Below are 57,671 nucleotides of genomic sequence, written 5' to 3'. Positions count from 1 at the left end.
CCGATTCCACCGCCGACGGCTTGGAGTGCACCGGTTTCCGGATCGAAGTGTGCGGGGACACCGAAGCCAGAGAAGGGTTGGACGAAAAGAGTTGTGCTGTTGCCATTCTGGGATGGGCGGTTGCGGTGGCCGTTGGCGCCTTGGCGGTTTCGGGCGGGTGATGATGGTGCGCCGATCGGTGGGGGTGCGCTCGGCGGGAATGATGTTTGTGCGGTCGGGTCTTGTTGCGGAGCAACGGGGTTGATCGGTTGACGGGCTGCGTCGGGCCAACTGGAGCGTGGCGCGCCAGGTTGGTGCTGGTCGGTTGGCGATGCGGGCATGGGGGTACCCGGGCGGGGCTGGGGATCCGTCTGGTTGTCGGCGGACGGTGGGTGCATCCGGTCGTGCGAAGGTGTCGTTGGGTCGTGGGGTGGAAATGTTGGGGGTTCCGGCGGGAACGGAGGTACCGGTGCGGTTGGCGGCACGGCAGGTTCCAGCGTGGTCGGCGGGAACGGAGGTTCCGGTGTCGTCGGTGGGAACGCAGGCACTGACGTGGTCGGGGGCAGCGGAGATTCCGGCGTCGTGGGCGGGAACGGAGCCACCGGCGTCGGCGGCGGCACCGCAGGTTCCGGCGGAGTCGGCGGCGGCACAGACGTGGTCGGGGGCACCGGAGGTTCCGGCGTCGGCGGCGGGAACCGAGGCACCGGCGTCGGCGGCGGCACCGGAAGAGTCGGTGGCACCGGTGGTGTAGGCGGAAGCGGAGGCTTCGGGGGTACCGGTGGTTTTGGCGGCATCGGCTGATGCGGCGGCAACGGAGGCTTCGGCGTGTGCGGAGGCTTCGGCGTGTGCGGAGGCTTCGGTGGGTGCGGAGGCTTCGGTGGGTGCGGTGGCTTCGGGGGTTCGGGCGGCTGCTTCGGCAGCGGCCACGTCGGATGGAACGGTGCCCTATTCGGCGGATCAGGCATCTCGTACTCGTGGTTCAGCCTGGGTGGATGCGGAATATGGGACCGCAGCATCGAGCCGGGCAGCGACGGCGGCTCCGAACCACCCGAATCCGACCGCCCCTCCGGAGGCTTCTGCCCACCCCGGTTCGATCGGGCCCCACCCTCGCGCTCGTTGCGACCGCGCCCCCCGCTATCCCCGGCCGACTCCCCATCTCCAACGCGACCACGCGAGGCACCGCCGGATGATTCCTTCTCACCCGTGCGCCCGTCCCGCGCCTGCCCCGCAGACGACTCCTCGCCATTCTCCGATCCCGGACGCATTGCCCCCTCAGAGGATTCCTCGTCGCCTCCCTGCTCGGGACGCGTCGCCCCATCGGAAGATTGCACATCCTGCCCGGGCCGTAGACCCGGGTCGGTGGCCGACTGGTCGTCGACGACCTGTGGCGCAGTGGGCTCCGAATCTTCGTGCACCAGAGGCAACTCGGGTGCGGACGATTCATCGTCACGAACACCGTAGGCCGCGGCATCGGACGAGTCGGCGCGATCGGGTCCGGCCGTGTCCGGCAGATCGTGATCGTGCTGCGGGTCGGGGTCGGTGGTCGAGTGGCCGTCTGTGGTCAACGGCCGTGTCGGGACCGAATCTTCGCTGATCTCAGGCACTTCCGTGGTATGCGATTGCGCTGCGCGGTCGGAAGGTGAGGGCTGTTCGGGGGTTTCGGGCGGTGCCGGTTGCAGGAGTTCGTTGGTTGGGGTCGGGGGGAGGGCGACGGGGGCGTCCGGAGCCGACGGTGGGGGGAGGTGCGGTTGGTGGTCTACTCGGGGTGGGGCGTAGGGGATTTTGGTGCGCCAGTCGGTGCGGGGTGGGCGGTTGGCGTTCCAGTCGAAGCCGATGCGGATGGCGTGTTGGTTGGCGTCGTGCCAGGCGGCGATCGGGTTGTGGTGCAGGTAGTTCGATTCGGCGAGGGCGTCTTGTAGAAGCAGAATGTCTTGTGGCAGTGGGTTACCCGCGATCAGGCGGTTCCAGGCTTCGGCGACATCGGCTACGGCGTCGAGCGATCGGCGACGGAGGATGCCGTCGTTCGGGTCGTGCACCAGATGCGGATCGCGCATGAGGTGGTTCTTGATCTGCTCGATCTCCGCATGGGTAAAGGCGGGGGTCGAGTTGTCGAGTCGGTCGGCAACCAATCCGGTCAATTCGGCGCGGTCGGCACCGAGGTTGCCGAGCCGGTCACAAAGGTCGTCGACCAATCGTCTCGCGTCACCTGACTGTTCGTTTCGCAGGTGCCCGGCGAGCGCATCGGCGATCGGGTCGAGGACGCCGGAGCTGTCGAGTCTGCGGGCGATCTGATCGACGATTTCCGCGGCCCGCACGGCACGCGCCGCACCTTCGGCCTCCGGGTGCGCAGCAAGGTGTTCGACGATGCTGTCGATATCGCTGTCGTCGGCGCGGAATCGCTGGTATTCGGTGTCGGCCCAGTCCTGCACGCGCGCCCACGCCGCTTCTTGATCGCGTTGGCGCTGTTTGTATTCCTCCGACAACTCGCCGCGATCGGGCACCCGATCCTGTGGATCCCATTCCCGCGCCATCGGCTGCACATCGGCCGCGCGCGGACGGAAATAGGGATGCCCCTTGAATCCCGGACTGATGCGACCCGGATGGTCCTTATCGCTGTACCAGGTGAATCCGGACAGTTTCGCCGATTCGAGGACGATGCGCATGGTGTTGTAGAACACGCCCGCCATCGGCGGTTCGAAGGTGGGCACACCCGGATCGAGTGGGTCCATGCCGGGGATTCGCGGCAGCAGTTCCTCATCGATCGCGCCGTGTGGCGGATCCAGGAAGGGGTCGACAATGGACGACTGGAACGGATCGACCGCCCAACCGCTGACGCCTTCCGGAAGTACGCGCGGCTCGAATGCCTTTGGCACCCGGGCACCTTGGCGGTTGGTCGTCCAATCCGGGCGGGTCGGATCGACCGGATGCCAGTCGCCATTGCCATCCTGCCATCGGGTGAGGTGCAAGCCGGGGTCGCCCTCGCGCCAGCCCGCGGTGAGATAGTCGCGCCGCGGTGGCGCGAGTTCGCCGATGCGCACCGGCATCTCGCGCTCGGCGATGATGTCGCGATATTCGATCCGCGTTTCGGGTCGGGTCATCGCCTGTGCCACTGCGGAATTGCGTCGGACCGCATCGGCGAGTGCAGCGTCGTGACCAGCGCGCGGATGCTCCAACGTGCCGCGCGGAGCTACCACAATGATCCGCGGATGTTCGCCTTCGACGAGGCCGACGCGATCGGTGATCGCCCTGGCACCTTCCGCGGCGAAGACGTCGCGACAGGCTCCGGCCAGTTCGGCCATCTGATCCTGGATGCGTCCGATTCTGTTGTCCGCCTGGTTGACTCGGTCGGCGGCCTCGCGCAGCAGGTGCAGTTGTCTGGTGTTCTCCTCGGTCGGCTCGAGACGGTTCGCGGCATCTCGTAGGGTCTGGTCGATTTCCCCGGGGCCCAATGCGTCTCGGTTCACGCCGAGCCGGTCGGCCAGGTCATCGCACATCCCGCGCCATGGTTTACGCGCGAGCACTTCGGTGGCGCGTTCGGCACCGAGCCGATCGAGCTCGGCGCGTGTCTCCTCCGAAAGTGGCTGGTGTGCGATGACATCCACACCTTCCAGCGCGGCAATGCGCCGATCCAATTCAGCGAGTGCGGAATCGGCTTCGTTGAAGCGTTCGGCCGCGTCTTGCAGCTTGAAGATGTTGTTCTCGCGCTGGGTGCGTTCGGCCGAGCCCACCAATTCCGGCTCTGGCCTCGATGTTTCGTCGCCGGTGCCGGCGATGTCCCTGGTGCCGACGATATCGCCGCTGAGACGCCGCAGGGTCGGCTCCAGGTTGTCCTGATTCAGTGCGTGATCGGGATCGCGAATATCGAATCGTTCGGCGCGGTCATTGCGCTTGGCCCGCCAGAACTCGCATTCGGCGGCCATGGCCGCACGTTCCCGCACCAATGTGGCGTGTACGGCCTCCGGTGTTCCGGATAGTTCGAGCGTCGCGATCGCCTCATCGAGGCGAGCCACTTCGGCCTCGGCGCGGTTGAATTCGTTGGCTGCGCGCTCTAGTGCGTCGATCCGCGCATGGCGCTCGGCCTGCTCATGGACCAGCATGGTCTGGTTGCGCAGGTCTTCGAGGGTCGTCTCCAGCGGTAGACCTGGTCGCAGGTCCTGCGCGATGTCAACTGGCAGTCCTTCGGCGCGAACTCGGCGCAGGTCGCGCAGTTCCTCGCGATGGGCAACGGCCCCGGCCCGTTCCGCGCGCAATCGCTCGAGTTCGGCCCGGACCTCGGAGGTCAGACCGTCCGATCGCTGTGCACCGTCGAGCGTGACTCCGGAATCCTGCTCCGAAGCATCGGCGTCTCGTGTTTCTGGCACAGATCGGGTCGGATCCAAACCACCCGCATTCGCACCCCGCCCTTCCGGCATGGATCGCATCGGTCCATCTGTATCGACGCGTGGTTGCTCGGGCGATGCCTGGTGTGTCGACTCCGACTGCGCAGCCCCATGTTTCGTCGCCGCTGCGGAACCCGAACCTGGTGTCTCGGGTGGACCGGTGGGGCGAGTGGGTGCCGTCCCTTCGTCGGGCGGCCGGATCGGGGCGACGGTGATGACTCCGGATTCGTCGACCACGACGTGCAGGTAGTCGACCTGGACGCCCTGATCGGCCAGCTGTCGGCGGACCTCCGCGGGCATGACCTGCTCGGGTGCCGACGACGGCGACGCGACCACCACACGTTGCCCATCAGGTGCGATTCCGACGCCCTCGGCGACCATATGCGCTTGTTCCCCGGCCAGCACGTCACGGGACGCGAGCACGGCGGCGCGCTGCCGGGCCACGTTCTCCTCCCCCACCGCGTGGAGGTAGCGGCGCAGCTCGGCCTGATACGCGCTGGCCGCATCCCTGACCTCGGCGGCATGTTGTTCGGCGGCCCGAAGATCGGCAAAATACTGCACCATCTCATGGCTCGGGACGTGTTCCCGATCGTGTAGCTCGGCAACGTGATCTTCCGCCGCATCCACCAAATTGTTTACAGCACGCTGTATTTCGTGTGGGCTCAAACCGTCGGGGTTGATTCCGAGCCGCCTGGCACCTTCGGCGACGCCGGGTTCCATGGCCTGGCGGGCCGCCGTGGTCTGCGCGATCCGCGCGGTCGAACCGGGCAGCGCATCACGCAATTCCGACGTGACAGGTTCGTGCACCCGCGAGGGCCCATCCTGCGGCCAACCGCCCGAACCAGGCTCGCCCGGTTCCGGTTGCCCTGGGCTCGGCGGCTCCTGCGGCGGATGCTGTGATCCCCCACCGTCCTGCGGCGCACCCGACTGCCCCGCCTCCTCCGGCACAGCGAGCGGCCACACCCGCACGTCCCCAGGCTCACCACCGGGCCGCTCGCTCGCCTCCTCTCGTCCCTCCTGCACCGAAGCCCGCCGCCGATCAGACGACTCTCCTACCCCTGGGGCCGAATCACCTGGCCGACTCGCCCGCGACTCATCGCCCACCGCCGATGCCGAACCCTGCCGACCCGCTGGGGACTCCCCGATTGGACCCGAGACGGAACCGTCTTGCCGCCCTGCTCGCGACGCCTCATCCACCACCGATGCCGAACCCTGCCGACCCGCTGGGGACTCCCGGCCATCCGCTGGACCCGCTTCGGCCTGGTCAGGCTGCAGCGCAGAACCACTTGCATCGGAGTTATCCGACTCCGAAACAGTCGAATTCAACCATCGGTTGAATTCGTCGAATCTGCGCTGATTCGCCGCTAATGCCTCTTCGTGCCACGTATCGATCCGTTGCTGCAACTCATCCAGAGCGGACTCAGCACGCTGGCGAAGCTCATCGAGCTTGCGCAGCGGATCACCGTGGTCAGCACCATCGTCCGGTCGCGACCGGTCGTCCAGCGCGCGGAGGGCTTCTTCGTGCCGTCGCTGGTTCGCCGCAAGTGCCTGCGCATGCCACGCATCGATGCGCCGCTGCAAATCGTCGAAGCCAGCGGCGGCGCGTTGCTTGATCTCTTCGATCTCGCGTGCCGGATCACCCTGTCGCGCAGCCGGATCCGCGGTCAGCGCATCAGAACGGGGCGGTTGCGGGTCAGCCGAGGCACGCATGGCCTCATCGAATCGACGTGCGTTCGCTGCCAGCGCCTCCGCATGCCATGCGTCGATCCGCCGCTGTAGCTCATCGAATCCGGCCTCGGCGCGCTGCCATGCTTCCTCGATCCGCCGGACCGGATCAGAGTTGCCGTCGTCCGAATATCGCGCGGTCGCTGAATCAGGTTGCTCGACATCATGCGGCTGAGTTCCGCCCTCCTGAGTCGATGAGTCGTCGCGCCATACTGGTGGCTCCGGCTCACTCAGCGAGTCGATGGCCTCCTCATACCGCCGCTGGTTCTCTCGCAACGCATCCTCATGCCAGGCATCGATGCGACGTTGCAATTCATCGAACCCAGCTTCTGCACGCTGGAGTGCCTGTTCGATTCGCTGTACCGGGTCGAGGGCTTCGCCGTCTGCCGGTCGACTCGGGCGATCCGGTCCGACAGCATGGTCCGATATCGGATCGGGTCTGGACGCGTCCGACGGTGGCGGTGGAGCGGAATCCATGAGTGCGCGGAGTGCTTGCTCATGGCGCAGCTCGTTCTGCCGCAGAGCTTCCTCGTGCCAGGCATCGATGCGACGTTGCAGTTCATCGAATCCGGCCTCGGCACGCTGATGGGCCTGTTCGATTCGCTGCACCGGGTCGGTGGGCTCACCGGGCTCCTCCGGAAGCACGGGCTCCACGCCATTCGGATCGTCGTCGAAGCGAACGAGAACAGGCTCATCGGCGGGCGGTGGCTCGGACGACTCCGGGATCGGTTTCGCACCGGACGCCGGACTGTCCGGCGGATCGTGCGGCGGTCCGGACGGCGATGCCGCTGGCTCGGGCCCATCCTCATCCGGCCCATCACCAGACCGCGGCGGTTCTTCCGAACCTCCATCGAGCCGACGCACCAACTCATCGAGTTGATCGATCAACGCTCGATACTCGGCCTCTTCATCCTGTTGGATCGAGTCGTCAGCCCCTTCCGACTCACGGGCTGACGCATCGTCGATGGGCGGTTCGGAATCGGCCGAATCCGGTTCCGGCACAGCCTCTTGCGAATCGTCGACATCCCCAACGCGTTCCTCGAGCCTGTGCAGCAAGTCGTCGAGATGGTCCATCAGCGCCTGATGTTCTGCCTCGGCCTGTTCATCCCGACGACGAAAAGCCTCCTCGGCGGCTGCCGACTCACGAGCCAATGCATCATCGATCAGCGACCCAGCCGAATCCCGCACAGCCTCTTGCGAATCATCGGCATCCCCGAAGCGCTGCTCGAGCCTACGCATCAACTCGTCGAGATGGTCCATCAGCGCCTGATGTTCGGCCTCGGCCTCTTGATCCCGACGACCGAAAGCCTGTTCCGCCGCCGTCGACTCACGCTTGAACGCTTCGTCTATCCGCGACTGCGGATCGCCGGAATTGCTCTGCGGCGCACTCTCTTCCGCGCGCATTTTGGCGACCCACTCGTCGAGCTCCGCGTGCATGCGCGCGTTCCACTCGTCCTGTTCGGCATCCATCTGCCGCTTCCAGTCCGAACGGGTATCCGGCTGGGTGTCTGGATCGGCTGCGCCGCCCGATCCCGGGTCATCAGGGCCGGCAGGCTCGGGTCCCGGCCCGTCATCGTCCGGCCCGCCGACCCTCGGCGCCCGATCGGCAGCGGTGGTGCCGGGCGTGGTCAATTCCTCAGGGGCAGAGTAGAATTCGTCGAGCAAGGCGGCGAGGTCCCTGATTTGCTCAGCGCGCGTTTGGATTTCCGCACGCATGCGGGCGAGCTCCGCGGTCAGCTCGGCCGGACTCAGCCCCTCGTGCTTCTCGATCTTTCCATCGCGGTAGGCCTCGTACACCTTACGGAAGGTCGCATCGTCCGCACCGGCGATATCGACACCGACGAGTCGAGCCCAGTCTCGATTCGGTTCGGGCCGCCCACGCTCCTCCCCGGATGCACCGTCGGCACGGCCTGGATGGTCCGCGAGTACCTTCCCGAGATCGAGCGCATCCCCGGATCGCATTGCTTCGGCGACGATGTCGCGCAACGCCTGCACGCGAGCCAGTTCATGGACAGGCGGTTCGCCAGCTGCTCGCGGATCGGCGGACAGATCACCACGCGGCACATCGGAATACGGATCGACATCGATCAGCGCACGCGCATATTCGATGAGCGCGTCGACCACCTGATCGTGCTTGCCTTCGCTCTCGAGACCCGCGACCACCTTGCGCAACTTCGCTGGATCCAGCCCGTTCGCATCCAATCCGCGCAGGATCTCCCCGTCCTCGGCGATCCGAATCTTCGGCGGCTGCAACAGTTCCGAGCTGTTCAGGCCGAGCTGTGCCGCCAAGCGATCGCGTGCCGCGTTCACCGCGCCGAGATCGATATCGCGTAACTGCTTGGCGTAATCGGCCAGGTCCTTGAACTGCTGCTCACGCCGTGCGCTGCGCCATTCCGGATCGGCGAGCGCCGCCGCGACCCGCTGCGGCGTCAGCTCCGACTCCGGAATGTCGAGCCGGTGCGCCAGTTGCCCCCGCGCATCACCGATATCGTTGAAGTTCTCGATCTCGCTCATGGTGCGCGCGAAGTCGGCCAGCGCCTCGATCTGACCGGCACGCAATGCATTGGCCAGCTTCAGTTCCGCAATGGTCTGCGCCAACCGATCCGGATGCAGCGCCTCTGGCCCGAGCCCGAATTCCTTTGCCAGATCGACGATTTCGGCGGCTATCTCAGCGCGAGTGCGAGGTGGGGTATCGGCAGGCGAATGGGTGGCCGTCTCCTCGACAGGGGCCTGCACGGCCCGCCAGTGCCCGTCGTTGTCACGCACCATCGTGACGACCAACTCGCGGCCATCGATCGTCTCCCGATGGTGGTATACCTCGGGTGTTTCGACCGGATCCAGATGAATCTGCCCCATGCGATCCGTGCGCGCGTTGCGGTAATCGAGTTCGACCTCGCCACGCTCGAGCGCATCGGCCAATGCCGGATCACTGGCGAGCGCCCTGGCCAGCGCATCCGCCCGGTCCAGCGGCCCGTTGATCACCACCAACCGGTCCGGCGCGCCCTCCCCGACGGGCACGCGCGCGACCTGATCACCATGGATCTCACCGACGGGCTCCTGCTGCGCGGCACGCAGATGCGGTTCCGCGGCCTCGGCGAATTCGGCGACCCCGGCGGCGCGCGCCTCGTGCTCGGCCCACAGCCTGTTCAGGGTGGCATCGAGATTGCGTGAGTTCACATCGTTGAGGTCGAGGCCGAACATCTGCGCCCAGGTGGACGCCTCGTCGCGGAGTTGGTCGCGGCGCAGGGCGTGCTCGAAGAACACCCGCGGTCCCTGGTCGCGACCCAGTTCCTGGCCGTCTCCGATATCGCCCCATTCGCGCAGCGGGTCGGCGCCATTGCCGACCGGCCGGAAGTTCTGTAGCCCGGGATGGCCATCGAAGGCCCTGATCAGCTCCGTGAGGAAGCGGCCCATCGGGTTGTCATCGAAAATGCTCAGCTGATCGGCCGGCGGCACCGGACGGCCCGTGGCATCGGGCACGCCCCACTTGGGGCCGGGCGCGCCGGTCGGATCGTCCTCGTCGTAGTAGTCCTCGTCCTCATCGACCCGCCGAGTATCAGGATCCTCGATTTCGCCCGCCACCGGCTGCCGACCATGCAGCTCGGGACCCGAGTCACCAAACAGATCGGCGTTGACGTACGGGCGCGTGAGCTCCTCGTTGAACCGATCGGCCGCCTCCGCTAGGCCCGCGATCGCGGCCGCCTCACGCATCGTCCGGTATTGCTGCTCGTCGAGAACCCGGCGAATGGTTTCCGGACTTTCGTCGGGCAGATCGAAACCGAGTCGGTGCGCCTTATCGGTGAGCGATTCGTCTTCCGGTGGCGGACCGTCGATTTCGGTGCTCGGCTCCGGATGAGTCGGCTCGTGTTCGAGTGTTCTGGCCTCCTCGTCCGAGATCAGACCGAAGTTCTCCAGGTCATCGATGATCCGCTGCCGCTGTTCCGAATCGGCCACCACCAGGGCTTCTTCCAGCACCGCTCGAGCCTCTTCCGGTGCGATGGCCTCGACCTCGAGCAGTTCGGTGACGGTCTGACGCACCAGATCCGGATCGGCATCGCTCACCCAGAATCGATATTCCTCGCCATCGGGTGTGCGTGGTACCACGAAATCGCCTGCCACATCCCGGATCCGACCGGAGAGCCTGTTCAGGATCGGCAGATGCTCCCGATTGCGCCACGCGGTCCAGCCCTCCTTGGCGATTCGGGCCATATTGAGTCCCTCGCCTTCACTCTCCGGGGCCGGTCGAGCGACGGTTTCGTGGCCGGGTGTCGCCGGCGGCGGATGAGGCGCGTGTGGATGCGATTCGAAGAGGTCGGGTGCATGTTCGACGCCATCCTTCAGCGCGTTCTGGCCGCGGCGGTCCTCACCCGAACCCGACGGGTATTTCGGGTAGTCGCCCACGTAACCACGCACGCGCATCCTCGCCCGAATCCGCTCCCAGGCTCGGCGCAGCGGCGATTTCTTCTCGGGAAGCTCGGAATCTGCTGGGCGAGCGGGTGTTACGGATGCTTCGGAAGCTTCGACCCGCCAGCTGCCCTCATCGTCGAGCCGTACCTGTAGCGGCACCTGTTCGCCATTCGCATCGATGACGATGCGGCGCGGCTCGTCCCGATTCGACGGAGCGACCGACCGACCCTCGGATCCATTGCCGGAGTTCTCGTTTCGCGAATGATCCGGATCGTCGGGTGTCCCGGCGGGGACAGGAGGCTCGGACGGCGGCTTCTTACCCCCGCCACCGGCTTCGGCGGGTCGTGCGACCTCATGCTGCGCCGCCGGATCATCGATGCGCAGCACCCGTGTCTCGTCCTGCGCACCGATCCGCAGCTCGCGCACGACCGTGCCGGGTTCGGCCCGCAACTCAGCGAGCTGCGGGTGTTGGGCGGCCGCAGCGTCCAGCACGCGCACCGGATCGCCGTCGCCCCAGCCGACGATGAACACACGCGCGGGCTCACCTGGCACCACACCGACCCGATCGGTCACCGGAATCGCCCCGGCCCGCAGCAACGCATCGCGCTGGCGTGCGATGGCCATCGCCTCGTCGAGTCGCGCGACCCGCTCCTCGGCGCGTGCGATGCGCTCCGGATCGCCTGCGGCCCTTGCTTCATCGCGCTCGCGCACCGCCTGCGTATTCTCGGCCGCCAACCGATCCAGTACGTCTTGTCGCTGCTGCTGGGCCCGCCGCTGCTGCGCGCCGTCGTCCGGATGTGTCGGTGGGAACTCCGGTGCGTCGAACGAATCATCACCGGGCCGTGGCCGATCGATCGGGCGTGGCGCGGAATCGCCTTCGCCCGAGCGGTTTCCGAACGACAGCCGGTCGGTGATCCTGCGCAGCAGGCCCTTCGGTGCGCTGTGATCGTTCAGATCGGCTGAACCGTCGAGAAGTATTCGTTTGATGCGTTCCCCGAGGCGCCCGGGATCGGTATCGGACATGCCCTGGAACTGTCTGGCCAGCACATCGCCCGCACTGCCGTCTCCAGTGGGCGGCGCCACCCGCCAGCCGCCGTTGCCATCGGACTGCAGCGTGACCGGGAAGTCCCAGGCCCGCGTCCGCACCTCGGTTGGATGGAACTGCGGCCAGCGACGTTCCCGCCCCGCCGCATCGGCGGATTCCGGCATCGCCACCTGGCGCGTCAGCAGGCGACGGGCCACCTCCGCCGGATGCGGCTGGCTGATGGATGGATCCGCCTCGGCCAACTCGTAGCCACGTGCCATGAAGTCCAGACGGAGTCTGCCTTCGAGGCTCGGGGACGCATTCTCCCTGGTGTTGAAGGAATCCGGGCCGAGCTGACGCACCCACGCATCGAAGCCGAGATCCGTCTGTCCGGCGGCGCGGTAGCGCAGGTAGTGCGCGAGTAGTTCGGTGGCCGCCTCGTCTTCGGTCGGGCGACGGTAGGGTCCCTCGGCTGCGTCGGCCGCAATGAACCGGGCATCGTGCAGACCATCGGAACCCGGCCCCATTTGCAGGTATTCGATTCGTTGCGTGCCGTCCCACAGCACACTGGTGTATTCCGGATGCGTCGCGGCCAGTTCGCGCAGCGCGTCCATGTGCTGGCCCTCTGGTGCCGCCACCACCAGACGTCCGCGTCCCACCGGCTGGTGACCCGGAAATTGGGCGACGCGGTCGGTGAGCCGGGTCCCGCCCGGATCCTGGGTCAGTTCATTGTCGAGGGCGCGACGCACACGGTCCGCGGCTTCCTCAATACTCATCGGGCGCGGCGACGGGTTCTCATCAGCCGGATGTCCGGTTTCGGGGTCGGTCGTATCCGACCAGGGGCGATAGTCGTCGAGGTTGTCGTCGGCGTGCCGAGCAACATCGAAGGCGACCTCGGCGGGTTCCAGACCGACCTTGTCGATATATTTGCGCAGCGCTTCGCGCCCGGCTTCGTAAGCCGCCCGCTCCGGCCGGATCGCCGAATCATTCGACCGAGCCGCGGCCCGCTCCGCACGCTGATAGGCGCGGTCGTAGGCGTCGGTGTAAGCGCGTTCGGCCGGACCGACCGGCACGAATCGACCCGAATCACGCAGCAGGCGAAGGGATTCGATTTCCACCACATACTGGCGGCTGCGCTGGTCCCGGATCGCCGGGGTGTCGGTGTGGTGCGCGGGCGGGCCTTCGCCGGGCTCGCGCGTGATTGCGTGCGCGCTGTCCCACTGGGCGCGATAGAACGCGGCGAGGTCACCGCCGTCGACGCGAGGACCCAACTCCACCAATCGATTTCGCACTTCACGGGTGGCGGCATGGTGGGCGGCCGCATCGATCATGCTGTCGGTGATCTCGCGGTTGTCGCGGTAGGCCCGCAACGCTTGCTGCTCGGCCTGTTCGAAGGCGTCCTTATATGCCTTGGACAGCAGGGTTTCCGGAGCCGGTGACGCCTCGGTCCCGAACTGCCGCCACCGGTCGAATTCGAAGGCTCTGGCCTGTGCCACCGCCTCCCGATCCAGCATCAGATCGACATATTCGTCGCGCCCGAGGGTGAATCGCTCGAGCGGACCGTTGCCGAGCTGTTCGGCCAGATATGCCGCCCGGATCGCCTCCGCCGCATGCACGGCAGGTGCATCGGTCAGGCCGAGCAGCAAGGTATTCGAGGCCGGGTCGTATCCGACATCGACACCGCGCTGCTGTCTGCCGTCGTACAGACTCGAATCCACGTCGAGTCCGAAGCGGATCTCCACCCCGTGTCCGGCCAGTACCTCGGTCGCCCACCGTCCGAGCTCGTTGCTCCTGAGGATGCGCTGCAGCCGGTCCGACGCCACCTGTGCGGTGTCGACCATCGACTGGTCCGGCAATGCCGCAGCGGGTTCGTCCGGCGGTCGCGGTGCCACCAGGTGCTCTGCCTCCGCGCGCACATCCGCTGCCGCGGCCTCGACCCAGGCGGCGCGCAGATCCACCGGCTCACGCCGCACCTGGACGGCTCCGGAGCCGTCCACGCTGACGCGGACCCGCTCGGCAACCGCATCGCCGTAGCGGATGGCGCGGTGCAGATCGCTGCCTCGATCCGCGGCAGCGCGAGATATCGCGGCATGATCACCGCGAGCATCGACCACGATCACCCGCAGCGGCTCACCGGGCAGCACCGCAACGCGGTCGTCAACCCACTGCCCCGCACGGACTTCCGGACCCAGCACTTCCTGGCCGACCTGGGCCGCGATCTCATCGAGCAGACGGTTACGCTGCGCCTCGACCTCCGCATGCTGACGGGTCACCTCGGCCAGCGCGCGCACCTGCGCGGTGCGCACGGAATTCATTCCCGCACTACTCGCATGCCGGATTCTATTGTCCGCCACCGCCTGTCGGCCGCGCTCGAAGAGATCCCGGTCGCCGCGATGCGTTTCGGGATCGAAGGCGCCGAGCCGTCGGACCGCTCGATCCCAATCGCCTTCAACCGTGCGCAGCTCCCGCGTGAGCGCGGCATGTTCGCGGACCAAACGCTGCAGTTCCCGTGCTGATTCCGCCGACGTCGGCACGTGCATTCCGTCCGGATGTTGGTGGGCGTCCCAGACGCCGCCGTGCGTGTCTCGCAGACTCGCACCCTCGCTCGGATAGAGCGGCGAGTCGAACATATCACCGGACAGCAGCGCATCAATGCCCGCCTCGCGGCCGATTCGGCGCAGTTCGTGCTCGCCCAGCGCCGGATCCGCGGCGGCCACGGCAGCATCGCGGGCAGTCAGATATTGCTCATGCAAGGCGCGGGTGTAGGCCGAATCCGCAACATCGTGCGTCGTCGGGGCGGTTTCCGGATATCCGGCAGCACCCAGCTCACGGCGGAATTCGGCCTGCCTGCCGAGCGCCTCGGCTTCCGTACGCAGCTGTGCGTCAACGTAATCCGTCCGATCGGAGGCGCGAATTCGTGCAGGATCCACCTCGACTCGACCGGACAGCACGGCGTCGGCGAGCACCGCCGCACGTATCAGCGCCTCCGCCTGGGCGGGCTGGCTGCGGTCATGGGTGTCGACGGAGGCGTCCATGGTTCGGCCGTTGAACGAATCCGGCCGGCCATCTTCGAAGCGCACCGCAACACTCGCCGCCCGCAATGCATCGGCCGCCTCGCGTCCGGTTTCGCTGCGTCCCAGCAGTTCCCATACCGGAGTGCCGGTCATATCCCGCAGCCGGACCTGCCAGGCTCCCGCGTCCGGTTCGGAACCGTCTGTCGTCGGCCGGAATTCGGGGGAATCTGCCCCATCGCCCGGCGCTTCGGGGCCGGCCGTGGTCTCCGGCCTGCTGAAATGCGCGACGACCTTCTCGTATTCGCCCGGTCGACCGCGCATCGCATCGTGATCGAAACTCACCTCGGTGAAGCCGAGTTCGCCGGCCAGCTTGCCGGTGAATGTGTTGCGCGCCGCCTCTTCCGGAGTGAGGTACAGCTCCTGCACACCGGCATTGAAGGTGTCGAGGTTGTCCCGGACCCGATCGTCGGCATTCCATTCGGCGCGAATCTCGGTCACTTGATGGCCGAGCTCGCGCATCATGTCTCGGAACATTTCGCGCCGGGTCGGCGTGCCGTCGCCCACCCGCACCGCCACGCGCAGTATGCCGTCCGCATCGACCCAACCGTGGATGCCATGCTGGTTGTCGCCGCCGTACCGATTGGTGTACGCGTTCGGGCGGTCGTCGAAGTCTTCGTTGTGCCTGCTCGAATCCTCCGGCCGCACTCCGATATCGACATGTTCTGGCGGCAGATCGCTGGCATGCGCTCGGATTTCGGCCAGGCGTGTCATTACCGTGTCGTGCCACTCGCCGCGACCGTGCTTATCGAACTCCGGTCGCAGTGCGGCGACGCGTGCGGTGATGGCATCGACGACCGCGCGCGGCAGATGGTGGTCGATGACCTCGATTTCCTCGCCGTTACGGCGCAAGAAGTGTTCGGCGAACGGGCTCAAGGCATTTCGTGCTGCGTCGCTCTCCTCGAAACCACGACTGTGGTCGATACCGAACACCTCGCGCTGCGAGCCGATCATCCAGCCCTGTCCATCGCGATCAGGAATCCGGATCAGCGCGTCCAGCAGACCGAGCGCACGACCTGCGACGGTATCGGCGTAACCGAGCTCATGCACATCGGAGAACTGCGGATGCCGTTCGGCCGCAACACGTCCCGCCAGCTTTTCCATGTAGACGACATTGGATTTGGCGTGGAACACCTCGGGCACATTCGCGCCGATGGTGCGGCCGAGCAGCGACGCCAACCGCTCGGCGACGGCATGGCGCGGATTCATGACCGTCTTGCGAATCAGCTCGGTGCCATCGTTGAAGGTGACCAGCTCGACCTTCCTGGCGGCATGGACCGAGGAACCCTCACTGAGCACCGTGACCGAACGTTCACCGGAAGCGATGGCAGAGCGGACGATATCGTCGAACGAGCGGATGCCGTGCGCGTCATCCCAAGCATGGCCGTAGAACTCGGCATGGGTTTCGGTCGAATGCTCGGGACGATGCCGAGCCACCTCGGGGCCGATGGCATCCAAGCCCGCGTCATTGGCGATTCGATCGAGTTCTGATGCCGGCGCTTCGAGATTCTCTTCGTGGGCTCGGGTGCGGGCTTCGTTGTAGGCCACGGTGTAGGTCCGCTCCAGCGGAGTTTCCGCGAGATCGTGTCCACCGGCCCTGAGTTGTTTCGCGGCAACGATTTCCAGCGCGTGCGCCCGGGTCTCCTCGTCGAGCATGCGCGCGACGTACTCCTCGCGCGGTAGGCGCATGCGTTCCTGCGCACCGCCGGGAGTCTCACGAGTATGCGCCAATTCGACGTGGATGGCGCCGTGCACCAGGGCGGCCATGTGCGCCGCATCGGAGGCGCCGACATCCAGGGCTAGGGTGCGGCGGCTCGGGTAGTAGCGGTCGTCGGCGCCGGACTCGTGCACGATATCGACATCGTGACGGGTGAGCACCCCGTCAGCCCAACGGCCGATTTCGGTTTCGCGCAACTGTTCCCGAATCCGTGCGATTCGTTCCTGAGCCGCCGCGCCCGCACGGTCCAGTGGGGTGAGATCGGTGGCGCGATCGAACTGGTCGGGTGACGGCTCGTCGATGGGCTCGACCCTGATGCGGCCGACCTGGTCGGCGTCCACATTCAGGTGCTCGCGCACGACCTCCGGCCGTTCGAGCAGTTCGCGGATCTCCGAGCGCTGCTGCGCCTCGCGCAGCACGCGCTGGTGGTCATCGGTGCCGGAGGCGATGACGAGACGGTCTGGTTCCCCAGGAACATGCACGATGTGCTCGCTGAGCATTCGCGCATTGGGGTTGGCGCGCAGGTGTTGGGTGAGGACCTCTCTGATCGCCGCATCTGCCACCTGGTCGGCACGGCGATCGTAGGTTGCCTGCGCGTGCTGACGCTGGTCGGCCAGGTCGGCGAGGGTGCGTAGATCGTGTACTGCGGTACGCAGTTCGGCTTGTCGCTCGAGCGGAACATCGTGTCCGGCAAGTTCATTCGTGATGCGCTGCATACGGTCGGTGATCTGACGCTGTAGCGGCTGTCTGGCGAGGGTGGGATCCAGGCCGAGGGCCGCCGCGCGCCTAGCGAGTTCTTCCGAGGTGCTGCGCAGATCGCGGAAGGCCGACTCGCGGGCCAGCGCCGCGGTACGCATGTCTTCGGCGACATCCGCGGTGGTGTCGTGCATCCTTGCGCCCGAAGGGAGTTCGGCGCTGGACGCATGCACACGATCCCAGGCGTCACCGTAGTAATCGGTGTAGTTCTTGCCGTTTCGCCACTCGTGGGTTGCGATTTCCTGGCGCAGCGCGTCGACTGCGACCTCGTGTGCGGCCCGGCGGATCTCGGCCGGGGTCAGCGACGAATCGCTCGACAGTTCGGCGGCGGCGCGATCGTAGGCGGCGGTGTAGGTCGCTTCGAACGGGTGCACCGCGATGTCGTGACCGAGATCCCGGAATTCCTGGGTCAATTGGAACCGGCGCCCCGTTGCCGCGGCCTCCTCATCGACCATGGTGCGCACGAATTCGTCGCGTGGCATCGCCCGGACGTCACCGGTCCGGCCCTGGACGTACCGTTCGGCGTGCACGGACTCATGGGCCAGCGTGAGTGCCTGCTGGACATGATCGGCACCCGAGGTGTATGCGATAGCCGTCAGTTCGCGCCGCCGGAATTCCCCGGCTCGGCCGTCGCCCGCGGACGGCTCGAATCCGTCGCGCACGGGACTGTTGTCGAAGCTCGCCGCGATACGGCGCCCGGTGTCGGTCTGGCGCAGCAGTTCACGGACCTGATCGGGCTGCGCATCCAGCGAGCGGCCGATGCGTGCCTCAGGATCGGTCGCGAGCGGATGCACGGAAGCGCTGGGATGCAACGGCTTTCCGGCTGGGTCGAAGGCAATCGCGTATGTGCCACGGAGTTCGCGCGGCACCGTCGGCGGGAAGCCTTCGATCCGGCCCGCCCCCGGATCGCGCACCACGATCCCACCGTTCTCGTGCACCAACACATACGCGTGCGCGCCGACGTTGTACCTGTCGACCGGACCGCTGTATTCATCGACAACCAGCGCCGAGGACCCCTCCGGCATGGAAAGCAACAGCCGCGCGATCTCGGCATGATCCCCATACGAACGCAACTGCCCACCCGCAGCCGTCTGCACCTCCGCGGCCGTCATACCGTCCAGCCCGATCACCCGCTCGGGCAACCTGATCGCCGAACTCCTGGTAAGCGCCTTGATCAACCGCAGCGACAACTCCGCACACCGACCACGATTCCGCTCCGGAACTCGCCGCTCATCACCCCCTCGCCGATGCTGAGTTTCCGCACCTTCACGCGTCCTGTCCGCAGACGAATCCTCCGCGGTCCGATGCGGTTCGGCCACCGGCCGCGGCACGAAAGCCACTGCGGGATCAAGAGATTCAGCCCGCTGCCGCGCCGCCTCCCGTCGCGCCTCGACATCCCGCCGCTCTGCATCCGTGCCATCCGCACGATGTGCCTCGACATCGGCCCCAGTCCGATGCGCTACGTCCCCTGCCGCCGGATCCATCGCATGCTGGATGTCGGAAGGTTCGGAGCGCACTGGAGCGTCTTTGTCGGCGCGGACGGCACCCTCATCAATGGGACGGGTGGTGCTGTCGTCACTCGGACGCGCGGTGCCGTCGTCACTCGGACGCGCAGGGCTCGCGTCGCTGGGACGCACAGCGGCCCCATCACTCGGACGTACGGCACCCTTGTCGCCAGGGCGCACGACGTCCCCATTTCCGAGGCGCACAGCATCGTCACCGTCCGGACGTACGACGCTCTCGCCCTCGGGCGGTACCGCACTATCCCTCTCGGGGCGTGCCGTCCCGTCCCGCTCAGACCGCACAACACCGTCGCCCTCGTCCCCAGGACGCACAACACCACCGTCAGGCCGTACGACACCCTCCCCATCGGGCCGCAGCGCACCGTCCCCCTCAGGGCGCGCCATACCGTCATCATCAGAACGAACGGCATCCGCACCCTCTGGCCGCATAGAGCGATCGCCGTCCGGGCGCACCGGGCTATCGCTGTCGGGCCGTACCGCACCATCACCCTCTGGCCGCACAACGCTGTCGCTCGCGCCTCGCACACCGCCGTCGCCGTCCAGCCGCAGCGGGCTCTCGCCATCTCGCGGGAATCCATTGGTACTGTCGGGACGCACGGCATTACCGCTGTCCGAACGCGCCGTGCTATCGCTGTCGGACCGCACGGGAATGTCATTGTCGGGGCGCGCAGCACTATTGCTGCCGGGAGGCACGGTGGGGTCGGTGTCGGGGCTTCCTGTGGCAGCTTCATCAGGTCGCACGGCACTGGCACTGTCCAGGCGCGCGGTGGGATCGCTGTTGGGGCGGACGGGGGTGTTGCTGTCGGCGTGAGCTTCGGCGTGGATGGGGGCTGGTTCTGCTTGTGGGCCCGCTACGGGCTCGGCGGTAGGGGTGTGGGGGACGGATTGGGGTGCGCCTGCGCGGGTTTCGGGGGTACGGCCCGGTGTGGATCCGGAGTGCGTGTCGCTGGTGCCGGTGCGGAATCGGTCCGGGCCCGGGCGGCCATCGGCTGTAATGCGTGCATCCGCGGTAGAAGGGGCAGCGGTGCGCGGGTCTGTGGTGCGGGGTTCGGTGGTCGACTGTGGGCGGAACAGCTCGCCGCGGGATGTTTCGGTGTTGGGGGTTGCGCCGGGGCGCATGTCGGGCGTTGAGGTCGTGCGCGGTGCGGATGGTGCCGCGTTGCGCGCGTCCGGTGCGGAATGCGCCGCTGGCGTTCCGGAATATGCAGGAGCAGAGCCGGTTTGGAGCGAGGTCGAGGCTGCGGCAGCGCCAGCCCGCGTAGCCGCATTATCAGCGGAGACGTGCGAACCGTCGGCAGTCGCGTTCGGAGTATGTTCCGCACCCGCCGGGGTCGGGTCGGCCCGGATACCGGTATCGAACCGGTTCTGCCCCTCGTGCGCTCCCACCCCCGTGCGGTCGCCAGCGCTGTTGGACTCGGCAGTCGAATTCGTCTGTACCGCAGAGTGATCCGAATGGCTCGCGGACTCTCCGGCGGGTCGGACGGCACCATCCGATCCGGTTCCCGCCTCCGAATTCCGCGTGCTCGACTGGTCGACTCCACCATCCGCCGAGTGCCCATCCGTCGTTGCATCACCTGCGCGCTGCGTGTTCGTGGAAGCATCCGCGGCGTCGGCCCGCGCAGCCGAGGAACTGTCGTCCCCCGCACGCGCGGTCGCACCATCGTCACCCGCACGCGCCGCCGCACCTTCATCACCGGCACGCGCCGCCGCACCGTCATCACCCGCGTGGGCGGTTCCGCCCTCATCCCCCGCACCGTCGTCACCCGCACGCGCGGTCGCACCGTCGTGAGCTGTCGCACCATCGTCCCCCGCATGCCCGGTCGCGCCGCCATCACCGGCATGAGCCATCGCACCGTCATCACCTGCACGCGCCGTCCCGCCATCGGCACCCGCACGCGCGGTCGCACCGTCGTGAGCTGTCGCACCATCGTCCCCCGCATGCCCGGTCGCGCCGCCATCACCGGCATGAGCCGTCGCACCGTCATCACCTGCACGCGCCGTCCCGCCATCGGCACCCGCACGCGCGGTCGCACCGTCGTAAGCTGTCGCACCATCGTCCCCAGCATGCCCGGTCGCGCCGCCATCACCGGCATGAGCCATCGCACCGCCATCACCCGAATGCGCGGTTCCGCCATCATCGCCCGCACGCGCCATCGCGCCATCGTCACCGGCATGAGCCGTCGCACCATCGTCCCCTGCACGCCCGGTCGCGCCGCCATCACCGGCACGCGCCGTCGCACCGTCATCACCCCCACGCGCAGAACCATCACCGGCGGCCCCCGCCTTCGACATACCGTCATCAGCACCATGCGAATGCGCCGAATCATCGCCCGCACCATAACTATTCGAGGAGCCGTCAGCTCTCGCCGTCGAACCGTCGTCCACGGCATGCGCAGTCGACCCGTCTGCCGTACCGTCACCACTGCTACGACCAGGCTCCCCCGTTTGCCCTGCGTTCGGCGCCCCCTCCCCGGTCTGCCCGCTTCCCGGGGCAGCCGCACGCCCACCGGCATCACCATCACCGACCCCACCCGGCCCGGTGTCAGGACGAAAGCCGATGCGGGACAAGCTATCCGGGTCAACCGGCGAACCGTTCGGCCGGTACCAATCCGGATGCCGATCTGTATAGAACTTCTCGGCCATCGCACGATTCGCACCGGACATCGCGCCGTTCGAGGCGCCCGCCGTCAACATACGCAGGTCGAATTCGGTGTTTTTCAGACCTTCGACGGCCTTGTCCCAGCCGCCTTCCGGCCCAGACTTTGCCCAGGTGAACGCGAACTGCGCGCCGACACTGCCGCCGAAGCCGGCGACGGCACCCACCGTGCCCGCGGTCGCGCCGGTGAGGAGGCCGCGCAGCCAGGCCTTCATCTCCGTTTCGGCCAGCTTATGGCCGAGTCGCTCGCCGATCGGACTCGCGACACCGGCGCCAACCGCCGAACTGATCGCGGTGATGCCGACTTGTTCCCAGTTGACCTCCTTGCGATGTCCCGAATTCACCTGATATTGCTGAATTCCCCAGTCCTGGACGGTGCCGAGGACGGTGTCGATGGCGATGTGGCGGACCAGGAATTCCGCCAGTCGACGCCCGAGGAATTTGGCCACGATTTCGACGATCTTGTCCATGATCCGCTTGGCGATAATCCGGATGGCCACCCGCGTTCCGGCAATCGCCAACGCCTCCTCCGCGGGCGCGGTCGGCGGAAAGATCCATGCGATCGCGATCTCGGCCGCCAGCAGCGCCAGGGAGGTGATCAGCATGAGCTGGCCGTATTCGATTTCGGTGCCGACGCTGGTCGCCGAATCGGCCAGCTTCTCGAAATCGCGGGCCAGCATCTCGAGCGATTGCGGACCTTCGAGATAACTGTCGAAGTTGGCGATGATCGCCTCGATGCCGTCGCCGTCCTGATATGCCTTCAGCGACGCCGTTTTCGCATCACGGATGTCGGGCAGGATGTCGCGCAGTCCGGTCGCCGCGGCACGCCAGTCCTCGGCTAACCCCCACATGCCGTCGGGATCGCCCGCAGGCCAGTCGGATCCGGCGACCCATTCCAGCCATTTGAGATATCCCGGCAGCTCAGCCATCTGCGTTCACCCTCGGTCACCAGCTGGAATCGGTGACTCCGCGGTCCGTGGCCGATTGACGCGAGAGGACCTCGACATTGCTGAATTCCATCTGCGCGCCGTCTTTATCGGAAATTAGTTGGCGCTCTTCGGAATTCGGCGGAGCGAGCGAAACCTTCGGCGCCTTCGGCATTTCGGCGCTCAGGTCGGGCATGCCCTCGATCAGATCCGACAGTTTGGGTAGTCGCGCGCGACGATCGTGCAGGGGCATCATCAACTCCTGCGCCTTGCGCGACACCTCGGCGGTCGCCCGCTGCGCCGCTTCGGTCACCGCCTTCGCGATCTCGCCGTAGCTCAATTCCTCAATGCCGGAAGCGAATTTGGTTTCGATGATGGTGCCATCGGCATTCACGGTGACCGTGATCCGCTTGCGCACGGTAGCGCTGGCGGTCAGTTCGGCACGCTGCTGCTGTACCTGCGCGATCGCCCGAAACTGTTGCTGGACCTCATCGAGCACCGCGGCCATCTCGGCCTTGGCGAATTCGTTCGTCATGGGTAACAACTCACCGGAAGCCGTCGCCGTTGGACTGGTCCATCCGCCGCAGTTCCTCGGCGGTCTTGGTCTGACCGGTGTAGAAGTTGTCGAAATTCGTCGCCGTGGTCTTGATATTCCCGGTCATCTTCTCGCGAGCGACCTTGTATCCGTCTGGCCCTTCGGCGAACTGGCGACCCAGCTTGTCGTTCCCCCACGGCGCACCGCGTCCGGCGAGCGCGGCATCCAACGTGCTCAGCACGCTATTGACCCGATCCCGAACCGCGCTGGTCCGCTCGGCGGCCTTCTCGAACAGATCCGCGTCGTGCCTCAACTTGTCCGACATCGCGCACTCCTCGAGCTCCAGCGGTTCCCCGCACCCATCACCATCGGACTCTCTGAGTCGACGATGCCAGCGCTTGGCAACTCATCCGTAGCTCGAACATGAACGGCAAGTGCCGCGCCAGTTACAGCGCCCACCAACCGTGGTTCGCCGCTACTTGCGCTTGCGGAACCTGCCCACGATGCCGTCGACAATGCGCAGCACACCGCGCACCGCCATCGGGAAGAACGCCGCCTTCATGAACTCGAAGTAGCTCGGGTTATAGCGCGCGACATACGAGATCGCCGGATCCACGGATTCGACCTGGTGCCACCAGAACATCGGAATGTAGAGGATGTCACCGGTCTCGAGGACCACGTCGTAGAAGGACGCCTCCCCCAGCTTCTCGAAGCTGCTCACATCCGGGCCGAACTCGTCGGGCAGCCCGGTGTAGGGGTCCGAAACTTTCAGCGGAATCCGGCCGTACACATTGCGGTACTCATTCGGCGGAAACAGCCGGACCCGCTTGCGGCCGTGCAACTGAATCAGCAGGCCGTGCCATGGATCATTGTGCAGCGGTGTCAGATTGCCCTGCTGGCCGATCCACACGCTGCTCGCCGCTGGACTCTGCTGCCGGGTGCCGACGCGCGCGGGCAGCTGATCGGCCAGCGGCTGCGGGTCCGCGGCGGCACGCGAGTAGTAGTTCTTGCCCGGCTTGGGCTCGTCGAAGACGGCTGCCATGACATCGCGGTATTCGAGCACCTCTACCGGCGATGTTTCCTGCGTGAACACATTGGTCGTACTGGTCAGCGCGGCGACCTTCTGGTCGCCGTACTTCTCACGCAGCGCTTCCGGCTGAAAATCCTCGAATACGGGCCAAGTTGTTGCGACACCACGGAATACGACCGGAGTCTGCTCATCGAAGACAGCCTCGAGTTGGAAATCCCGATCGGGTACGACCAACCCCTGCCGCCCGCCCCTCGACGGACTCACCACATCCCGTACGCTCCGACCGACCCACAGCGCGAAACTGGCTAGAAAGATAGGAGCCAGCGTGGCCGGCCTCTCATCGTAACCCTTAGTCATATCCCCGTATCTTCTAAGAGAATTGGTGTAGCGCCCTGACTTTCGGTTGCTCTGTGCAACCATCACCCCGTCGTGAGCCGACCCTATCGACACCTCGAGTCTACCGCCGCGAACCGCACCCACAGCTGGGAAGACCGTAACGCAACTCACCGCCGATCAAGCGGACCTCCCACAGACGGCGACAACGGGTGTGTCGGGACGCCTAGGGTCGAAGGGACGCCGATTTCAGGAGATATCGTGGCCGACTTGCCTTCGGACCCGTTGATTTCGCTGGTGACCGTGGCGGCGGAGCAGATGGGGTATTCGTGCCGGGCAACTGAACCCGACGAGCTGCGGTTGGTGGGCCCGCGCGGGGACGGGCCGCATTTCCTGTGGTTGCACAACCTGCGGCGCAGGCTGAACGAGCAACCGTTCGAGCAGTGGCCCGGGCTCATCGCCGATCATGTCGAGACGTTCCTGGCGCGAGTGGATCCGGATTACGCCGATTCACTCGCTACCGACGAATTCCCCACGGTGCGTGGACTTCTCAGGACACGGTTCGCGTCGTCGGACACCATTGCGGGCATCGACATCGTCGGCCGCTACGTCGCGCCGGGAATCATTCAGGTGATGGTGATCGAGCAACTTCTCACCGCGGAGGCCGTCACTACCGACCAGCTCGACGAGTGGCAGATCGACAGCACTGAACTCTTCGAGCTGGCGGAGGCGAACACCCGCGCCGCCGGACGGCTCCAGATCGAATGGCGGAACTTCAACGATGCGCATTTCGCCATTCTGAGCGGCTCGGACTCCGCGAGTGCCCACTCGAACTGGCTCGGCGACTATCCGGTAATCGGCACCTACGGAGCGCTTTTCGTAGTCTCGCACGAGGGCAATGTCTACGCGCACCCGATTGTCGGACCGAATGCGCTGACGGCGATGATCCTGCTGGGCAAGGTGGCCGCCAATACCTACCGCAGCGAACCGCGGCCCATCAGCCCGGCGGTCTACTGGTGGCGAGACGGAGAGATCAGCCTGGCTGCCATTACCGAGGTCGATCCCGATCACAATGTCGAGGTGCGCCCGACCCCGGAATTCGAGGCGTTACTGACCAGCCTGGCGGTGACCTGCGAGTTCGCGGTGGTACCCGCCGAAACGGTCGATACCGCGCTCGACGCGCTGGAACAGTACCGACAGATGTGCATCGCGCCGGACAACAGCGCGAACCCACCCGCCGTCGACGACCTCATCGCTGAGATCGACCGCAACGGCGGCGCAGTCGGATTCGTTGCGGCGGCTGCGGATTCACGTGGAGCCGTACTGCGCACCTGGGGACCGAACCGCGGCCAGCACCTGCTCGCCGTACTGAAACTCACCAAGGACCGCGACCTCGCCGTGCTCGACGTCGAGACGGGCCACCTCTACGACCCCCGCGGGCGGGTCGAGGTCCACGTAACCGTCGGCGATGGCCGGTCACTGCCCTACCTCACCCGCGCACTACTCGACGACTTCGTGGTCGCCGCCGCCGACCCGGATGACCCGTTCCTGGTCGTCACACGCGCGGACGAGACCTATATCCGAACGCGCCGCCACGAGTGGGTCTACGAAATCGAGCACCGGGCCGGATCCGCGTCGGAACATTTTCGCGTGTATACCTTGCGGCACACGGTTGCTCGCGATGTCATCTGGGCGTGGGCCTGTGGTGACCCGTCGTGGATGGTCGCGGTGCAATGGCGGCGGGTCGATCCGACCTCGCCCGGTATCGAGGCGGCATCCGGGCTGGAAATCCTGCAGGACGAACTGTCGTCCGCTGGTTCCGATCTCTCGGCCGACGCCCTCGCGCTCCTCGATACCTTTCTGGCAGTTCGTGATACACCGATCCCGTCGACGGATCTCGCTGCGACGGAGAACCTCGCGATCGACCCGGCGATCTTGCGCGAGCTGGCGTCATCACACACCGAAGAGGCACGCCCGATCGAAACAGAGAAGCCGGACGACCCGGACGAGACCTGAGGGCAGTCCGGTGCAGCCACACCCGGGTGCGAGGATCGCAGCATGCGAGTACTGGTGCAGCGCGTATCCGCCGCGCAAGTGACCGTCGACGGACAGACCGTGGGCCGGATCGAACCGAATCCGCAGGGTCTGGTCGCCCTGGTCGGCGTGACGCATGACGACACCGAAGGCACCGCGAAGGCATTGGCGGACAAGCTGTGGCGATTGCGAATCCTGGAGGGGGAACGCGCCGCCGCGGATCTGAATGCGCCCATTCTCGTGGTCAGCCAGTTCACCCTCTACGCCGATACCGCCAAGGGGCGCCGGCCGTCCTGGTCCGCCGCCGCACCCGGTGCTGTCGCCGAACCGCTGGTCGAGACCTTCGCCCAGGCGCTGCGCGAGCTCGGCGCAACCGTGGCCACCGGACGGTTCGGCGCGCATATGCATGTCGAACTCGTCAACGACGGACCGGTCACATTGCTGCTCGAGGGCTGAACACGACCACCCGAGCGCAACCACCCCTGACAGGTTCGCGAACCACCGGTTGCTCGGCTGAACCCACGAACGTCACGGAACAGCAACACCGTCCGAGACCGCGGTCGCCGCAGCTGTCAACAGGACGATCTCGGCAGCAGCGGTCGCCGGTGGATTGCCTGCTCATTCCGGCCATTTCTATGGCAAACTCGGTCGAGCAGAATGCGGCCGCTCGACGACCGTGGCGCGGAAGGGTAAGCGGGAGTTGAGGTCGCGATGGATCTGAGTGCACTCGAGCGTCGGGTAGCCGAGGATCGCCGGGCAGCCATCGACCGGACGGTCGAGAACGAATTGCGTTTGGCCACGTCGCTGTGTGACCTCGCAAAGGGCCTGGTCGCAACCAAGAACGGCCCCGGCAGAGACCGGACGGCCGAGGCGCTGGCGCCATCGCAGGAGTCCGTCGGCATTCGACTGCACTGGCTCGCCGCCGGTCGCGTGACCGCCGAGTTCGCGGGCGAAGTCCAGGATGCGCTGCGCGTCTTCGAGCAGGCGACTCGGCACATCGGTCACCGCGAGCTCGCGGCGAGCACCATCCGCAATGCCTGCCATACCTATCGCCAGGTGTCGCGGACGCATCCGCAGGTGGCCGCGGTCTGCGCGGACGGGCTGTCGAAATGCGGCGTCTGGTTGTGTCGTCTCGACCCGAAGGCCGCCGTCGCCGCCAGCGAGGATGCCGTGCGCATCCGCGGCGCGCTGTTCGCTGCGAATCCGGATCAGTCCGGGAAGTATCTCGCCAGCCTGAACATGCTGCTGCGCACGCTGATGGTCGGCCGCCAGCGCAAACAGGCGGTGGCGATGTACCGCGAGCGGTACGCGGCACTGACGTCGCCGGAGATGACGGCGCGGCTGCGCGAAACCCGGATCGAGGATATCGATCTCACGAATAAGACCTTCACCGCGCTCACCAAACTCGAGGCCCGGACCTTGCAGCGCGCGGGACATCTGACGCAGCAGCAGATTCTGTACCAAACCTCCGGAGATCTCGCCACGATCGAGGAGATCAACTGGAAGCTCGCACTGGTCGGCCTGAAGCCGCTGGCCGCGGGTGCCCTACCCGATCCCCCGTCGCGGCCGGTGGAGATCGGTGCGACCTTCGGCGCATTGAGTGTCCGCTGCAGCGCTCGCGACGCCGTTGCCCAGGTCCGCGCCGCGATCATCGCGGCCTACGCCGCCGATAGCGTACGCCAGGTCGACCGCTCGGCCGTGCGTGGCGCACACGAAACCCACTGGCACACCTTCGATCCCGAACTGAATCCGGCCGAATCCCTGGGCGATGATGTGGTGTTGATCGAACAGCCATACGGCGGTTCGGTTGTCGTCATGAGCTTGAACTGGGAGATGGCTCCGGTCGGCAAACACCCACTGGCACAGCACCTTTCCGCGCGCTGGCCGGTGATCAGCGTTACCGCGAATGAAAAAATGTCCTACGAGCTGTGCCGATACGAGGACGGTGTGGCCACCCAATACGCCGCCCTCGGCCGCCCGAGCGGACAAGCCCCGCTCGATACACCATTGGCGCCCTTGGACTTCGCGGCCCTGGCCGACTACGGCGCGGACTACGCGTCCGAAACCCAAGTGCGTGCCGCCTTCGGCAACACCGATATGTTCGCGAAACTCACCCACCTGCCCGCCAGCGGGATCCGGCAAGCAGCCCTGGCTATTCCGCTAGCGGACTACGGCGACAACGTCCTGTTTTTCCGCAAGTCGAGCGCGGACTGACGAACTTCCCCAACTCCCTGTGCACGTCGAGAACGCCCGGCGCCGCCGGGTCTAAGCGATGAGCTGTCGGCGCAGGGCGGACAAGTCGACGAATGCGAACCTGATGGCGCGGTCGCCGCAGCCATAGGGCAGGACCAGGGTGTTCCGGTGGACGAGCGCGCCGCATGAGTACACCACGTTGGGCACGTAGCCGTCGCGTTCGTCTTCGTTCGCGGTCAGCAGCGGCTCGCGGAGTGCGCCGATGAGTCGAGTCGGGTCGTCGAGATCGAGCAGAATCGCGCCGATGCCGTACGTGCGCATCGGACCGACGCCGTGGGTCAACACCAGCCAGCCGTCGGGTGTCTCGATCGGTGGACCGCAGTTGCCGAGTTGGATCAGCTCCCAGGGGTGCGTTGGCCGATAGACGGTGACCGGCGCACGCCACACCCGGGTGTCGGAAGAGCTGACCACACTGATGTTTTCCCGGTCCCACCGCGAGAGCATCAGGTAGCGGTTGTCGACACGTCGTGGAAACAGTGCCATCCCTTTGTCTTCAGCGCCGGACCCGGCCAGCCGAGTGCTGACGAAAGTGCCGAAATCGTTGGTGCGCAACAGCCGTGGCGCGATGCGGGCGCCGTCGAAGGCGGTGTAGGTGCCGTAGTAGGTGACAGTCCCATCCGGCTCGATGAACCGGGTCAGCCTCGCGTCCTCGATGCCGCGGCTCTCGTCGGGGCTCTCGGGAAGCAGCACCCGCGCCGATAGCGGAGCATCGGCGGGGAAGTTCACGGTGTAGTCGCCTGCCGCCGAGGCGGCGACCCGGCCGGTGTCCAGAAAGGGCGAAGGCTTGTCGAAGCGAACCGAATCGTGTTGTGCGACTGTGCCGGTCCGGAATTCGATGCTCGAAAGGTGCCCCTCGCCCAGCGCACGTACGCTCATGACGAACCGCAGCTCGCCCGCCGCCAGGCCGGATTGGTCCGGGTGCGCGACCATCGACGGATTGAACAGCGCCGCGGCTTCGACCGCGTACTCCTGGGTGAAGTACGCGCCGATGAGCTGCCTGCGCGCGGTTGTCAGGGTCCCCCGCCGTGGCAGCAGATGTTCGACGAGCGCCGCATGCGTGGCGAATGTCGCGTCGATATCGCGGTGGCGGTCGCCGAACCGACGGCGCACGGAAGCCAGGCTGGCCAGCAGGTCCGCATCGGTGAGTGCAAGCACGCGGTCGATGATGGCCTCGGCGCGTGAAATCCCTTGTCCGAGAATCTCTTGGCCGGGCAGAAATAGCCTCGCCGATACCCTGCGGGCATCCGGCACCAGCACCACGGCACTGCGCCGGACGAGATCGGCGGGATTGGTGGAGTCGGCCACTACCCGGCCAGCGTGAGTCGGCGCGCCTGTTGCTGCGTGGAGATCAGCGCGAGCGTCGACTCGGCGCCCTGGTTCTCGTTTCGGCCGGTGTGCTCGAGTCCGTCGCAGCAGCCCCCGCTGACCGGGTCGATCAGGGGAGTGTCGACGTCGTTCGTGCCGCGGAACCACGCCTCACACAGCAGTACCGCATCCTTCCATCGCTGGTCGCCGGTTTCGTCGTAGGCGCGGGCGCAGGCGTCCGCCAGGGTCGCCACCTCGATGGGTTGCTGGTCGAAGCCGGGCCGGGTTTCGCCGGTCGCCCAGCCGTCGACGGGGGTGACCGATAAGTGATCACCCGAGGTTTCGATCTCGAGTAACCAGCGCAGCATCGCGAGTCCATCGGCAAAGACGCGGCCCTGTCCGGGCAGCAGCGTGCCGACCGCGAGCAGCGCTTCGGCCAGCACCGCGTTGGCATAGTGCAATCGCGGCTCGGGCCAGCGCCAGTCGAGACGGCGGGTCGGCGGGCCGATCCGGGCGGCCGCGTCGGCGAGTAGTTCGCGCGCTTCTGTGTTCCCCGGCTGGACACGCAGCACCTCGGCGGCGCCGAGAGCGGCGAAGGCCATTGCCCGGGGAAATGGGGACCGCCGGTGCGCCCCGAGGGTGAAGTGCGCCAACGCGATCTGCGCCAAGTCGGGTTGGCGGGCGACGACGGAGCCGAGAGCCCACAGGGCACGGCCCCAGTGATCTTCGAGGCTCGGTTCGTCCTGCCAACTCCGGTCCGTGCCCCGACGATTGTGGCAGCTTCCGTCCTCGTTCAGGGCCGCGATAATGAAGTCCAGATACACGCCGGTGTTTTCGAGTAGTCGTTCGGTCGGCTCGGGCTCACGAACGGCCACCACGAGTGCGCGCGCGACATCGTCGACACAGTAACCATTCTCGATGCGGGGCGTGGTGAACTTCGAGTGTTCGAAGATGCCGCACTCGTCGCTGAGTCGGTAGAGGTGCGCGTAGGAGATGCTGATGGTATTCATGCCGTGGCCAGCTTCGTATCGGCTCGCAGCGTTTCCGCGGCAAGGTCACGATACTTTCGGCCTACCGACGTCCAAAACAGTTCGGGCGCGATGCGTTCGGCTTCGGCGCCCATTCTCGCGGCGAGGCCGGGTTCGGTGATCACGCGGCGCAGCGCGGTGGCGATATCGGTCGGTGATTCTCGATCGACAAGCAGGCCCGCGCCGCTCGACAGCAGTTCTTCAGCATGCGGGAAGGCGGTCGATATCACCGGTTTGCCCGCCGCGACCGCCTCGATCAGCACGCCGGATGTCACCTGCTCACGCGAATCGTAGGGCAGCAGAACCACATCGGCCTGTCTGATGAGCCGGTACAGCTCGATGTTGGACAGGTAGCGGGCGTCGAAGTGCACGGCGTTGGCGACGCCGCGGCGCTGGGCGCGCTCGACGAGGCCGGTGCGATAGGACTCACCCTGGCGCGCAAGCACTCTCGGATGTGTCTGTCCCACCACCCGATACTGTGCGGCCGGGCGCAAGTCGGCGAGGTGGGCCATCGCGTCGATGCCCCATTCGATGCCTTTACCCGCACCGAGTAGTCCCCAGGTCAGGATTACCGGCGTGCGGGAGATCGGCTGGTGTTGGTCGCCGGGCTGTCCGGAGCGATTGTCGGTGGCACCGTGCGGAATTACCCGAACCTTGGCCGGGTCGACCGCATAGTGGTCGATGAGTCGTCGGCGAGCCGTGTTCGTCATGGTGACGACGACCGCGCAATTGCGAGCGAGCTGCTCGAGGATCATCCGTTGCTGTGGTGTCGGGGTGACCAGCACTGTATGCAGCACGACAATGGCCGGAACCCGAAGGGCACGAACGATTTCGAGGATATCGACGCCGTCTCGCCCACTGTAGATGCCGTATTCGTGCTGGATGATCGCGATATCGAAGCGGTTGAGTGCGATGGCCGCGGCGGCGGCACCGCGGTGGTCGCTGCGCTCCCACTGATGTGCCACCTCAGGGGCCGGTGCCGGATCCGGACTGTCGACCACGGCGACAATGCCGACGGTTGGACAGCGCCCGAAATCGACCGACACGAAACCGATTTCGCCCGGCGCGGTCAACGCATCGACCAGTGCACCGGTGAAGGTCGCCAGCCCGCACTGGGTCGGTGAATAGGTACTCAGAACGCCATAGGACCGAACCGACACTGCGCCAGCCTTTCTGATTCGAGGCAGCGCCGACGGTGCCGCTGTCTGCAGCCACTCAATTGGCTGATCGTGTTGCGCTGAAGCGCTTGAGAATCCGCTCCGGGAAAAAGACACGGAGGGATCGGCAACCAGGTCTCGATGATAACACCCGGATCGGCGAAAATTAGTGTGATATGATCGCCGCATCATGTTCGCCCACATCTGGGGCGACTCTCGGCGGTCTTGCCGCCAGTAACCGAGGATTATATGAGAATCGGCGTTATCGCGTCGGTCGCACACCGTACACCTCCGAAAAACTATGGCCCGTGGGAGCAAATTGCCTCGACGCTGGCCGAGGGGTTTGTCGCGCGTGGGCACGATGTCACACTGTTCGCAACGGCGGACTCCGCGACCTCGGCACGGCTGGTCTCCGCCGTACCGTCGGGATACGAGGAGACGGTCGATGCGGATGCGAAAGTCTTCGAAGCGCTGCATAATTCGGCGGCATTCGCGCGGGCCGGGGAATTCGACATACTCGCCAACCATTTCGACTTCATGCCGCTGACTTACAGCAGGCTGGTATCCACACCGATGGTGACGACGATTCACGGCTTCGCCTCGCCGAAAATCGTTCCGGTTTATCGAGAATTCGGTGACATCGCCCACTTTGTGGCGATCACCGATGCCGATCGCGACCCGGATCTGCGCTATGCCGCGACTATTCATCATGGTATCGATCTCACTCAGTTCACATTTCGGCCGGAGCACGGCGAATATTTGCTCTTTCTGGGCAGAATTCATCCGGATAAAGGGACGCACCTGGCGATCGAGGTGGCGCGGCAGGCCGGACTGCCATTGAAGATCGCAGGTGTGATCCAAGACGAGGAATACTTCCGCTCGGCGGTCGAACCGCACCTCACCGGCACCGATGTGACCTACCTCGGTCCGGTCGGTCCGGCAGAGCGGGACGCGCTACTCGGGGGTGCCCGCGCACTACTGCATTTGATCGGTTTCGCCGAGCCGTTCGGTTTGTCGGTCGTGGAAGCCATGGCCACCGGGACACCGGTCATCGCAACACCATTGGGCTCGATGCCGGAGATAGTCCGCCACGGTCGCACCGGATTCCTCGTCGCCGATGTCGCGGGTGCGGTCGCGGCCGTATCGGATATCGGCCGGCTCGACCGTTCCGCCTGCCGGGACGACGTCTTCGAACGGTTCACAGCTGATCGCATGATCGATGCCTACCTAGCTCTATTCGAGCGGGTCGTGCGAGATTGCGGACATCGCAACGAATCCGCCGAGCCGGTACCGCAACAGGCCATCGGCTCGCCTGGACTGTTCTCACACGCCGGACTGTAATCGACAGTGCCCCAGTGCTATTGGGTCTCAGACCGGGTGCCGAGGTGGTGCGGCGTCTCGGTTCGTGACGCCGACCGCATCAGACTGTTCGCTTGATCGGGCGGGGTGTCGGCGGGGATAACCAGCAGGGCCAGATGAGTTCCGCCGACGCCTGCCAGATGCATGACATCCTGTGATTGGGCAGCGCCCGGCCCGTAGAGTCGGATGCCGTCGTCGTGGTCGATACGGCGTTGGGCGAGACTGACCGCGTTCCAGGCGAAGCCGATTCGCACGGTCGAGCCGAGGCGTGGGGTGAGGACGCTGATCAGATCGTGCAGTTCGGCGGTGAGGTTAGCCGTCCACGGCCACCATGCACCGTCGACCTGTCCCGAACGGGAGCCGCTTGTGCGCAGTAGCAGGCGTGGCGTGCGGGTGGGTGTCCGGAACGGTTGCAGGTTGCGTAGCGGCGGGCCGATGTTTCCGGTCATGTCCCGGTGATTGGTTATCGGGCGGTGCGCCTTGATGTGAGTCATGATCTGGTCTCGATTCCACTGGCGGCCAGGGTCGCCGGTTCGGGTTTGACGGCAGCCATCAGGGCCGCATGCGCGGTGTCCTCGGCGGTGGCCGACGGGATTACGCGGAGCACGATCAAGCCGCTGTCGCGGCCGAAGACGAACATCGTGTTCCACCGCTCGAAGCGATAGGGATCGAGCCGGACCGTGCGGTTGTCGACGGTCATTTGCTGGGGTGCGCGTGACCAGCACGCGGGGTCGTAGACGACCCGCCAGACCGGTCCGAGCCCCACCGATAGGACCGCCAGCAGATCTGGCAGTTCGGCGGTGAGTTCGCCGGATCGGGGCCACCAGGCGCCATCGATATATCCGTCGCGTTCGGTCTTCGGCTTCAGTCTCAATCGAGGCGTGTACTCCGGCGGGACGCGATGTCGAGCGGCCGGTGAGCGGATCTTTTTCGGTGACATGATGGTGCTCCTGTTTTCGGCTGTAGTGCCCGTCGATTGATGGGTATCGCGGGAATGCGCGACGGTGCCCGCGTGCCGTCTGGACGGTCAGTAGCAGTGGCGGCGACCGCGGATGGGTGGCCGCTGGTGCCCGCGAGCATGAGCACCAATCCGGTGACGACGACGATGACGCAGATCCTCAGATCTGTTGATGCTTCCAGTAGACGCCGGTTATGCCGTAATGTCAACGCTGTAGGTCTACGATACTGACCTACAGCGAAGATGCTGAGGACTGGAGAATGCTTCGAAATGACCGAACCACCGACCGCTCACACGAACTCCCGATCCGGGCGGCCCGCCCCGGCCACCGCAGGACGGAGCCGCGGTCCGGTGACCAGGGCGACGGTGCTGCACGCGGCGCTCGAGATCGTCGATCGGGACGGGGTCGACGGGCTCTCGATGCGGCGGCTGGCCGAGGCGGTAGGCCGGGATCCGATGGTGGTCTACCGGCATGTGGCCAATAAAGCCGCGGTGCTCGACGGCGTCGCCGAGGTCGTCTTCGCGCAGTTGTCGGTCGATGCCTTCGCCGCGGACTGGGCCGCTCAATTGCGAGTGGTCGCACGCGATTTCCGACGCTTGGCACTGGCCCACCCGAAGGCGGTACCACTGCTGGTGACCCGGCCGTTGGCGACTCCGTTGGGGCTGCGCCCCCAGGCGGTGGTCCGTCCGCTCGAGGACATCCTCGCGCTGCTCACTCGCGCCGGGTTTTCCGGTGCGGATGCCCTGCACATCTACCGTGCACTGTTCGGCTTTCTCTACGGTCACGTGCTCAACGAGTTGCAGGAGATCGTGGAGCATCCCGAGGAAACCGACGAGGTGCTGCGCCTCGGGCTGCATCGGCTGCCCATCGCGAAATTCCCATTGCTGCGCGAGCTCGCCCCGGTGCTGGCGGCCTATGACGGCGCCACCGAACTCGAACGAGGTCTCGATATTCTGCTCACCGGACTCGCGGCGACGCTGCCGGGCCACCGGCAATGATCGTTGGCCACTCAGGCCCCCGCCCCGCCTTCGGAGTCCCAACGTTGCTGTGCCGCAATCGTTTCAATGTCAGCAGGGGTAACCACCGCTAGCGTGAGCTGAGCACCACTGACGCCGAGAATACTGAGCGTATGCCGGGCCTTGTGCCGGTAGCCGTCGAGCCGCACCAGGCGCCCGCCACTGGCGAGTTTCCTTGGTGCTGCGGCCCATTCGTCGAGGTGATAGATCACTCGATGGATCGGGCCGAGTCGGGTCGCAACCGCGGTGAGCAGTTCCGGCAGTTCGGCCACCAGGTCATTGCCGCGCGGACGCCACACTCCGTCGACCGAACCGGTTGCGTCCATTGTGAATTCGAGTTCCTGTCGCAGCGGACGAGGATTCGGCGGGTGTCTACCCGATTCGGTTCGGGTCAATTGGTGCGTCATGGTCGACGCTCCTCTCTCGGCCGCGTGGCGACCGGGTCATGGTGGCGGCGAGGCCGGTGAGCAGAATGTCCAGGCCCTGTTCGAGTTCGGCGACGCCGTCGTAGGCGGCCAAGTCGGTGGCGAGGCTGCGCAGCAGTGGGAATTCGCCGATCGGCAGGCGGTACAAGCCCAGGCGCAGCAGGTCGGTTGTCTCTTCGGGGCGTTCGACGAGTTCCTGTCGCTCATTGAGAATGTGGCCGTAGAGAAAGCCGAACAGCGCACGATAGATGTGCAGCGCATCGGTGCCGGTGAATTCGGCGCGGGTGAGCAGCATGAGGATGTCCTCGAGCGGACGCAGTGTGCCTGCCGGTCGGCGCCCGAGCGGGGTGGCCAGCGGGTGAGTTACCAGCAACGGAACGACATTCGGGTGCTCGACCGCTAGACGGCGGAAGTTCCGCGCGATACTGCGCAGTTGGTGGCGCCAGTCGCGGTCGGTGGTGTCGACGGTCAGCTGCTCGAAAACGATCTCGGCGACACCGTCGAGGAGCGCCGCCTTATTCGCGGCATGCCGGTAGAGCACCATGGGGTCCCGGCCGAGGGCTGCGCCGAGACGTCGCATAGATAGCCGGTCGACGCTATCGCGGTCGATGATCTCGAGCGCGGCCGCCAGCATCACGGCCCTGGTCAATGGCGGATTCCCCCCGTTGGCGCGGTGCGCGCGACCTTCCGGATTCTTGGGGGAACCGATGGGTCCTTCCCTGATTCCGTTCATCCCATTCAGCACCTCTCGATAAACAGCACAACTGTTAACGATGTAAGCCTACGCCGTAGACAGCCGGCGTAGATAGGGCCTAAGCTGTGGATATACCGAATCGTATAGCGGCTGGTCAGCCGGTTTGGGCTGTCCGAGACCGACACCGCGCAATCCCGAGACAGGAACATTGCGATGACGATCGTAGACAAGATCGCGCAGCGGGTTCGGGTGGTTCGCGCAAGCTTGCGGAAGCTGTTCGCCAGACCGAACGAAGACAGTCGGCGTCGAACCGATATTGGTGGCAAACCTCCCCACGGCATGGTCGACCGCTTCTCGAATTCGCTGAGAGACATGTTCAAACGCTGACCGAATCAGGGGCATGACGAATGGCAATCACACAGGTCGCTGCCTACGCGCATCTGAGCGCGGCCGATATCGAGGCATTCGGCGATGAGCTGGATGCGATTCGCCGCGATATCACCGATCAGCGCGGTGCGCGGGACGCCGCCTACATCCGCCGCACGATCGTCTTCCAGCGTGCACTCGACGCCGCGTCGCGACTGATCATCGGTCTCAGTCGCAAGCGAACCGGTTGGATCCTCGGGACTGCCGGTTTGGCTGTAGCGAAGAGCATCGAGAACATGGAGATCGGCCACAATGTCTGCCACGGCCAATGGGATTGGATGAACGACCCGGAAATCCATTCCAGCAGTTGGGAATGGGATATGGCGGGGCTGTCATCGCAATGGCGTTATTCGCACAACTATCGCCATCACGTCTTCACGAATGTGCTCGGCATGGACGAGGACATCGGATTCGGTGTCATACGCGTGACCCGCGATGACCGTTGGCGCCCAGGGAATCTGCTGCAGCCGTTGCTGAACCTGGTGCTGGCGGCCGGCTTCGAGTGGGGTATCGCGCTGCACGGTCTCGACTCCGAACGCCTGCGCGCGGCGACCCCGGCCCAGCAGGCGATGCAGACAAGAGCGCTCCTCGGCAAGATCGCCAGGCAAGCCGGCAAGGACTACCTGGTGTTCCCCGCGTTCAGCGGGCGACACTGGCGGCGCACCTTGGCCGCGGACACCAGCGCCAATGTCCTGCGTAACCTATGGGCCTATCTGGTGATCTTCTGCGGGCATTTCCCCGACGGCGCAGAGAAATTCGCGGCGACCGTCCTGGAACACGAGACCAAACCGGAGTGGTATCTGCGCCAGATGCTCGGCACGGCCAATTTCGACGCGGGCCGGGTGCTGGCCTTCCTCAGCGGCAACCTCTGCTACCAGATCGAACACCACCTGTTCCCCGACCTACCGAGCAACCGCTACGCCGAGATCGCCCTGCGCGTGCGGGCACTGTGCGACAAGTACGACCTGCCGTACACCACCGGTCCACTACTGCACCAATATCTGCTGACGCTGCGTACCATCCACAAACTGGCGCTGCCCGACAGCCTCCTGATCGCCACCTCGGACGACGCACCCGAAACCGCATCCGAACATAGGTTCAAGGGCATCGATTCGTCCACAGTCGTCGACACCGACCGGACGCCGGGACGTCGCGGGTTGCGCACGGCGTTGCGACGACTAGCGATCAATCGTGCGCTCGTCCGCTAACTGGCACCCTTGGCTCCCACCAATTTCCCAGCATCCGCGCAGTAAATGGCCCGCGTCGGCGAGGGCGGTCGCGGTACCGTCGTCGCGTGTCGGACTTCGCGCAATCTGCTGACGAAACAACGAATCGGGCCCAACTCCGGGCCGAGCGCGCCTCCTCATTCGGCGCACATGCCGCGGCATATGCGGAGCATCGCCCCGACTATCCCACCGAAAGCATTCGCTGGGCGTTGGGGCCGGTTGACACCAAGACACCGGTCGTCCTCGATTTGGGCGCGGGCACCGGCAAACTCACCGAGGGGCTGCTCGCCGTCGGCGCGGAAGTGATCGCCGTCGAACCCGATGCCGCGATGCGCGCCGAACTGGCCCGTCGCTTTCCCGAGGTGATCGCGTCGGCCGGTGCGGCAGAGGCGATTCCATTAGCCGACGGCTCGGTGGACGCGGTAGTGGCCGGGCAGGCATTCCACTGGTTCGACAAGGAGCGAGCATTTCCGGAGATCGCGCGGGTACTGCGTGAGAACGGAGTCTTCGCCGCGCTGTGGAATGAGGATGACCTCGGCGTCGAATGGGTTGCGGAGTTGCACAAGGTAACTCGGTCGGCCGCGTCCTTACCGCCGCAGGAGCTGCTGCCCGCGCGACTGCCCGAACATCCGTTGTTCGAGAACTTCGAGCGGGCCGACTTTCCACACCGCCAGCGCCGCACCGCCGAATCCCTCACCGCGACAATCGGAACGCATTCGCACACGCTGGTCATCCCCGCACAGGCACGCAACGAGCTGCTCGAACGAATCTCCGACTACCTGCGTGGCAGGCCAGAGACCGCGGCGGGCGAATTCGACCTGCCCATCCGCACCGACGTCATCCGCGCCGTACGCCGCCCGGATACCCAGCACCGCAGCCGAATTGAGCCGGGACGCGTCGTCTAGCGGAAGCCGCTACCTACTCGACACGTCGCGAACCCCGCAGCACCGCCCCTGAGCTGTGCGCAGACCTCTATCGCCGCTCCTGAAGCGCCCATCGAACGACCGCTGTTCGCCGCGGAACTACGCAATCCCACAAGGGAATTCGAGTAGCTACCTACTCGGGTGAGCACCCCTCCGCCGGCCATACGCTTCTTCCATCGCCGGAGTTCAGTACGAATCGGAGGAGAAATAATCGCCACAGTGGTTGCGGTCGAGTCCCCAGGATGACCCCCGAAGTGCGGTAAGACGCACGAGCGCGGGTGCAAGGAACGACGTCACCGATCCAGCGCGAGCTGGGTAATGTCAGGTCATGCGGCGGACGCATTGTGTCCGAAGCCGTTGAGTACCAGACATTTACGACCTGCGGGCGTCGGTGCGACTCGGTTCCTCGCCGCGCCACGTCACCGATCTCGGTGTGTCGGACAGGTGACCGCTCCGCGACACGTCAAAGCTTCATACCACCAACGCTACCGGGGCAGGAATGTGCGGTATACCGCTCTTAGTCCGGACGCACCGTAAGAATCCGCGGCCCATCCTCGGTAACCGCAACCGAATGTTCCCAGTGCGCGGCCCGACTACCGTCCAGCGTCACCACGGTCCAGTCGTCGTCGAGCACCTTCGTCTGCGTAGTGCCCAACGTCAGCATCGGCTCGATCGCGAGCACCGATCCGACAACGAGTTTCGGCCCCTTACCCGGCGCACCCTCGTTGGCCAGGAACGGATCCATATGCATCTCCCGGCCGATGGCGTGCCCACCGTAACCGTCGACGATGCCGTAGGCCCGGCCGTGCTGCTTTTCGGCCGCGCGCGTCCCCATCTCGATGGCATGGGAGACATCGGTCAACCGATTGCCGGGCAGCATGGCCGCGATCCCCGCCTCCATCGACATCTTGGTGGCATCGCTGAGCAGCTGATCGGCCTCGATGATCGTGCCGACACCGAAGGTCCAGGCCGAATCACCGTGCCAGCCTTCGAGAATCGCGCCGCAGTCGATCGAGACCAGATCACCTTCGCTCAGAATTTCCGACGATGTCGGAATCCCATGCACCACACGGTCGTTCACCGATGCGCAGATCGAACCCGGAAAGCCGTGATAACCCTTGAACGATGGCACAGCGCCCGCATCGCGGATCACCTGCTCGGCGATCTCGTCCAGCTCCAGCGTGGAAACACCGGGCTCGGCCGCCTTGCGCACCGCGACGAGCGCGCGGCCGACAATCGCGCCAGCCGCCGCCATCGCATCCAGTTCGCCTGCCGTCCGGAACGGCACGACCTTCTTCTTGCGGTTGAAGACCATCCGGCCTCAGTGTCCCAGGGCGCGCAGTGCGCGTGCGTTGACCTCGTCGATCTCACCGACACCGTCGACCGAGACGACCAGACCGTCATAATGCTCCAGCAGCGGCTCGGTCTCCTCGCGGTACACCCGGAGCCGGTTGCGGATCACATCCTCGTTGTCGTCCTTGCGACCGCGTGCCATCATCCGGGCGACCACGGTGTCCTCGGGCACGACGAAACAGAGCACCGCGTCGAGCTTCTTATCCATATCCGCGAGGATCTTCTCCAGCGCGTCGGCCTGATCGACAGTGCGCGGGTAGCCGTCCAGCACAAAGCCGTTCGCGGCATCCGGCTCGGCGACCCGAGCCTCGACCATGCGGTTGGTCACATCGCTCGGCACCAGATCGCCCGCGTCGATGTACTTCTGCGCCTCCCGACCCAGCGGCGTCTGGGCGGAGATATTGGTGCGGAACAGGTCCCCGGTGGAGATGTGCGGGACGCCCAGCTTGTCCGACAGGAGATCGGCCTGGGTACCCTTGCCGGCTCCCGGCGGTCCGAGCAGTACAAGTCTCACTTGAGGAACCCTTCGTAATTTCGATTCATCAGCTGGCTTTCGATCTGCTTCACGGTGTCCAAGCCGACACTCACCATGATCAGCACCGAGGTGCCACCGAACGGAAGGTTCTGGGTGCCACCGGACGCGCCGATATCGAGGAAAAGGTTCGGCAGGACGGCTACGAGACCGAGGTAGATCGAGCCGGGGAGGGTGATGCGGCTCAATACGAAATTGAGGTAGTCGGCGGTGGGCCGACCGGGACGATATCCCGGAATGAACCCACCGAACTTCTTCATCTCGTCCGCGCGTTCCTCCGGGTTGAAGGTGATCGCGACATAGAAGTAGGTGAAAAACACGATCAAACCGAAGTAGATCGCGATGTAAACGGGGTTGCCCGGGTTCACCAGGTATTTCTGGATGATCTCCTGCCACCAACTCTTATCGGTGGCGGCCTTCGAGGAGGTCAGTTGCGCGACCAGGTTCGGCAGGTACAACAGTGAGGACGCGAAGATCACCGGAATGACACCGGCCTGGTTGACCTTCAGCGGCAGATAGGTCGAGGAACCGCCGTACATCTTGCGGCCGACCACACGCTTGGCGTACTGCACCGGAATTCGGCGCTGGCCCTGCTCGACGAAGATGACCGCGGTGACAATGGCGAACGCGGCGACACAGACCAGACCGAAGACCAGTCCACCGCGGTTCTGCAGAATGTTGTTGCCCTCGTTCGGGATGCGTGCGGCGATACCACCGAAGATCAGCAGTGACATGCCGTTGCCGATGCCGCGCTCGGTGATCTGCTCGCCGAACCACATGACCAGTGCGGCACCGGCGGTCATCACCAGCACGATGATCACCATGCCGAAGATGCTGGTGTCGGCCAGGATGTCCTTCTGGCAGCCTTGCAGTAGCTGGCCGCGGGCCGCAAGCGCGACCAGACCGGTGGCCTGCAGGATCGCCAGCGCGATCGAGAGGTAGCGGGTGTACTGCGTCATCTTGTTCTGGCCCGATTGGCCTTCTTTGCGCAGTTCCTCGAAGCGCGGGATGACGACGGTGAGCAGCTGGATGATGATGCTCGCGGTGATGTAGGGCATGATGCCGATCGCGAAGACCGACAACTGCAGCAGCGCACCACCGGAGAACAGGTTGATCAACTGATAGATACCGGCGGAATCACCGCCGGAGACCAGGTCTATACATTCCTGGACGCTCTTGTAATCGACACCGGGGGACGGCAGCGACGCACCCAAGCGGTACAGCGCGATCAACCCCAGCGTGAAGAGAATCTTCCGCCGTAAGTCCGGAGTCCGGAAGGCCGATACGAAGGCGGAAAGCACAGATCCTCCTGGCGAACGACATGGTCATGCCATGGAAATAACCCATGACGAGGCTTTGGCAGACAACAATTGAACTCTAACAGTGGCACCGGACGAGCCTTCACTCGTCCGGTGCCACTTAGTGTCAGAGTACCGTCAGCCCAGCTCGGTGACAGTGCCACCGGCCGCGGTGATCTTCTCCTTGGCGGCGCCGGTCACCTTGTCGACGGTCACCTGGACCGCGACGCCGATCTCGCCATCGCCGAGAACCTTGACCAGCTGGTTCTTGCGAACCGCGCCGGCAGCCACCAGCTCCGCCTTGCCGACCGCGCCGCCCTCGGGGAACAGCTTGGCGATCGAGCCGACATTCACGACCTGGTATTCCACGCGGAACCGGTTCGTGAAGCCCTTGAGCTTGGGCAGCCGCATGTGAATCGGCATCTGCCCACCCTCGAAGGCGGCCGGGACGTTCTTGCGAGCCTTGGTGCCCTTGGTACCGCGGCCCGCGGTCTTGCCCTTGGAGCCCTCACCGCGACCCACGCGGGTCTTCTCGGTCTTGGCGCCGGGAGCCGGACGCAGGTGATGCAACTTGATGGTCATGTCAGACCTCCTCAACTGTTACGAGGTGGCGCACGACGTTGATCAGCCCACGGTTCTGAGGGTTGTCCTCACGAACCACGGTCTGGCGGATCTTGCGCAGGCCGAGCGTACGAAGGCTCTCCCGCTGGTTCGCCTTGGCGCCGATCGACGACTTGATCTGAGTAACTTTGAGATCTGCCATTACCTGCCACCTCCCGCTGCCTGAGCGCGTGCGCGCAGCATGCCCGCGGGGGCAACATCCTCGAGGGGCAGACCACGACGGGCCGCGACCTCTTCCGGACGCTGCAGCATCTTGAGTGCCGCAACCGTCGCGTGCACGACGTTGATGGCGTTGTCGCTACCCAGCGACTTCGCCAGAATGTCATGGATACCAGCGCATTCCAGCACCGCACGCGCCGCACCACCGGCGATCACACCGGTACCGGGCGAGGCCGGACGCAGCATGACCACACCGGCCGCCGCCTCACCCTGCACCGGGTGGGTGATGGTCGAGCCGATCATCGGAACGCGGAAGAAGCCCTTGCGAGCCTCCTCGACACCCTTCTGGATGGCCGCGGGAACTTCCTTGGCCTTGCCGTAGCCGACGCCGACCAGACCGTTGCCGTCACCGACGATCACCAGGGCGGTGAAGCTGAAGCGACGACCACCCTTCACGACCTTGGAGACGCGGTTGATCGCGACGACGCGCTCGAGCTGGTTCTTGTCGGCCTGCTGGTCACGACGGTCACCACCGCCACGACGATCGCGGCCACCGCCGCGGCCGTCCCGGCTGTCGCCGCCACCGGCGGCACCGTTCTGCTGTCCGGCGGGTCCGTTGCCGCCGTCACGCCTCTGACGTCCCGGCATCAGACGTTCCTTCCGTAATTGTTTGCAGTCATCAGAACTTCAACCCACCTTCGCGAGCGGCATCGGCGAGCGCCGCGATGCGGCCGTGGTAGTCGTGACCACCACGGTCGAACACGACGGCCTCGATGCCCGCGGCCTTGGCACGCTCGGCGATCAACTGACCGACCTTCTTGCCCTTGGCCGACTTGTCGCCATCCAGTGCGCGCACATCGGCCTCGATCGAGGACGCGGCGGCAATGGTCTTGCCGTTCGAGTCGTCGATGAGCTGTGCGTGCAGGTGACGCGAGGAGCGGTTGACCACCAGACGCGGACGCACGGTGGTGCCGACGACCTTCTTGCGCAGACGGAAGTGACGGCGGGTCTTCGACAGACGACGCGTCGTCGACACGTCCTTGCCACGCGGAATGCGCTTGGCCTTCTGATTTTCGGTTTGCGCCATGATCACTTACCCGTCTTTCCGACCTTGCGGCGAACGACCTCGCCGGCGTAGCGGATGCCCTTGCCCTTGTAGGGATCGGGCTTACGCAGTCCGTGGATGACAGCGGAGATCTGGCCGACCTTCTGCTTGTCGATACCGGACACGGAGAACTTGGTGGGCGATTCCACCGCGAAGGTGATGCCCTCCGGGGCCTCGATCGGCACCGGGTGCGAGTAGCCGAGGGCGAACTCCAGATTGGAGCCCTTGGCCGCCACACGGTAACCGACGCCGAAGATTTCCATCTTCTTCTCGTAACCCTTGGTGACGCCCTCGATCATGTTGGCGACCAGGGTGCGGGTCAGGCCGTGTAGCGAGCGGTTCTGGCGCTGGTCATCCGGGCGGACAACCTCGAGCTGGCCGTCCTCACCCTTGGTGACGGTGATCGGCTCGGCGACAACGTGGGTCAGGGTGCCCTTGGGACCCTTCACCGCCACGCTCTGGCCGTCGATGGCGACCTCGACACCGGCAGGAATGGCGATGGGCTTCTTACCAATACGCGACATTTGTCCTACCTCCCTTACCAGACGTAGGCGAGGACTTCGCCGCCCACGCCCTGCTTGGCCGCCTGACGATCGGTGAGCAGACCGGTCGACGTGGAGATGATCGCCACGCCGAGGCCGCCCAGGACCTTGGGCAGGTTGGTGGACTTCGCGTACACACGCAGACCCGGCTTCGACACGCGGCGCAGACCCTGCAGGCTGCGCTCACGGCTCTGGCCGTACTTGAGGTCGACGACCAGGGTCTTACCCACGGGCGCGTCCTCGGTCCGGTAGTCGGCGATGTAACCCTCGCGCTTGAGAATCTCGGCGATATTCGCCTTGAGCTTCGAGTGCGGAGCCTTCACCTGATCGTGGTACGCCGAGTTGGCGTTGCGCAGACGCGTCAGGAAGTCTGCGATCGGATCAGTCATGGTCATAGTTCGACCTTGACACCTTTCTCGCTACGGTTCCCATACAACACCGGCGTACACATCGGCACGCCAGCCGTGGGCCTATAGCAATTCGGCGGTCCGGCCGACACTTGCCGACCGGATTGAGTTCTCATATGAGCTCTCGGTGCGCGGGCCGTCCACACGTCGATGCAGCATCGCATCAAGGACATGTGGACACAGAAGTGCCCAAGCAACCGGTCTAGTGTAGGCAAGGTCGCTACCAGGACAAAATCCGGGTCCGGCCCCTTACACTCACCCGCGTGCAGGAATCCCTCGCGACCGCGTTCGTGGGTCGCGAAGCCGAAATGGCAACTCTAGCGACACTCGGACGGCGCGTGGTCGCCGGTAACGGGTGCGTCGTTTTGATCGAGGGCGAGCCGGGAATCGGCAAATCGGCACTGCTGGAAGCGGCGCGAAATCCATTGGCGGCAGCAGGCCTTCATATCCGTATCGGTGCTGCCGAGGAGTTGCGTCAGGGCGTGCCGTTCGCCGCGGCGTGCTCATGGCTGGACGACACCGGCACCACCGCCCCGATCGACGCGCTGCGCAGCGGAAATCGCGCGGGCGATGTGGCGGCCACCCATGAACTCGCCATTGCCGAGGCGATCGTGGACCAGATCGACACCTGGTGCGCGGCGGGCCCGACTGCGCTGGTCATGGACGATGTGCACTGGGCGGATCGGTCGAGCCTGACCCTGCTGCACCGACTCTGCGCGCTCGTCGACGAGCTGCCGCTGCTGCTGGTGCTCGCGGCCCGGCCGCTGCCGCGCGATCCGGACTTCGCCGCACTATCGGCCGAACTCATGGCACGGCACGCCTCGGTGCTGCGGCTCGGCGCTCTACCCGCCACGGATGCCGCGCAACTGGTACGCCATCTGGTCGGTGCCGAACCGGGACCTCGGTTGCTGGAAAAGGTGGCCGAGGCCAGTGGGAATCCGCTGCATGTCACGGAATTGGTGGCCGCTTTGGTGCGAGACGGGGCGATCAAGGTGTTCGCCGACACAGCCGATCCCGCAAGCGCTGTCGTCGCGAACACGTCCGCGTCCTTGGCCGAAGCGATTACGCAGCGACTGGACTTCCTATCCCGTCCGACCCGGGATGTGCTGCCGATGGCCGCGGCCCTCGGTCCGACCATTGATGTCGCGGACCTGGCGGTGGTGTTGAAGATCCCAATCCTGGATGCCTGGAGCGCCGTGACGGAAGCGCTGGATGGCGGGCTGCTCGTCCGCGTCGACTCCGAGTTGGCGTTTCGACACGATCTGATCCGGCATGCGCTGGCGGATCGGCTGCCTGCTTCATTGCGGTCGGACCTGCTCCAGCAAGCCGGACAAGCGCTCCAGTCGACCGATGCGCCGATCGAGCGGGTTGCCTATTACTTATCGGTCGCCGACCGCGAATTGGACCGGGCCAGCATCGGTTGGCTGATCGGTATCGCCGACAAGCTGATCGTTCGCGCGCCCGAACTGGCGAAGCAATTGTTGAGCCGGGTTGCCGCGACGCCGGATCTCGATCCGGCAATGCGTTCAGTATTGATCCGCCTGAGAATTCACGCCTTGCTCTGGGAGGGGAGCGTCGCCGAGGCCGAATCGGTGGTGCGTGAGGCGCTGCTCACCCAACCGCAGGACGGCGACGATATCGAACTGCGCTGGCTGCTCGCCCAGATCTATCAAGCCCAGGCCCGATTGGCCGATGCGGTCGCAGTGGCCGAGGAGGTGCTGTCCACCAGGCAGCTCGACGCCGAGAACGCCGCCCGGTTTCTCGGCATGTCCGGACTCGGCAATTTCTTCCTCGAGCGGTTCGCTGCGGCCGAGCAGGCCGGTCGGCAGGCCGTGGCGCTGGGCGAGAGCACCGGGAACCCGCTGGCCACCGGATACGGACTCACGGCGGTGGGCGGGGTGCGCTATACCCAGGGCCATCTCGATGAGGCGCTGGATCTGAGCGCGCGTATCCCGGCCCTCTTCGAAGACGGGACCGGGCCCGACCAATTCGATCCATACGCGCTCTACGCCCACTGCTTGATCGAACTCGATCGGCTGGGCGACGCCGAGGAGATACTGAAAACGGCCATCGGTCGCAACCGCCGATTCCGCGGCGTCTATCTGACCTCGAACCTGGTCGCCAAGGCGCGGATGTATCTGGTGGGCGGGCGCTGGGACGATGCGCTGGCCGAATGCGCGGCGAGTATGCAGACGCCCGATGTGCTCGGATATCCGACGGTCGCGCACACCGTCGCGACGCTCATCGGAATTCGCCGCGGCACCTTCCTGCCGGACCCCGACGGCCTGCCCGCACCGGACAATCGCCCGGCCAATATCGGATACGCGCATTTCCATCCGTGGGTCAAGGCGTTGACTGCCGAGGCGCGCGGCCGCCCCGACCTGGCACTGCGACTACTCGTCGAAACGCACAACCGACTCGCCGACGGATTGGCCTCCGCCACACTGCATTACATCTTCCCGGATATCGCGCGCTTGGCCGCGGAGACCGGTGACGCGCACGCGGCCCGATCGGTGGCGGCGAGCGCCGATCTGCTGCTGAGCCGACAGTCGACCGCATCACGAACCGGAACGGCCCTGCTGTGCCGCGGCCTCGCGGACTCCGATCCTGAGCGTCTCCTCGCCGCAGCGAGCGCCTTTCAACAATCGGGCCGCCCACTGTTCGAGGCTCAAGCGCACGAAAACGCCGCCGTCCTACTGGCCGCAGCAGGGCGCGGACCCGAGTCCCGCACCGCCCTGGACGCGGCGGTCGAACTGTATTCCGGCCTAGGCGCATCCTGGGACTCCGCTCGCGCGGTGGCCCGGGTGCGACCATACGGAATCCGCCGCGGCGCCCGCGGCCCACGCAACCGCCCTAAATCTGGTTGGGCCGCCCTCACCGACACTGAACGCAAAGTCGCCGCACAGGTGTCCGAGGGCCTGTCCAATGCGGATATCGCCGCCCAAATGTACCTGTCCCGCCGGACAATCCAGTCCCATGTGTCGAACATCCTGGCCAAACTCGACCTCCGCTCACGCCGCGAAATAACCACCGCCACGCCGCACGCTCGCTGAATCCGGTTCGGTCGCCGGCTCGACAAATCGCCGCATACTTTCCAAGCCCGCCGTACCTGGACGCTCGGTGAGAGCACAAAGGAAACAGCCGAAGGCACGGACTCGGGTGAGTCCGTGCCTTCGGTTGGTATTCAGTGTTGGGCGCTCACGAGGAGCGCGGCCTCACCAGGAGCTCTTGTGCACGCCCGGGAGCTCGCCGCGGTGCGCCATTTCGCGCAGGCACACGCGGCAAAGGCCGAACTTGCGGTACACCGCGTGCGGGCGACCGCAGCGCTGGCAGCGGGTGTAGGCGCGAACGCCGAACTTCGGCTTGGCCTCGGCCTTGATTCGCAGTGCTTTCTTGGCCATCGTCAGTTCTCCTTGAACGGGAAGCCGAGGTGCTTGAGCAGGGCACGGCCTTCTTCGTTGTTGGTCGCGGTGGTCACCACGGTGATATCCATACCGCGCGGGCGGTCGATGGAGTCCACGTCGATCTCGTGGAACATCGACTGCTCGCTCAGGCCGAACGTGTAGTTGCCGTTGCCGTCGAACTGCTTCGGCGACAGACCGCGGAAGTCGCGGATACGCGGCAGCGCGATGGAGACCAGGCGGTCCAGGAACTCCCACATGCGGTCGCCGCGCAGGGTGACCTTCGCGCCGATCGGCATGCCCTCACGCAGCTTGAACTGCGCGATCGACTTGGTGGCCTTGCGGATCTCGGGCTTCTGACCGGTGATCAGTTCCAGATCCCGGACCGCACCGTTGATGAGCTTGGCGTCGCGCGCGGCGTCACCGACACCCATGTTCACGACGACCTTGACCACGCCCGGAATCTGCATCACGTTGGCGTAGTTGAACTCGCTGTTCAGCGCGTCCTTGATCTCGGCACGGTAGCGCGCCTTCAGACGGGGCTGAGTCTTTTCGGAGGTGGTCATGTCAGATGTCCTTCCCGTTCTTACGGGAGATCCGGACCCGCTTGCCGCTCTCCTCGTCCGTCCGGTAGCCGACGCGGGTCGGCTTGCCGTCGGAGTCGACGACCATCACGTTGGACACGTGGATCGGAGCTTCCTGGGTCACGATGCCGCCCGAGGAGGCACCACGCTGGTTGGTGGAGTTGGCAACGTGCTTCTTGATGCGGTTCACGCCCTCGACCAGGACCCGGTTCTCCTTCGGGTAGGCCTGGATGACCTTGCCCTTGGCGCCCTTGTCCTTACCCGAGATGACCAGCACCGTGTCGCCCTTGTGCACCTTCATGTCAGAGCACCTCCGGAGCCAGCGAAACGATCTTCATGAACTTCTTCTCGCGCAGCTCGCGGCCGACCGGGCCGAAGATACGAGTGCCACGCGGGTCGTTGTCCGCCTTGATCAGCACGGCCGCGTTCTCGTCGAACTTGATGTACGAACCGTCCGGGCGACGACGCTCCTTGACGGTGCGCACGACGACGGCCTTGACGACCTCGCCCTTCTTGACGTTGCCGCCGGGGACAGCGTCCTTGACGGTGGCGACGATGATGTCGCCGATGCCGGCATAGCGACGCGACGAACCACCGAGAACGCGGATGCAGAGGATTTCCTTCGCACCCGTGTTGTCGGCGACGCGCAGTCGCGACTCCTGCTGAATCACTTCAGCCTCCTTGACCTGGATGTATACGCACGCCGGATTGCCGACCCGACGGGCATGGTCGTGTCACCACCCGAACGCGCGCCTGCCAGCGGTTTTCTCGATCGGATGGATCAACCACTGGGGGTTCGCGGCCGGATTGCGGGCACAGCTCCCGCAGGCAACCGGTTCAGTGTAGGTGAATGCCAGGTCGGACCCAAATCAGGGTCCCGCGAGCGCAGCCTGAACTTCCGCTGTGAAACCCGCGCGGATAAGTGCTCGCGGGCTGTCCCGTTACTACCCTCGAGACGAGCAAGATCACCAGATGAACTTTGCACATTCCGCATCTCGCTGAATATGGGGGTCCCTTTTGAGTTCGTCCGCGCGTTCCGCCCGGCTCGGTCGTCGCACCTTCCTGGTCGCGCTGGGGGTGATTCCGACCACCACGGCGCTGGTCTCCTGCGCCCGGGAGCAGTCGGTGCAGCTCACCGGGGCCGATATGCGGGGCGAGGACCCGGCGGTTCGCCCGCAGGACGATCTTTTCCGATTCGTCAACGGCGGCTGGCTGCGCGATTATCAGCTGCCGCCGGATAAGCCGTCCTACACCACCTTCGACGAAGTCGGCGACCGGGTGGAACAGCAGCTGCGCGAGATCATCGATGGCATCCACGAGCCGACGGCCGGGACCGCCGAGCAGCAGATCCGCGATCTCTACGACGCCCGCGTCGATCTGGCCGAAATCGAGCGGCTCGGCGTGACCCCGCTGGCGGATCTGTTCGCGGCGATCGACGGCGCGGCGACCAAACCGGATCTTGCGAAGGTGATGGGCGGGCTGCCGATAGGCGGGCTCATGGGTTTGTCCGTCGGGGTCGATGAGAAGAACTCGGCCGAATACATCGCGAACATCGCCCAGTCCGGTATCGACCCGAATATGGGCGAGAAGTATTACCGCAAGCCCGAATACGCCGAGCAGCGTGCTGCCTATCAAACCTATCTGCAACGAGTCGCTGCGAGCGCGGGCTTTCCCGATCCGGCGGGCACCGCCCAGCGGGTATTCGAGCTGGAGACGAAGATCGCCGCCGGTTACTGGGACGATGTTCGGCTGCGCAATCCCGATGCTGTCTATAACCCGATGAGCTGGGCCCAATTGACCGCGCTCGCACCGCAATTCGATTGGGAGCCGTGGCTGGCGGGCAATACCGACCGACCGCGCGCACTGTTCGATCGCCTGGTAGTCGGTCAGCCGTCGTTCGTGACGACGACCGGAAAGCTCTGGGCCGAGGTCGATATCGCGGCCTGGCGGGAGTATCTGCGCATGGCGGTGGTCAAACAGTTCGCGGCACTGCTACCCAAGGCCATTGCCGATGCCGAATTCGATTTCGTCGGCAAGGTGCTGCAAGGGTCGCAGGAGCGTCCGGAACTGTGGAAGGACGGCATCGCCACCGTGAATGAGAACCTGAGCCAGCAGCTCGGGAAACTCTATGTGCGCAAATACTTTCCGCCCACGGCCAAAGAGCGCGCTCTGGCGATGGTCGCCGATCTCATATCCGCCTACCGGGCCGACTTCACCGATTCGACCTGGATGTCGCCACCGACCAGACAGGCCGCCATCGCGAAACTCGACAAGATCGTCACCAAGATCGGCTATCCGGACAACTGGATCGACTACTCGGGATTGACGATCACGCGCGGCAAGTTGATCGAATCCGTCCGCGCCGCACAGCGTTTCGAAACCAAGCGCGGTTTCGCGCGCCTGGGCACCCCGGTCGACAAGTCCGAATGGCGAATGCCGCCGCAGCTCGTGAATGCCATGTACAACCCGAATGCCAATTCGATCACGTTTCCGGCCGCTATTCTGCAGCCGCCATTCTTCGACTCGGATGCTGCGACCGCGGTCAATTACGGCGCGATCGGAGCGGTTATCGGTCATGAGATCGGACACGGGTTCGACGATCAGGGTTCACGCTACGACGGTGACGGCAATCTGCGCGACTGGTGGACCCCTGAGGACCGGGCCGCATTCGATGCCAAGACCGAGCAGCTCATCGAGCAGTACAACGCGCTGGTCCCGACGGGTCTCGACCCGAGCAGGCACGTCGACGGCGCGCTCACGGTCGGGGAGAATCTCGCGGATCTGCGCGGTCTCGGTATCGCCCTGGCCGCCCTCGGCATCGCCGATAAACGCGACGGCAAGGGCAACCCGGACAACCGCACGCTGTTCTTGTCATGGGCCCGGATCTGGCGGGAGAAATCGACGAAGCAGCATATGGAATTGCGACTGGCCATGGATCCACACGCACCCAACGAGTTCCGTTGCAACCAGGTGGTCCGCAATATCGACGAGTTCTACACCACCTTCGCCGTCGAACCGAGCGACAAGCTGTACCTGGCCCAGGACCAGCGAGTCTCGCTCTGATCCGACGGGCTGGCAACGCCGGAGGCGGGTAGCCTCGGGCCAGCACTATCGCGCCTGACGAGGATGCGGCCGGGACCGCATCGGGAGAGGAAATCCTCGTGACATCAACCGGTCGTCTCGGTCGAATGGACCGTCGTGCCTTCCTGGTCGCGCTCGGGGTGGTGCCCGCGGCCGTCGCTCTCGTCTCCTGCTCGAAGGATGAGCAGCCGGTGCGGCTCACCGGGGTCGATATGGGCGGCGCGGACGAGCCGATCCGTCCGCAGGACGATCTGTACCGGCATGTCAACGGCAAGTGGCTGCGGGAGTACCAGCTGCCGCCGGATAAGGCCGCGGTCGGCGCGATCAGCGATGCGAGCGACCGGACACTGGATCAGCTGCGCGAGATCATCGAGGGCATCAAGGATCCGAAGCCGGGTTCGGAGGCGCAGCAGATTCGCGATCTCTACGACGCGCGCCTGGATGAGGCCGCCTTCGAAACGCTCGGCCTGACACCGCTGACCGATCTGTTCGCCAAGATCGACGGCGCGGCGACCAAACCGGATCTGGCCAAGGTGATGGCGGAGCTGCCGATCGCCGGGCTGATCGGCATCGGAGTCGGCATCGATCGCAAGGACTCCAACGCCTACATCCCCACCGTCAGTCAGTCGGGTATCACGCTGAGCGAGCAGTACTACCGCAAGCCGGAATACGCCAAACAGCTCGCGGGCTACAAGACCTACCTCGAGAAGATGTCCGCGGGCGCGGGCCTCGCCGATCCGGCGGGGATCGCGCAGCGCATGCTCGATCTGGAGACCAAGATCGCGGCGGCGCATTGGGACAGCGTGCGCAATCGCAATACCGATGCCACCTACAACGTGATGAGCTGGCATGATCTGGTCGCGCTTGGACCGCAATTCGATTGGGATCCGTGGATGGCGGGCAATACCGATCGGCCGCGCTCGCTGTTCGACAAGCTCGTGGTGGCGCAGCCGTCGTTCGTGACCGCCGCCGCGCAACTTTGGGCCGACACCGATATCGCGTTGTGGCGAGAGTTCCTGCGGGTCAATGTGATTGCGGAGTACGCCCGATTCCTGCCCAAGGCGATCCGCGACGCGCGGTTCGAATTCGTCGGCAAGGTGCTCAGCGGAATCGAGGAGCGGCCCGAGACCTGGAAGTCCGGTGTCGGGGTCGTCAACGACAATCTCGGTGACCAACTCGGCAAACTGTATGTGGACAAGTACTTTCCGCCGACTGCCAAGGATCGGGCCAAGGAGATGGTGGCCGACCTCATGGCCGCCTACCGGGAGAACTTCACCAATTCGACCTGGATGTCCAAGCCGACCAGGGATGCTTCGATCGTCAAGCTGGACAAGATCGAGGCCAGGATCGGATATCCGGATAAGTGGGACGACTACTCCGCGCTGAAGATCACCAGGGGCAAGCTGATCGAATCCCTGCGCGCCGTCAATGCTTTCGAATCCAAGAAGGCGTTCAACCGGCTCGGCACTCCGGTCGACAAGTCCGAATGGGGTATGTCGCCGCAGACCGTCAATGCCTACTACTCACCCACCAGCAACCAGATCACCTTCCCGGCCGCCTATCTGCAGCCCCCGTTCTTCGACAAGGACGCGACGACCGCGGTCAATTACGGTGCCGTCGGTGCGACCATCGGCCACGAAATCGGCCACGGCTTCGACGACCAGGGCCGCAAATACGACGCCAGCGGTAACCGCAGCGACTGGTGGACGCCCGAAGACTTGGCCGCATTCGAGGCGAAGACCAAACAGCTGATCGACCAATTCGACGTGCTGGTCCCTGAGGGCCTCGATCCCAAATACCACGTCGACGGCGCGCTCACCGTGGGCGAAAACCTCGCCGACCTGCGCGGCCTGCAAATCGCCGTCGAGGCCTACCGCATCGCCGCCAAACGCGAGGGCATCGACCCCGACTACCAGCAGATGTTCTTCTCCCACGCGCGCAGCTGGCGCGAAAAGCAGACCGAGGAATCCACCATCAGCCTGCTCCAGGATGTCCACGCCCCCAACGAATTCCGCTGCAACCAGATCGTGCGCAATATCGCCCAGTTCTACAACACCTTCGCAGTCAAGGAAGGCGACAAACTCTTCCTCCCGGAAAACCAGCGCATCACCCTCTGACAATCGCCTCCCATGAAGCCCGGCCCCTACGCCGGGCTTCATTCGCGGAGAAACGCTCGCGAGCGAATAGGGTTCGCCGCCGAGGCGAGCGGGTCAGAAGGCGCTGCCGGTGGAGGGGCGGGGGAAGTAGCCGGGCCAGCCGAACAAGTAGCCGGGGTAGCTGGGGTAGCCGGGGTAGCTGTGCTGGCCCCAGCCGCCGTGACCGCCCCAGCCGCCGTTGCCGCCCCAGCCACCGTGGCCGCCCCAGCCACCATGACCCCAGCCGCCGTGACCGTGGATGTCGTCAGCCTGGTCCACCTGCACGATCGCCGGGCCCTGGGTGTCGGTCGTATCGGCGAGCGCCGGGCCCGCGACCGCGGCGATCGGGGCCAGGGCAAGCACGGAGGTGATGGCGATGCGGGCGACCATGGGGCGGACGCGTCGGGCGGAACTCTTTTGGTTCATCGGAACTAACCTCAATTCGGTATGCGTCAGTCGTGCGAAGACCCGTGTGCTCACGGGTTCGACGTCGATGCCTCCCGGACGAGAGGATCATTATTGACGTCATTTAACGTACCGCTAGATAGCGGCACGTTCAATAGGTTCACAACAAATGACATGACAGCGATCAGCAAGTCAGGGAGAGTGCCGTGAGCAATGTAGGTTAGGCTGGCCTTTGCTATTGCGGGCTCGAAGGGAGCCGAGTCGGGGAATTCCTCGATGAAGGAGAGGGTGACGATGGAGCCTGTTCGGACGTCTCGTGGCTGGAAGCGGGCGGTGGTTGCCGTGCTGGCCGGTGCGCTGACCCTGGGTATCGCCGCCTGCGGGTCGTCGAGCGATGACGCGGAATCCGACGGTGGCGCACCCGTCACCATCAACCACGCCCGCGGCACGACAACGGTGCAGGGCACCCCGAAAAAGATTGTCACGCTGGGGAATCAGTGGCTGGATTCGACGCTGGCGCTCGGCGTCACCCCGGTCGGCTATGTCGACAATGTCGCCTCGGTATCCAAGAGCACGCCGGCGTGGGAGCCGAAGTCGCTCGAATCGGCGAAGGCCTTGAATACCAGCGGCAATATCGCCGAACAGGTCGCGGCGCTGGAGCCGGATCTGATTCTGGTGGACGGATTCCTGGCCGACCAGAAGACCTACGACGAGCTGTCCAAGGTCGCCCCGACGCTGCCCGCACTCACCTCGTCGTCGATCCAACCGTGGCAGGACCTGGTGACCGCGCTCGGCAAGGTACTGCACAGGGAAGACGACGCGACGCGGGTGATCACCGATGTGGACAAGAAGGTGGAATCCATCGGCCAGGCCAATCCGGGCCTGAAGGACAAGACCTTCGCGAGCACCTGGTTGGCGAGCCCGGCCCAGCTGATGGTGCTGACCGATCCGAACGACGGGTCGAGCAAGATCTTCACCCAGCTCGGACTGACCATTCCGAAGAACCTCACCGACCGGCCGTCGAATCAGGGCCGGCTGGCGCTGTCCCCGGAGCGGGTCGACGAGCTCACCGCCGATCTGCTGCTCGCGGGCTACTCCCCCGGTATGGACGACAAGTACCGACAGTTGCCCGGATACGCCGATCTGCCCGCGGTGCAGAAGGGTTCGGTGGTCTTCCTCACGGTGCAGGAGATCAGCGCTGTTAACCAGCCGACTGCGCTATCGGTGCCCTATCTGCTGAACAAGCTGGAGCCCGCCTTCGCCAATGCGGCGAAATAGCTTCAGCGCGCCGGAGATTCGAGGCGCACCAGTGCGTGGGCCTTCGGCCATTCCGCGGCCATGTCCAGCAGGTACCTGAGTTCATCGGTTCGATCGCGTAGGGCTGGAGTAGCGCGGCCGGAGGACATCGCCGGGGACTCACCAGCAGCTTTTGCCTGCACGGCATGCGCGATACACCGCGCGTATTCGCGAATATCGGTGTGCGCCTCGGCATCCGGTGCGTACGGCCGCAATCGCACCAGCGCATCCCGGATTTCGACCGTCATCCGATATAGCCGCGACGCGGAACCGCCGCTCGGCCGGGCCAGCACTACCTCGGGTACAGCATCCGTGAGCGCCTGCCACAGCGGACGCAGTCGGCGACAGCGGCGCCCGGCCCGGTCCAGTTCCGCCCGAGCCAGCAACGCATTCCACAGCGGGATCGCGATCAGGGCGGTGAGCAGGAACAATGTCGCGTAGGTTCCGATAGACCAGATCAACCCCTGCTCATCTGGTCGAGTTCCGTTGGTCATCCGCACGAGCGAGACCACTGTCGAGATCGCGGCATACACGGCGACGATCAGCAGTGCGCCGTAGGTCAGTCGCTCCTGCACGGTGAGGCCGGCGGCGCGCAACTCTCGCACGCAGGCCCGCGTCATCAGCATGCCGGACAAGGCGGTCGGCACCGTGGTCAGCGACCAAATGGTCAGCCCCCAGTCCAGGTGCGAAACCACAATGCCGACCAGCACAACACATCCGGACGCAAGGGCGGTCCTGTCGTAGGTGCGCTGCCGGTGTACCGCGGTGCGCGCGTCCCCACCATCGAGCAATCGTGCGAATCCGAAGACATTCGCCACCGCCAGCGCACCGAAGATCGTGAACAGATCGAGCGCTAGATCAGCCCGACCGAGCCGACCGACGCAGATGAAGATGAGCAGACCGACCAGATCCCAGGCCAGTGCGCGATTGATGAGCTGGTCGCTGAGGGTGTCGGCGACCAGGAACCACCGGCCGATGGTGATCGCCGCGACGAATCCGAGGACCGCCACCACGGGCGCGACCGGCAGCGAGTTCATGGCCCAGACAGTAGAGTCCGGGCGCGGCAGGCACCAGCCGTGCGTCAGCGCGCGGCGACGAGTTCGTCGGCCTCGGCGATTTCGGCCAGTTCCTCCTCGACGTACTTATCGCCCGCGAAGTACGAGGCCGCGGCGGCCAGGAACATCATCACGGCGGCCGAGACGAATACCACGATCAGACCGGAGTGGAACGGCCCGGTGAGCAGATTCGGGAAGAACTCCTGACCGGTGAGGGTGTCCGCATTGACGCCCGGCTTGGCCAATTCACCACTGGGTCCGAGCAATTCCTGGATCGGGTTGTATCCGAGGAAGGCGGCGAACATGCTCGCGACGGGCGGCAGGTCGGCGAGTTGGGATGCGGCGCCCGCGGACACGCCCTGGGCACGCAGCCCGCCGTCGAGGGCCGAGGGCAGGCTGGCAGCCAGGCCGACGACCATGAGCGAGAAGAAGATTCCCATCGACAGCGCATTGCCGCCGTTGAACAGGGTGCCGCGCATACCGGATGCCGCACCGCGCTGGGACGCGGGCACGCTCGACATGATGGCGGCGGTATTCGGCGAGAAGAACAGCCCGCAGCCGACGCCGTTGAGCAGCACGATCGCGGCGAATACCCAGTAGTTGAAGTCGACCGGGATGACGAGCAGCAGCAGGAAGGTGAGCCCGGCCAGCGCCGCGCCGCCGGTGGTGAACGCGCGCGATCCGTAGCGGTCCGACAGCCAACCCGAAACCGGTCCGGCGGCAAGGAATCCCACGGTCAGCGGCAAAAGATAGATACCGGCCCACAGCGGCGTCGATTCGTAGTCGTAGCCGTGCAGTGGCAACCAGATGCCCTGCAACCAGATGATCAGC

Annotated in this window: 38 protein-coding genes (2 of these 38 cut by a window edge); 11 read left to right on the top strand and 27 right to left on the bottom strand. The window is 65.5% G+C overall.

All coding sequences use genetic code 11. The annotated features are described in order from the left end of the window. The 4 genes from ACIBJI_RS17985 to ACIBJI_RS17970 all read right to left on the bottom strand — a co-directional run. A protein-coding gene (locus ACIBJI_RS17985; protein ID WP_397084931.1) for a hypothetical protein crosses the window boundary here: on the bottom strand, positions 1 to 22,166 show its 5' portion. It extends 292 nt beyond the left edge of the window; only the first 22,166 of its 22,458 coding nucleotides appear in the window; it begins with the start codon at positions 22,164 to 22,166; the stop codon falls past the left edge of the window. Between the two features lie 16 nt (positions 22,167 to 22,182). After that, positions 22,183 to 22,698, bottom strand: coding sequence for a YbaB/EbfC family nucleoid-associated protein (locus tag ACIBJI_RS17980; protein ID WP_364355376.1), 516 nt, complete (start codon positions 22,696 to 22,698; stop codon positions 22,183 to 22,185). A gap of 10 nt (positions 22,699 to 22,708) precedes the next feature. After that, on the bottom strand, positions 22,709 to 23,023 hold the full coding sequence (locus ACIBJI_RS17975; protein WP_364355379.1) for a hypothetical protein: 315 nt from the start codon (positions 23,021 to 23,023) through the stop codon (positions 22,709 to 22,711). Between the two features lie 150 nt (positions 23,024 to 23,173). Continuing rightward, positions 23,174 to 24,085, bottom strand: coding sequence for a cupin-like domain-containing protein (locus ACIBJI_RS17970; RefSeq protein ID WP_364355382.1), 912 nt, complete (start codon positions 24,083 to 24,085; stop codon positions 23,174 to 23,176). 237 nt (positions 24,086 to 24,322) lie between these two features. On the opposite strand from ACIBJI_RS17970, the gene ACIBJI_RS17965 reads away from it, so the two are divergent. The 3 genes from ACIBJI_RS17965 to ACIBJI_RS17955 all read left to right on the top strand — a co-directional run bounded on the left by ACIBJI_RS17965 (position 24,323) and on the right by ACIBJI_RS17955 (position 28,309). Next, positions 24,323 to 26,077, top strand: a complete 1,755-nt coding sequence (locus tag ACIBJI_RS17965) for a hypothetical protein (protein WP_397084929.1) — start codon at positions 24,323 to 24,325, stop codon at positions 26,075 to 26,077. Positions 26,078 to 26,119: 42 nt separating this feature from the next. Further along, entirely contained in the window at positions 26,120 to 26,551 is a 432-nt protein-coding gene (dtd, locus tag ACIBJI_RS17960) for a D-aminoacyl-tRNA deacylase (protein ID WP_364355388.1), read from the top strand. A 255-nt stretch (positions 26,552 to 26,806) separates the two neighbouring features. After that, positions 26,807 to 28,309 (top strand): hypothetical protein, encoded by a 1,503-nt coding sequence (locus ACIBJI_RS17955; protein ID WP_364355391.1) that lies wholly within the window; start codon positions 26,807 to 26,809, stop codon positions 28,307 to 28,309. Positions 28,310 to 28,360: 51 nt separating this feature from the next. On the opposite strand, the gene ACIBJI_RS17950 is transcribed toward ACIBJI_RS17955, so the two are convergent. From ACIBJI_RS17950 to ACIBJI_RS17940, 3 genes are read right to left on the bottom strand one after another with little or no spacing between them, the layout of a single operon-like run. Continuing rightward, positions 28,361 to 29,653, bottom strand: coding sequence for a glycoside hydrolase family 130 protein (locus ACIBJI_RS17950; protein WP_364355394.1), 1,293 nt, complete (start codon positions 29,651 to 29,653; stop codon positions 28,361 to 28,363). Further along, entirely contained in the window at positions 29,653 to 30,663 is a 1,011-nt protein-coding gene (locus ACIBJI_RS17945) for a glycosyltransferase (RefSeq protein WP_364355397.1), read from the bottom strand. The genes ACIBJI_RS17950 and ACIBJI_RS17945 overlap by 1 nt, the downstream gene beginning before the upstream one ends. Further along, positions 30,660 to 31,841, bottom strand: a complete 1,182-nt coding sequence (locus tag ACIBJI_RS17940; protein WP_364355400.1) for a glycosyltransferase — start codon at positions 31,839 to 31,841, stop codon at positions 30,660 to 30,662. The genes ACIBJI_RS17945 and ACIBJI_RS17940 overlap by 4 nt, the downstream gene beginning before the upstream one ends. Positions 31,842 to 32,087: 246 nt before the next feature. On the opposite strand from ACIBJI_RS17940, the gene ACIBJI_RS17935 reads away from it, so the two are divergent. Then, a complete protein-coding gene (locus ACIBJI_RS17935) occupies positions 32,088 to 33,179 on the top strand; it encodes a glycosyltransferase family 4 protein (RefSeq protein ID WP_364355403.1) in 1,092 nt (363 codons plus the stop codon). A gap of 17 nt (positions 33,180 to 33,196) precedes the next feature. On the opposite strand, the gene ACIBJI_RS17930 is transcribed toward ACIBJI_RS17935, so the two are convergent. Beyond that, positions 33,197 to 33,691, bottom strand: a complete 495-nt coding sequence (locus ACIBJI_RS17930) for a DUF5994 family protein (protein WP_364355406.1) — start codon at positions 33,689 to 33,691, stop codon at positions 33,197 to 33,199. Next, a complete protein-coding gene (locus tag ACIBJI_RS17925) occupies positions 33,688 to 34,071 on the bottom strand; it encodes a DUF5994 family protein (protein ID WP_364355409.1) in 384 nt (127 codons plus the stop codon). Before ACIBJI_RS17925 ends, ACIBJI_RS17930 begins: the two co-directional genes overlap by 4 nt. Before the next feature lie 354 nt (positions 34,072 to 34,425). On the opposite strand from ACIBJI_RS17925, the gene ACIBJI_RS17920 reads away from it, so the two are divergent. Beyond that, the gene (locus tag ACIBJI_RS17920) at positions 34,426 to 35,154 is read left to right on the top strand and encodes a TetR/AcrR family transcriptional regulator C-terminal domain-containing protein (RefSeq protein ID WP_364355411.1); all 729 of its coding nucleotides are present in this window, start codon (positions 34,426 to 34,428) and stop codon (positions 35,152 to 35,154) included. Between the two features lie 11 nt (positions 35,155 to 35,165). Here ACIBJI_RS17920 and ACIBJI_RS17915 read toward each other — a convergent pair whose 3' ends face one another. Together ACIBJI_RS17915 and ACIBJI_RS17910 are read right to left on the bottom strand one after the other, a co-directional pair. Beyond that, complete coding sequence (locus ACIBJI_RS17915; RefSeq protein WP_364355413.1) at positions 35,166 to 35,579, bottom strand: DUF5994 family protein; 414 nt, start codon at positions 35,577 to 35,579, stop codon at positions 35,166 to 35,168. Next, positions 35,545 to 36,330 carry a TetR/AcrR family transcriptional regulator C-terminal domain-containing protein gene (locus ACIBJI_RS17910; RefSeq protein ID WP_364355416.1) on the bottom strand — a complete coding sequence of 262 codons (786 nt, stop codon included), beginning with the start codon at positions 36,328 to 36,330 and terminating at the stop codon, positions 35,545 to 35,547. Before ACIBJI_RS17910 ends, ACIBJI_RS17915 begins: the two co-directional genes overlap by 35 nt. A gap of 368 nt (positions 36,331 to 36,698) precedes the next feature. On the opposite strand from ACIBJI_RS17910, the gene ACIBJI_RS17905 reads away from it, so the two are divergent. Both ACIBJI_RS17905 and ACIBJI_RS17900 read left to right on the top strand, forming a co-directional pair. Next, positions 36,699 to 37,925 carry a fatty acid desaturase gene (locus ACIBJI_RS17905; RefSeq protein WP_364355419.1) on the top strand — a complete coding sequence of 409 codons (1,227 nt, stop codon included), beginning with the start codon at positions 36,699 to 36,701 and terminating at the stop codon, positions 37,923 to 37,925. Positions 37,926 to 38,011: 86 nt separating this feature from the next. Continuing rightward, positions 38,012 to 38,848, top strand: a complete 837-nt coding sequence (locus tag ACIBJI_RS17900) for a class I SAM-dependent methyltransferase (protein WP_364355422.1) — start codon at positions 38,012 to 38,014, stop codon at positions 38,846 to 38,848. A 535-nt stretch (positions 38,849 to 39,383) separates the two neighbouring features. Here the strand turns inward: ACIBJI_RS17900 and map are convergent. From map to rpsH, 9 genes are all read right to left on the bottom strand, one after another. Continuing rightward, on the bottom strand, positions 39,384 to 40,181 hold the full coding sequence (gene map / locus ACIBJI_RS17895) for a type I methionyl aminopeptidase (protein ID WP_364355425.1): 798 nt from the start codon (positions 40,179 to 40,181) through the stop codon (positions 39,384 to 39,386). 6 nt (positions 40,182 to 40,187) lie between these two features. Next, a complete protein-coding gene (locus ACIBJI_RS17890) occupies positions 40,188 to 40,733 on the bottom strand; it encodes an adenylate kinase (protein ID WP_364355428.1) in 546 nt (181 codons plus the stop codon). Then, positions 40,730 to 42,052 carry a preprotein translocase subunit SecY gene (gene secY / locus ACIBJI_RS17885; RefSeq protein WP_364355431.1) on the bottom strand — a complete coding sequence of 441 codons (1,323 nt, stop codon included), beginning with the start codon at positions 42,050 to 42,052 and terminating at the stop codon, positions 40,730 to 40,732. The genes ACIBJI_RS17890 and secY overlap by 4 nt, the downstream gene beginning before the upstream one ends. A 135-nt stretch (positions 42,053 to 42,187) precedes the next feature. Then, on the bottom strand, positions 42,188 to 42,631 hold the full coding sequence (gene rplO, locus ACIBJI_RS17880) for a 50S ribosomal protein L15 (protein WP_062983140.1): 444 nt from the start codon (positions 42,629 to 42,631) through the stop codon (positions 42,188 to 42,190). 1 nt (position 42,632) lies between these two features. Continuing rightward, positions 42,633 to 42,812 carry a 50S ribosomal protein L30 gene (gene rpmD / locus ACIBJI_RS17875; protein ID WP_062983142.1) on the bottom strand — a complete coding sequence of 60 codons (180 nt, stop codon included), beginning with the start codon at positions 42,810 to 42,812 and terminating at the stop codon, positions 42,633 to 42,635. Then, the gene (gene rpsE / locus ACIBJI_RS17870; RefSeq protein WP_364355436.1) at positions 42,812 to 43,477 is read right to left on the bottom strand and encodes a 30S ribosomal protein S5; all 666 of its coding nucleotides are present in this window, start codon (positions 43,475 to 43,477) and stop codon (positions 42,812 to 42,814) included. The genes rpmD and rpsE overlap by 1 nt, the downstream gene beginning before the upstream one ends. A 31-nt stretch (positions 43,478 to 43,508) precedes the next feature. Next, a complete protein-coding gene (gene rplR, locus ACIBJI_RS17865) occupies positions 43,509 to 43,916 on the bottom strand; it encodes a 50S ribosomal protein L18 (RefSeq protein ID WP_364355439.1) in 408 nt (135 codons plus the stop codon). A gap of 2 nt (positions 43,917 to 43,918) precedes the next feature. Continuing rightward, entirely contained in the window at positions 43,919 to 44,458 is a 540-nt protein-coding gene (gene rplF / locus ACIBJI_RS17860) for a 50S ribosomal protein L6 (RefSeq protein ID WP_364355442.1), read from the bottom strand. A gap of 14 nt (positions 44,459 to 44,472) precedes the next feature. Further along, positions 44,473 to 44,871 carry a 30S ribosomal protein S8 gene (gene rpsH, locus ACIBJI_RS17855; protein WP_327095437.1) on the bottom strand — a complete coding sequence of 133 codons (399 nt, stop codon included), beginning with the start codon at positions 44,869 to 44,871 and terminating at the stop codon, positions 44,473 to 44,475. A 275-nt stretch (positions 44,872 to 45,146) separates the two neighbouring features. On the opposite strand from rpsH, the gene ACIBJI_RS17850 reads away from it, so the two are divergent. After that, the gene (locus tag ACIBJI_RS17850) at positions 45,147 to 47,936 is read left to right on the top strand and encodes an AAA family ATPase (RefSeq protein ID WP_364355445.1); all 2,790 of its coding nucleotides are present in this window, start codon (positions 45,147 to 45,149) and stop codon (positions 47,934 to 47,936) included. Positions 47,937 to 48,098: 162 nt separating this feature from the next. Here the strand turns inward: ACIBJI_RS17850 and ACIBJI_RS17845 are convergent, their stop codons facing one another. Genes ACIBJI_RS17845 through rplN form a run of 4 tightly spaced genes read right to left on the bottom strand, consistent with a single transcriptional unit; the run spans position 48,099 to position 49,539 of the window. Then, on the bottom strand, positions 48,099 to 48,284 hold the full coding sequence (locus tag ACIBJI_RS17845; protein ID WP_188829844.1) for a type Z 30S ribosomal protein S14: 186 nt from the start codon (positions 48,282 to 48,284) through the stop codon (positions 48,099 to 48,101). 2 nt (positions 48,285 to 48,286) lie between these two features. Continuing rightward, positions 48,287 to 48,850: a 50S ribosomal protein L5 gene (rplE, locus tag ACIBJI_RS17840; protein ID WP_062983164.1), complete on the bottom strand. Its 564-nt coding sequence runs from the start codon at positions 48,848 to 48,850 to the stop codon at positions 48,287 to 48,289. Position 48,851: 1 nt separating this feature from the next. Beyond that, positions 48,852 to 49,169, bottom strand: coding sequence for a 50S ribosomal protein L24 (gene rplX, locus ACIBJI_RS17835; protein ID WP_062983172.1), 318 nt, complete (start codon positions 49,167 to 49,169; stop codon positions 48,852 to 48,854). Between the two features lies 1 nt (position 49,170). Further along, the gene (gene rplN / locus ACIBJI_RS17830) at positions 49,171 to 49,539 is read right to left on the bottom strand and encodes a 50S ribosomal protein L14 (protein ID WP_040686591.1); all 369 of its coding nucleotides are present in this window, start codon (positions 49,537 to 49,539) and stop codon (positions 49,171 to 49,173) included. Between the two features lie 346 nt (positions 49,540 to 49,885). Between rplN and ACIBJI_RS17825 the strand changes: the two genes are divergently transcribed. After that, positions 49,886 to 51,931, top strand: coding sequence for a M13 family metallopeptidase (locus ACIBJI_RS17825; RefSeq protein WP_397084925.1), 2,046 nt, complete (start codon positions 49,886 to 49,888; stop codon positions 51,929 to 51,931). Between the two features lie 98 nt (positions 51,932 to 52,029). Further along, on the top strand, positions 52,030 to 54,066 hold the full coding sequence (locus ACIBJI_RS17820) for a M13 family metallopeptidase (protein ID WP_364355455.1): 2,037 nt from the start codon (positions 52,030 to 52,032) through the stop codon (positions 54,064 to 54,066). Positions 54,067 to 54,159: 93 nt separating this feature from the next. Here ACIBJI_RS17820 and ACIBJI_RS17815 read toward each other — a convergent pair whose 3' ends face one another. After that, positions 54,160 to 54,510, bottom strand: a complete 351-nt coding sequence (locus ACIBJI_RS17815) for a hypothetical protein (RefSeq protein WP_364355458.1) — start codon at positions 54,508 to 54,510, stop codon at positions 54,160 to 54,162. 273 nt (positions 54,511 to 54,783) lie between these two features. Here ACIBJI_RS17815 and ACIBJI_RS17810 point away from each other — a divergent pair, with 273 nt between their 5' ends. Next, the gene (locus ACIBJI_RS17810; RefSeq protein WP_364355461.1) at positions 54,784 to 55,767 is read left to right on the top strand and encodes an ABC transporter substrate-binding protein; all 984 of its coding nucleotides are present in this window, start codon (positions 54,784 to 54,786) and stop codon (positions 55,765 to 55,767) included. Between the two features lie 2 nt (positions 55,768 to 55,769). On the opposite strand, the gene ACIBJI_RS17805 is transcribed toward ACIBJI_RS17810, so the two are convergent. Continuing rightward, positions 55,770 to 56,822 (bottom strand): MAB_1171c family putative transporter, encoded by a 1,053-nt coding sequence (locus ACIBJI_RS17805; protein WP_397084922.1) that lies wholly within the window; start codon positions 56,820 to 56,822, stop codon positions 55,770 to 55,772. A gap of 44 nt (positions 56,823 to 56,866) precedes the next feature. Beyond that, on the bottom strand, positions 56,867 to 57,671 hold the final stretch of the coding sequence (locus ACIBJI_RS17800; protein ID WP_397084920.1) for an MFS transporter. The gene runs 965 nt beyond the window's last position; the window shows 805 of its 1,770 coding nt (coding positions 966-1,770); its start codon lies off the right edge, out of view — the gene reads right to left on this strand; the stop codon is at positions 56,867 to 56,869.

Origin of the sequence: Nocardia sp. NPDC050408 (assembly GCF_044458905.1) — a bacterium.
Classification (GTDB): domain Bacteria; phylum Actinomycetota; class Actinomycetes; order Mycobacteriales; family Mycobacteriaceae; genus Nocardia.
Note: the sequence above shows the minus strand (reverse complement) of the source record. Positions and strands in the feature narration are given on the sequence as shown.

What these genes read in the sequence shown, in the direction of transcription:
- ACIBJI_RS17980 (WP_364355376.1), bottom strand. Translation starts at nt 22,698, where the DNA reads ATGACGAACGAATTCGCCAAGGCCGAGATGGCCGCGGTGCTCGATGAG.
- ACIBJI_RS17975 (WP_364355379.1), bottom strand. Translation starts at nt 23,023, where the DNA reads ATGTCGGACAAGTTGAGGCACGACGCGGATCTGTTCGAGAAGGCCGCC.
- ACIBJI_RS17970 (WP_364355382.1), bottom strand. Translation starts at nt 24,085, where the DNA reads ATGACTAAGGGTTACGATGAGAGGCCGGCCACGCTGGCTCCTATCTTT.
- dtd (WP_364355388.1), top strand. Translation starts at nt 26,120, where the DNA reads ATGCGAGTACTGGTGCAGCGCGTATCCGCCGCGCAAGTGACCGTCGAC.
- ACIBJI_RS17955 (WP_364355391.1), top strand. Translation starts at nt 26,807, where the DNA reads ATGGATCTGAGTGCACTCGAGCGTCGGGTAGCCGAGGATCGCCGGGCA.
- ACIBJI_RS17945 (WP_364355397.1), bottom strand. Translation starts at nt 30,663, where the DNA reads ATGAATACCATCAGCATCTCCTACGCGCACCTCTACCGACTCAGCGAC.
- ACIBJI_RS17935 (WP_364355403.1), top strand. Translation starts at nt 32,088, where the DNA reads ATGAGAATCGGCGTTATCGCGTCGGTCGCACACCGTACACCTCCGAAA.
- ACIBJI_RS17930 (WP_364355406.1), bottom strand. Translation starts at nt 33,691, where the DNA reads ATGACTCACATCAAGGCGCACCGCCCGATAACCAATCACCGGGACATG.
- ACIBJI_RS17920 (WP_364355411.1), top strand. Translation starts at nt 34,426, where the DNA reads ATGACCGAACCACCGACCGCTCACACGAACTCCCGATCCGGGCGGCCC.
- ACIBJI_RS17915 (WP_364355413.1), bottom strand. Translation starts at nt 35,579, where the DNA reads ATGACGCACCAATTGACCCGAACCGAATCGGGTAGACACCCGCCGAAT.
- ACIBJI_RS17910 (WP_364355416.1), bottom strand. Translation starts at nt 36,330, where the DNA reads ATGAACGGAATCAGGGAAGGACCCATCGGTTCCCCCAAGAATCCGGAA.
- ACIBJI_RS17905 (WP_364355419.1), top strand. Translation starts at nt 36,699, where the DNA reads ATGGCAATCACACAGGTCGCTGCCTACGCGCATCTGAGCGCGGCCGAT.
- map (WP_364355425.1), bottom strand. Translation starts at nt 40,181, where the DNA reads ATGGTCTTCAACCGCAAGAAGAAGGTCGTGCCGTTCCGGACGGCAGGC.
- rplO (WP_062983140.1), bottom strand. Translation starts at nt 42,631, where the DNA reads ATGACCATCAAGTTGCATCACCTGCGTCCGGCTCCCGGCGCCAAGACC.
- rpmD (WP_062983142.1), bottom strand. Translation starts at nt 42,812, where the DNA reads ATGGCAGATCTCAAAGTTACTCAGATCAAGTCGTCGATCGGCGCCAAG.
- rpsE (WP_364355436.1), bottom strand. Translation starts at nt 43,477, where the DNA reads ATGCCGGGACGTCAGAGGCGTGACGGCGGCAACGGACCCGCCGGACAG.
- rplR (WP_364355439.1), bottom strand. Translation starts at nt 43,916, where the DNA reads ATGGCGCAAACCGAAAATCAGAAGGCCAAGCGCATTCCGCGTGGCAAG.
- rplF (WP_364355442.1), bottom strand. Translation starts at nt 44,458, where the DNA reads ATGTCGCGTATTGGTAAGAAGCCCATCGCCATTCCTGCCGGTGTCGAG.
- rpsH (WP_327095437.1), bottom strand. Translation starts at nt 44,871, where the DNA reads ATGACCATGACTGATCCGATCGCAGACTTCCTGACGCGTCTGCGCAAC.
- ACIBJI_RS17845 (WP_188829844.1), bottom strand. Translation starts at nt 48,284, where the DNA reads ATGGCCAAGAAAGCACTGCGAATCAAGGCCGAGGCCAAGCCGAAGTTC.
- rplE (WP_062983164.1), bottom strand. Translation starts at nt 48,850, where the DNA reads ATGACCACCTCCGAAAAGACTCAGCCCCGTCTGAAGGCGCGCTACCGT.
- rplX (WP_062983172.1), bottom strand. Translation starts at nt 49,169, where the DNA reads ATGAAGGTGCACAAGGGCGACACGGTGCTGGTCATCTCGGGTAAGGAC.
- ACIBJI_RS17815 (WP_364355458.1), bottom strand. Translation starts at nt 54,510, where the DNA reads ATGAACCAAAAGAGTTCCGCCCGACGCGTCCGCCCCATGGTCGCCCGC.
- ACIBJI_RS17810 (WP_364355461.1), top strand. Translation starts at nt 54,784, where the DNA reads ATGGAGCCTGTTCGGACGTCTCGTGGCTGGAAGCGGGCGGTGGTTGCC.
- ACIBJI_RS17805 (WP_397084922.1), bottom strand. Translation starts at nt 56,822, where the DNA reads ATGAACTCGCTGCCGGTCGCGCCCGTGGTGGCGGTCCTCGGATTCGTC.